Annotated in this window: 60 protein-coding genes (2 of these 60 cut by a window edge); 29 read left to right on the top strand and 31 right to left on the bottom strand. The window is 36.7% G+C overall.

Annotated features, from left to right (window positions below):
- On the top strand, positions 1–192 hold the 3' portion of the coding sequence (locus tag C0Q33_RS05400) for a cyclophilin-like fold protein (RefSeq protein WP_101477530.1). 42 nt of this gene lie to the left of the window's left edge; 192 of the gene's 234 nt are visible here — the last part of the coding sequence; its start codon lies beyond the left edge, outside the window; it ends in the stop codon at positions 190–192.
- On the opposite strand, the gene C0Q33_RS05395 is transcribed toward C0Q33_RS05400, so the two are convergent.
- Positions 177–488 carry a hypothetical protein gene (locus C0Q33_RS05395; RefSeq protein ID WP_101477648.1) on the bottom strand — a complete coding sequence of 104 codons (312 nt, stop codon included), beginning with the start codon at positions 486–488 and terminating at the stop codon, positions 177–179. The two genes, C0Q33_RS05400 and C0Q33_RS05395, sit on opposite strands and share 16 nt — an antisense overlap.
- An 80-nt stretch (positions 489–568) precedes the next feature.
- Between C0Q33_RS05395 and C0Q33_RS05390 the strand changes: the two genes are divergently transcribed.
- The 4 genes from C0Q33_RS05390 to endA all read left to right on the top strand — a co-directional run bounded on the left by C0Q33_RS05390 (position 569) and on the right by endA (position 4,000).
- Entirely contained in the window at positions 569–856 is a 288-nt protein-coding gene (locus C0Q33_RS05390) for a hypothetical protein (RefSeq protein ID WP_101477529.1), read from the top strand.
- 37 nt (positions 857–893) lie between these two features.
- Positions 894–2,660, top strand: coding sequence for an ATP-dependent DNA ligase (locus C0Q33_RS05385; RefSeq protein WP_101477528.1), 1,767 nt, complete (start codon positions 894–896; stop codon positions 2,658–2,660).
- Between the two features lie 70 nt (positions 2,661–2,730).
- Positions 2,731–3,387: a DUF47 domain-containing protein gene (locus tag C0Q33_RS05380; RefSeq protein WP_101477527.1), complete on the top strand. Its 657-nt coding sequence runs from the start codon at positions 2,731–2,733 to the stop codon at positions 3,385–3,387.
- 79 nt (positions 3,388–3,466) lie between these two features.
- Positions 3,467–4,000, top strand: a complete 534-nt coding sequence (gene endA, locus C0Q33_RS05375) for a tRNA-intron lyase (protein ID WP_101477526.1) — start codon at positions 3,467–3,469, stop codon at positions 3,998–4,000.
- On the opposite strand, the gene C0Q33_RS05370 is transcribed toward endA, so the two are convergent.
- The gene (locus C0Q33_RS05370) at positions 3,974–4,375 is read right to left on the bottom strand and encodes a hypothetical protein (RefSeq protein ID WP_101477525.1); all 402 of its coding nucleotides are present in this window, start codon (positions 4,373–4,375) and stop codon (positions 3,974–3,976) included. The two genes, endA and C0Q33_RS05370, sit on opposite strands and share 27 nt — an antisense overlap.
- 2 nt (positions 4,376–4,377) lie before the next feature.
- Positions 4,378–4,611 carry a hypothetical protein gene (locus C0Q33_RS05365; RefSeq protein WP_101477647.1) on the bottom strand — a complete coding sequence of 78 codons (234 nt, stop codon included), beginning with the start codon at positions 4,609–4,611 and terminating at the stop codon, positions 4,378–4,380.
- A gap of 123 nt (positions 4,612–4,734) precedes the next feature.
- Between C0Q33_RS05365 and C0Q33_RS05360 the strand changes: the two genes are divergently transcribed.
- The gene (locus C0Q33_RS05360; protein ID WP_101477524.1) at positions 4,735–6,522 is read left to right on the top strand and encodes an SDR family NAD(P)-dependent oxidoreductase; all 1,788 of its coding nucleotides are present in this window, start codon (positions 4,735–4,737) and stop codon (positions 6,520–6,522) included.
- Positions 6,522–6,986 (top strand): hotdog family protein, encoded by a 465-nt coding sequence (locus C0Q33_RS05355; RefSeq protein WP_101477523.1) that lies wholly within the window; start codon positions 6,522–6,524, stop codon positions 6,984–6,986. Before C0Q33_RS05360 ends, C0Q33_RS05355 begins: the two co-directional genes overlap by 1 nt.
- On the opposite strand, the gene C0Q33_RS05350 is transcribed toward C0Q33_RS05355, so the two are convergent.
- Together C0Q33_RS05350 and C0Q33_RS05345 are read right to left on the bottom strand one after the other, a co-directional pair.
- On the bottom strand, positions 6,958–7,716 hold the full coding sequence (locus C0Q33_RS05350; RefSeq protein WP_101477522.1) for a sulfite exporter TauE/SafE family protein: 759 nt from the start codon (positions 7,714–7,716) through the stop codon (positions 6,958–6,960). The genes C0Q33_RS05355 and C0Q33_RS05350 overlap by 29 nt on opposite strands.
- 73 nt (positions 7,717–7,789) lie before the next feature.
- Positions 7,790–8,446, bottom strand: a complete 657-nt coding sequence (locus tag C0Q33_RS05345) for a hypothetical protein (protein ID WP_133121018.1) — start codon at positions 8,444–8,446, stop codon at positions 7,790–7,792.
- An 83-nt stretch (positions 8,447–8,529) separates the two neighbouring features.
- On the opposite strand from C0Q33_RS05345, the gene C0Q33_RS05340 reads away from it, so the two are divergent.
- A complete protein-coding gene (locus C0Q33_RS05340) occupies positions 8,530–9,549 on the top strand; it encodes a homoserine dehydrogenase (protein ID WP_101477646.1) in 1,020 nt (339 codons plus the stop codon).
- A complete protein-coding gene (locus tag C0Q33_RS05335) occupies positions 9,536–10,012 on the top strand; it encodes a PUA domain-containing protein (RefSeq protein ID WP_101477520.1) in 477 nt (158 codons plus the stop codon). Before C0Q33_RS05340 ends, C0Q33_RS05335 begins: the two co-directional genes overlap by 14 nt.
- A gap of 5 nt (positions 10,013–10,017) precedes the next feature.
- On the opposite strand, the gene C0Q33_RS05330 is transcribed toward C0Q33_RS05335, so the two are convergent.
- The 7 genes from C0Q33_RS05330 to C0Q33_RS05300 all read right to left on the bottom strand — a co-directional run bounded on the left by C0Q33_RS05330 (position 10,018) and on the right by C0Q33_RS05300 (position 16,674).
- Positions 10,018–10,596, bottom strand: coding sequence for an Ntn hydrolase family protein (locus C0Q33_RS05330; protein ID WP_101477519.1), 579 nt, complete (start codon positions 10,594–10,596; stop codon positions 10,018–10,020).
- Between the two features lie 134 nt (positions 10,597–10,730).
- The gene (locus tag C0Q33_RS05325) at positions 10,731–12,080 is read right to left on the bottom strand and encodes a M20/M25/M40 family metallo-hydrolase (protein WP_101477518.1); all 1,350 of its coding nucleotides are present in this window, start codon (positions 12,078–12,080) and stop codon (positions 10,731–10,733) included.
- A gap of 3 nt (positions 12,081–12,083) precedes the next feature.
- A complete protein-coding gene (locus C0Q33_RS05320) occupies positions 12,084–12,947 on the bottom strand; it encodes an NAD(P)H-hydrate dehydratase (RefSeq protein WP_101477517.1) in 864 nt (287 codons plus the stop codon).
- A 5-nt stretch (positions 12,948–12,952) separates the two neighbouring features.
- Positions 12,953–13,831, bottom strand: a complete 879-nt coding sequence (locus C0Q33_RS05315; protein WP_101477516.1) for a tRNA (adenine-N1)-methyltransferase — start codon at positions 13,829–13,831, stop codon at positions 12,953–12,955.
- A 63-nt stretch (positions 13,832–13,894) separates the two neighbouring features.
- Positions 13,895–14,080, bottom strand: a complete 186-nt coding sequence (locus C0Q33_RS05310) for a hypothetical protein (RefSeq protein WP_101477515.1) — start codon at positions 14,078–14,080, stop codon at positions 13,895–13,897.
- A 13-nt stretch (positions 14,081–14,093) separates the two neighbouring features.
- Positions 14,094–15,974 (bottom strand): arginine--tRNA ligase, encoded by a 1,881-nt coding sequence (locus C0Q33_RS05305; RefSeq protein ID WP_101477514.1) that lies wholly within the window; start codon positions 15,972–15,974, stop codon positions 14,094–14,096.
- A gap of 7 nt (positions 15,975–15,981) precedes the next feature.
- Positions 15,982–16,674 (bottom strand): phosphoglycolate phosphatase, encoded by a 693-nt coding sequence (locus C0Q33_RS05300; protein ID WP_101477513.1) that lies wholly within the window; start codon positions 16,672–16,674, stop codon positions 15,982–15,984.
- Between the two features lie 66 nt (positions 16,675–16,740).
- Between C0Q33_RS05300 and C0Q33_RS05295 the strand changes: the two genes are divergently transcribed.
- The 4 genes from C0Q33_RS05295 (at position 16,741) to C0Q33_RS05280 (ending at position 19,269) form a co-directional block, all read left to right on the top strand.
- On the top strand, positions 16,741–16,980 hold the full coding sequence (locus tag C0Q33_RS05295; RefSeq protein ID WP_101477512.1) for a DUF504 domain-containing protein: 240 nt from the start codon (positions 16,741–16,743) through the stop codon (positions 16,978–16,980).
- 52 nt (positions 16,981–17,032) lie between these two features.
- Positions 17,033–17,521 (top strand): YqaA family protein, encoded by a 489-nt coding sequence (locus C0Q33_RS05290; protein ID WP_165776440.1) that lies wholly within the window; start codon positions 17,033–17,035, stop codon positions 17,519–17,521.
- An 80-nt stretch (positions 17,522–17,601) separates the two neighbouring features.
- Positions 17,602–18,702, top strand: coding sequence for an OBG GTPase family GTP-binding protein (locus C0Q33_RS05285; RefSeq protein ID WP_101477510.1), 1,101 nt, complete (start codon positions 17,602–17,604; stop codon positions 18,700–18,702).
- 288 nt (positions 18,703–18,990) lie between these two features.
- A complete protein-coding gene (locus C0Q33_RS05280; RefSeq protein ID WP_101477509.1) occupies positions 18,991–19,269 on the top strand; it encodes a histone-like protein 2 in 279 nt (92 codons plus the stop codon).
- A gap of 48 nt (positions 19,270–19,317) precedes the next feature.
- Here C0Q33_RS05280 and C0Q33_RS05275 read toward each other — a convergent pair whose 3' ends face one another.
- Positions 19,318–19,602: a hypothetical protein gene (locus tag C0Q33_RS05275; RefSeq protein WP_101477508.1), complete on the bottom strand. Its 285-nt coding sequence runs from the start codon at positions 19,600–19,602 to the stop codon at positions 19,318–19,320.
- Between the two features lie 95 nt (positions 19,603–19,697).
- On the opposite strand from C0Q33_RS05275, the gene C0Q33_RS05270 reads away from it, so the two are divergent.
- A complete protein-coding gene (locus C0Q33_RS05270; protein ID WP_133121017.1) occupies positions 19,698–19,958 on the top strand; it encodes a hypothetical protein in 261 nt (86 codons plus the stop codon).
- A 9-nt stretch (positions 19,959–19,967) separates the two neighbouring features.
- Here C0Q33_RS05270 and C0Q33_RS05265 read toward each other — a convergent pair whose 3' ends face one another.
- A complete protein-coding gene (locus tag C0Q33_RS05265; protein ID WP_101477506.1) occupies positions 19,968–21,602 on the bottom strand; it encodes a collagen-like domain-containing protein in 1,635 nt (544 codons plus the stop codon).
- Between the two features lie 155 nt (positions 21,603–21,757).
- On the opposite strand from C0Q33_RS05265, the gene C0Q33_RS05260 reads away from it, so the two are divergent.
- Positions 21,758–22,903 (top strand): tetratricopeptide repeat protein, encoded by a 1,146-nt coding sequence (locus tag C0Q33_RS05260; protein WP_101477645.1) that lies wholly within the window; start codon positions 21,758–21,760, stop codon positions 22,901–22,903.
- A 2-nt stretch (positions 22,904–22,905) separates the two neighbouring features.
- Here C0Q33_RS05260 and C0Q33_RS05255 read toward each other — a convergent pair whose 3' ends face one another.
- Positions 22,906–23,706 (bottom strand): sulfurtransferase, encoded by an 801-nt coding sequence (locus tag C0Q33_RS05255; protein WP_101477505.1) that lies wholly within the window; start codon positions 23,704–23,706, stop codon positions 22,906–22,908.
- A complete protein-coding gene (locus C0Q33_RS05250; protein ID WP_101477504.1) occupies positions 23,703–25,508 on the bottom strand; it encodes a nitrite/sulfite reductase in 1,806 nt (601 codons plus the stop codon). The genes C0Q33_RS05255 and C0Q33_RS05250 overlap by 4 nt, the downstream gene beginning before the upstream one ends.
- Positions 25,509–25,659: 151 nt before the next feature.
- Between C0Q33_RS05250 and C0Q33_RS05245 the strand changes: the two genes are divergently transcribed.
- Genes C0Q33_RS05245 through trxB form a run of 4 tightly spaced genes read left to right on the top strand, consistent with a single transcriptional unit; the run spans position 25,660 to position 29,363 of the window.
- Complete coding sequence (locus C0Q33_RS05245; protein ID WP_165776439.1) at positions 25,660–26,703, top strand: hypothetical protein; 1,044 nt, start codon at positions 25,660–25,662, stop codon at positions 26,701–26,703.
- A 37-nt stretch (positions 26,704–26,740) separates the two neighbouring features.
- Entirely contained in the window at positions 26,741–27,556 is an 816-nt protein-coding gene (locus tag C0Q33_RS05240; RefSeq protein ID WP_101477502.1) for a sulfide-dependent adenosine diphosphate thiazole synthase, read from the top strand.
- A 25-nt stretch (positions 27,557–27,581) separates the two neighbouring features.
- The gene (locus C0Q33_RS05235; RefSeq protein WP_177996808.1) at positions 27,582–28,367 is read left to right on the top strand and encodes a DUF6775 family putative metallopeptidase; all 786 of its coding nucleotides are present in this window, start codon (positions 27,582–27,584) and stop codon (positions 28,365–28,367) included.
- Positions 28,368–28,397: 30 nt separating this feature from the next.
- A complete protein-coding gene (gene trxB, locus C0Q33_RS05230) occupies positions 28,398–29,363 on the top strand; it encodes a thioredoxin-disulfide reductase (protein WP_101477501.1) in 966 nt (321 codons plus the stop codon).
- Here trxB and C0Q33_RS05225 read toward each other — a convergent pair whose 3' ends face one another.
- The 5 genes from C0Q33_RS05225 to serB all read right to left on the bottom strand — a co-directional run bounded on the left by C0Q33_RS05225 (position 29,364) and on the right by serB (position 33,087).
- Entirely contained in the window at positions 29,364–30,365 is a 1,002-nt protein-coding gene (locus tag C0Q33_RS05225; RefSeq protein WP_101477500.1) for a cysteine synthase family protein, read from the bottom strand.
- A gap of 4 nt (positions 30,366–30,369) precedes the next feature.
- A complete protein-coding gene (locus C0Q33_RS05220; RefSeq protein ID WP_281258826.1) occupies positions 30,370–30,582 on the bottom strand; it encodes a sulfurtransferase TusA family protein in 213 nt (70 codons plus the stop codon).
- A gap of 98 nt (positions 30,583–30,680) precedes the next feature.
- Positions 30,681–31,601 (bottom strand): PHP-associated domain-containing protein, encoded by a 921-nt coding sequence (locus tag C0Q33_RS05215; protein ID WP_101477498.1) that lies wholly within the window; start codon positions 31,599–31,601, stop codon positions 30,681–30,683.
- Between the two features lie 54 nt (positions 31,602–31,655).
- Positions 31,656–32,396 (bottom strand): coenzyme F420-0:L-glutamate ligase, encoded by a 741-nt coding sequence (gene cofE, locus C0Q33_RS05210; protein WP_101477497.1) that lies wholly within the window; start codon positions 32,394–32,396, stop codon positions 31,656–31,658.
- 40 nt (positions 32,397–32,436) lie between these two features.
- On the bottom strand, positions 32,437–33,087 hold the full coding sequence (gene serB, locus C0Q33_RS05205) for a phosphoserine phosphatase SerB (protein WP_101477496.1): 651 nt from the start codon (positions 33,085–33,087) through the stop codon (positions 32,437–32,439).
- Positions 33,088–33,188: 101 nt separating this feature from the next.
- Here serB and C0Q33_RS05200 point away from each other — a divergent pair, with 101 nt between their 5' ends.
- Complete coding sequence (locus tag C0Q33_RS05200; protein ID WP_101477495.1) at positions 33,189–33,473, top strand: hypothetical protein; 285 nt, start codon at positions 33,189–33,191, stop codon at positions 33,471–33,473.
- A gap of 43 nt (positions 33,474–33,516) precedes the next feature.
- Positions 33,517–34,959 (top strand): proline--tRNA ligase, encoded by a 1,443-nt coding sequence (gene proS, locus C0Q33_RS05195; protein WP_101477494.1) that lies wholly within the window; start codon positions 33,517–33,519, stop codon positions 34,957–34,959.
- Positions 34,960–35,019: 60 nt separating this feature from the next.
- On the opposite strand, the gene C0Q33_RS05190 is transcribed toward proS, so the two are convergent.
- The gene (locus C0Q33_RS05190; protein WP_101477493.1) at positions 35,020–35,517 is read right to left on the bottom strand and encodes a cupredoxin domain-containing protein; all 498 of its coding nucleotides are present in this window, start codon (positions 35,515–35,517) and stop codon (positions 35,020–35,022) included.
- Between the two features lie 162 nt (positions 35,518–35,679).
- Between C0Q33_RS05190 and C0Q33_RS05185 the strand changes: the two genes are divergently transcribed.
- Positions 35,680–36,891 (top strand): S1C family serine protease, encoded by a 1,212-nt coding sequence (locus C0Q33_RS05185; RefSeq protein ID WP_101477492.1) that lies wholly within the window; start codon positions 35,680–35,682, stop codon positions 36,889–36,891.
- Here the strand turns inward: C0Q33_RS05185 and C0Q33_RS05180 are convergent.
- Genes C0Q33_RS05180 through C0Q33_RS05165 form a run of 4 tightly spaced genes read right to left on the bottom strand, consistent with a single transcriptional unit; the run spans position 36,888 to position 41,373 of the window.
- The gene (locus C0Q33_RS05180) at positions 36,888–37,469 is read right to left on the bottom strand and encodes a DNA-3-methyladenine glycosylase (RefSeq protein WP_101477491.1); all 582 of its coding nucleotides are present in this window, start codon (positions 37,467–37,469) and stop codon (positions 36,888–36,890) included. The two genes, C0Q33_RS05185 and C0Q33_RS05180, sit on opposite strands and share 4 nt — an antisense overlap.
- Positions 37,466–38,047 carry a uracil-DNA glycosylase gene (locus C0Q33_RS05175; protein WP_101477490.1) on the bottom strand — a complete coding sequence of 194 codons (582 nt, stop codon included), beginning with the start codon at positions 38,045–38,047 and terminating at the stop codon, positions 37,466–37,468. Before C0Q33_RS05175 ends, C0Q33_RS05180 begins: the two co-directional genes overlap by 4 nt.
- A gap of 1 nt (position 38,048) precedes the next feature.
- Positions 38,049–39,467 carry a TldD/PmbA family protein gene (locus tag C0Q33_RS05170; protein WP_101477489.1) on the bottom strand — a complete coding sequence of 473 codons (1,419 nt, stop codon included), beginning with the start codon at positions 39,465–39,467 and terminating at the stop codon, positions 38,049–38,051.
- Between the two features lie 31 nt (positions 39,468–39,498).
- Positions 39,499–41,373, bottom strand: coding sequence for a sensor histidine kinase (locus C0Q33_RS05165; RefSeq protein WP_165776438.1), 1,875 nt, complete (start codon positions 41,371–41,373; stop codon positions 39,499–39,501).
- Between the two features lie 64 nt (positions 41,374–41,437).
- Here C0Q33_RS05165 and C0Q33_RS05160 point away from each other — a divergent pair, with 64 nt between their 5' ends.
- Both C0Q33_RS05160 and C0Q33_RS05155 read left to right on the top strand, forming a co-directional pair.
- Positions 41,438–41,806, top strand: coding sequence for an Hpt domain-containing protein (locus C0Q33_RS05160; protein ID WP_101477487.1), 369 nt, complete (start codon positions 41,438–41,440; stop codon positions 41,804–41,806).
- Between the two features lie 19 nt (positions 41,807–41,825).
- The gene (locus C0Q33_RS05155; protein ID WP_245867329.1) at positions 41,826–42,212 is read left to right on the top strand and encodes a response regulator; all 387 of its coding nucleotides are present in this window, start codon (positions 41,826–41,828) and stop codon (positions 42,210–42,212) included.
- A 1-nt stretch (position 42,213) separates the two neighbouring features.
- On the opposite strand, the gene C0Q33_RS05150 is transcribed toward C0Q33_RS05155, so the two are convergent.
- On the bottom strand, positions 42,214–43,125 hold the full coding sequence (locus tag C0Q33_RS05150; protein ID WP_101477486.1) for a TackOD1 domain-containing metal-binding protein: 912 nt from the start codon (positions 43,123–43,125) through the stop codon (positions 42,214–42,216).
- 69 nt (positions 43,126–43,194) lie between these two features.
- On the opposite strand from C0Q33_RS05150, the gene C0Q33_RS05145 reads away from it, so the two are divergent.
- The gene (locus C0Q33_RS05145; protein ID WP_245867328.1) at positions 43,195–45,012 is read left to right on the top strand and encodes a PINc/VapC family ATPase; all 1,818 of its coding nucleotides are present in this window, start codon (positions 43,195–43,197) and stop codon (positions 45,010–45,012) included.
- On the opposite strand, the gene C0Q33_RS05140 is transcribed toward C0Q33_RS05145, so the two are convergent.
- Positions 45,013–45,468 (bottom strand): metal-dependent transcriptional regulator, encoded by a 456-nt coding sequence (locus C0Q33_RS05140; RefSeq protein ID WP_101477642.1) that lies wholly within the window; start codon positions 45,466–45,468, stop codon positions 45,013–45,015.
- 115 nt (positions 45,469–45,583) lie between these two features.
- Between C0Q33_RS05140 and C0Q33_RS05135 the strand changes: the two genes are divergently transcribed.
- Together C0Q33_RS05135 and C0Q33_RS05130 are read left to right on the top strand one after the other, a co-directional pair.
- Positions 45,584–45,928 (top strand): hypothetical protein, encoded by a 345-nt coding sequence (locus C0Q33_RS05135; RefSeq protein WP_101477484.1) that lies wholly within the window; start codon positions 45,584–45,586, stop codon positions 45,926–45,928.
- A gap of 62 nt (positions 45,929–45,990) precedes the next feature.
- A complete protein-coding gene (locus tag C0Q33_RS05130) occupies positions 45,991–46,485 on the top strand; it encodes a DUF192 domain-containing protein (RefSeq protein ID WP_101477483.1) in 495 nt (164 codons plus the stop codon).
- 1 nt (position 46,486) lies between these two features.
- Here C0Q33_RS05130 and acs read toward each other — a convergent pair whose 3' ends face one another.
- The gene (gene acs, locus C0Q33_RS05125; protein WP_177996806.1) at positions 46,487–48,400 is read right to left on the bottom strand and encodes an acetate--CoA ligase; all 1,914 of its coding nucleotides are present in this window, start codon (positions 48,398–48,400) and stop codon (positions 46,487–46,489) included.
- A gap of 79 nt (positions 48,401–48,479) precedes the next feature.
- Complete coding sequence (locus C0Q33_RS05120; protein WP_101477482.1) at positions 48,480–49,325, bottom strand: CdvA-like protein; 846 nt, start codon at positions 49,323–49,325, stop codon at positions 48,480–48,482.
- Positions 49,326–49,443: 118 nt separating this feature from the next.
- Between C0Q33_RS05120 and C0Q33_RS05115 the strand changes: the two genes are divergently transcribed.
- Positions 49,444–49,728 (top strand): hypothetical protein, encoded by a 285-nt coding sequence (locus C0Q33_RS05115; protein ID WP_101477481.1) that lies wholly within the window; start codon positions 49,444–49,446, stop codon positions 49,726–49,728.
- Between the two features lie 31 nt (positions 49,729–49,759).
- On the top strand, positions 49,760–51,385 hold the full coding sequence (locus C0Q33_RS05110; protein WP_101477480.1) for an FAD-dependent thymidylate synthase: 1,626 nt from the start codon (positions 49,760–49,762) through the stop codon (positions 51,383–51,385).
- A gap of 36 nt (positions 51,386–51,421) precedes the next feature.
- Here the strand turns inward: C0Q33_RS05110 and C0Q33_RS05105 are convergent, their stop codons facing one another.
- Positions 51,422–52,067 carry the 3' portion of a S16 family serine protease gene (locus C0Q33_RS05105; RefSeq protein ID WP_101477479.1) on the bottom strand. 440 nt of this gene lie beyond the right edge of the window, so only the last 646 of its 1,086 coding nucleotides appear in the window; the start codon falls outside the window, past its right edge — the gene reads right to left on this strand; it ends in the stop codon at positions 51,422–51,424.

The following is a 52,067-nucleotide window of genomic DNA, read 5'->3' as shown; positions in this document are numbered from 1 at the left end:
GAAAAATTACGAACTCAATTCAAAAAAGGAGATGTGGGTTTTTTGGCCTCAAACAGTTCAATTTGTTTTTTCCTTGAAGATACATCATCTACAAAATCTATGACATTGATTGGAAAAATAACAGCAAACATTGAATCTTTGAAAGATGTAAAACCTGGCGATATATTTACAATAACTCAGGCTGGAACGTAGATATGGTGCCCACTATAGCCACCTATTCTTTTTACTGAGCCCTTTTCTAATTGATTTTGTAAAAATGCATTTGCTGCAGATATCTTGACATTAGCTTGTCTAGATAATTCTTGAACTGTGAAGACCTTTGCGCCTTTAATGAAATTCAGGGCTTGTCCCTCATCTACGATAACAGAGATGTTTGTTCTTTGCTTCTGCTCTTTCTTATCTCCTTTCTTTTGACCCCCCTTCTTGTCAGCCTCAGCTGTCTGAGTCTTTTCTGCTTGTGCTGGAGATTGTTTCTTGCCGCCACCCATACACAATTCTTTTTCCATCCTATTTATAAACGAACAAAATTTGAAGAAATTCTAAATACTAGATCACGTAGCTTTTTATCATGGGATTAGATTTAATCGAAGAAAAAAACCTAAACGATGTGATAACTTATGCTCTTGATTATCCAACAATGGTATTAGCAGAGGCAAGATCATGGCCTATAACAAACATGGAAGATTTTGCCATTGGACTATACATCGGATACGTGGAAGGAGTATTCTTTGATGGATTTCTTGGTAGAAACAAACGGTTTTTGGACTCTGAAGAACATTCTGATTTTCATGCAATAATTTCAAAAAGAACAATAGAAATAAAATTAAAAATACAAGCACATTTACACAAGAAATAACTCAACCTTTTATCCTACATACAGTAAACATCGTCAGATGAAATTTTCACTTGTTGCAGATACTCTAAGATACATGGAGAATACAACAAAGAGACTTGAACTAACACAGCATCTAGTGGATCTTTTCAAAATTACACCTCCTGACATAATACCAAAAGTTGTTTACCTCCTTCAAGGAAAACTCAGACCGGATCATGAGGGCGTGGAGATAGGTATTGCTGAAAAAATTGCAATAAAAGCATTATCAAAATCATCTGGAATATCAGTCAAAAAAATTGATCATGAATACAAAGAAACAGGAGATTTTGGCCAAGTTGCGTCAAAGATACTTGAGCAAAAGACGCAAACGACATTTCTAAACCAAGATATCACAGTTGAGAGAGTTTATGAAACTCTCTACAAAATTGCAGAACTCAGGGGGGCAAGGTCTCAAGACATGAAGATGAAATACATTTCTAGTCTACTAAACGACGCAACTCCCACAGAAGGAGGATTTATTGCAAAAATAATAACATCGAATCTTCGATTAGGAATTGCCGACTACACAATACTTGATGCCCTTTCTGTTGCATATACAGGTTCAAAAGAAAATCGGCCCATTTTAGAACATGCGTACAATGTTTGTAGTGATTTGGGAAAAGTATCTCAGGCAGTTTCAAAAGATGGAATAAGTGCTTTGAAAGATTTTCAGGTAAAAATTTTCAGTCCAATTCGACCAATGCTTGCAGAGAGAGTAAAAAGTCCACAAGAGGCACATGAAAAGATGGGTCAAGAATTTGCTGCAGAATACAAGTTAGACGGTGAAAGAGTTCAGATCCATAGACAGGGAGAAAAAATTATTCTATATTCAAGAAGTCTAGAAAACATAACCAACTATTATCCAGACATTGTAGAAAATATTGGCAAATCTTTGAAAGTCAATGAAGTCATATTAGAAGCAGAGATTGTTGCAATAAATGATGATACTGGAGAATTTCTCCCATTTCAAGAATTAATGCATCGAAGACGCAAATACAAGATTGCCAAGGCAGTTCAAGAGTATCCCATAACTGTAAATTTCTTTGACGTATTATTAGAAGACGGAAAAAACTGTCTAGACGTATCCTATAAGGAGAGAAGGAAAATTCTTGAGAGAATCATAGTTGAAGATTCTTTTGCAAAAGTAATGCCAATGACACTGGTGAAGACAGATAATGAAGTAGAAGATAGTTTAGAGAATGCAATAAACTCTGGATGTGAAGGACTTATGCTCAAGCAGCTTGACTCGCCATACCGTGCAGGTGCAAGAGCAAGTAACTGGCTAAAGCTCAAGCGCGAATATAGAAATGAGTTGGGAGATAGTTTGGACTTGGTTGTGGTGGGGGCATTTTATGGAAGAGGTAGAAGAACTGGAAGATACGGAGCATTGTTATTATCAGCATATAATGATCAAATCGATACATTTCCTAGCATTTGTAAAGTTGGTACGGGATTTACAGACGGGAGCTTGGATCAATTCTATCAAATTCTTGCAGACAAGATCACTGTTAAAAAAGACCCAAGAATTGAAAGTGGTCTAGAAGCAGATGTGTGGTTTGAACCCGAGTTGGTAATAGAAATTGTTGCGTCAGAGATAACTCTTAGTCCAATCCATAAAGTTGCCATGGATAAAATTAGAAAAGGTAGTGGACTAGCTCTCCGATTTCCCAAATTCACCGGAAAAATAAGATTTGAGAAAACATCTGAAAATGCTACTACCATTGATGAGATCTTAACTTTATACAATAGTCAAAAACGTGTCATCCAAGATGAAAGACAAACTTGAGAAAATCATTCTTGTTTACACAGTATTTACGCAAGGATTATTAGCCGCAGGCCTAGTTTAAAATCTCTAGATGTATAGCGGAGAACTTGAAGTTCAGGCAAAGAGAAAGGCCCTTGCCGTTTTACAAGATGAAATAAATAGAATTCTCAACGCTGTCAGAGATCTATCAATTCTGCCTGGTTTGATTATCAAAGCAGACAAATCTGAAATAAAACAATTACTTGAGCGAATAAAGAATACGGAAGATGAAGTAGAAGCTCTCCGAAGAAAAATCACTCGAGAAATTTCAGATGTCGGAGGTCTCATGATGAACAGAGAGAATCTTTTGAACTCGGCATACACGATGGATGAAATCGCAGGATACATCACAGGCATTGCCTTTAAACTCTCAAATATCAAGGCAGCCACACTCAAAAAAGAGAAGCTTGACAAGGATCTTACAGAACTAATAGAATTAGCTGTAGACCAGATTCATAAAATTAATGAAATAATCAGGGCTCTTGCAAGCAACAACAGTACGGTTGCAATTGATCTTGCTCACGAGGCACAGAAAATAGAGAGACTGGTAGATGACAAGTACAGAGCATTAAGCATTAGAGTACTTGATGAAACTGCCACAACCAAAGAGCTATTGCTTCTAAAGGATGTAGTAGAAGGAATTGAAGAAATGTCGGATAAGGTCCTACAAGTCTCAGATTCATTCATTTTGCTGGCTCTTAGCCTATAAAATTTTGAAATACTCTTTTCCTTTTTCTATAAATTAATTGTAAACACTAAAATCGATTATCATTTTTATTAGAAATGATTTGAAAGGAGATCTAATAGAAAACAGGATAATAGTTTGGAATATCGAAGACTCTCGTGCACTCTTTGTTGCAGGATATTATGGAAAACCAATTGGCATGACAAAACCAAAGCCTGAGGAGATAAACGTGCCTTTGATTTTAGATCTAATAGAAGGATTATACCTACAAGAAAAATCAAAACTAAAAGTATTTCATGCCAAAAAACTTGTTACACAGAAAGAGCTTTTAGAAATATGTAGAAGAGAATATCATAATTTTGACAAGAAATACACGGTGTACAAAGATTTCAGAGACAAGGGATACATTGTAAATCCCGGAATCAAGTTTGGTTGTGATTTTGCAGTATATCAAAAAGGACCTGGAATAGACCATGCCCCATATCTTCTCCAAGTGTACAATTCCACAGATACCATATCTGCAACAAGCGTTGTTCTAGCCGGAAGATTGGCAACAACAGTAAGAAAACAATTCATCCTGGCAATCCCAAAAGGAAATAAAGTTGATTGTTTAGCTTTGGACTGGTGGAGAGCCTAACTCTCTTTTAATGTGAGAAGCAATACGATCATACACTGCAAACAATTCTTTGGTTATTGCAAAATTATAGCTATCTTTCCACTTACCATAAATTCGGATATTGCCTTTAGTTGGCTCGACAGTGATATGCGCGTCTTCATATGATAATCTTGTCATCATATTCTTAAGTTCTGCATCAGAGTTCAAAGTATCTGCCAGAGTATAGCCAATCCACCTGACCCCAGTTACTCTCTTTGAAGCAAAATATCCTTTGGTTTCAAGTTTTGGTCTTGCAAGAAAATCGTCTTCAGATACATCATGATGTGTCTTTACAATAAAGTGTGCTTGAAATCGGTCTTGAGATCCCCATGGTACAGGATTAAGATCTTGTGTCATTTTCAACCCCTTTGAATTATTTGTACTTCATCGATGTTAGACCCTTTGAGTTTGATAACACCATGATTTGTTACCATGGCAGGAGAATTTGCAAAATATTTTGAATAATAATCTTCTTTTTCTACATCTGTATCAAGTGGTTTTGCCTCAGCATCAATACCAATTTTTTTAAGTGATTCACAATATTCTTCATTTTTATTCATCGGGCGAAACATATCAGATTCAGAATCGTGCATGTGTGAAATTTGGCCAGCCCACAAATAAATATGTCTGTATACCTACAAAGATCCCAAGTATAGGTCTTGCACACAACTTACCTACAACGTCTAAATAGTCCAAAAATATTCAGATTACATCAAATGCTAAAATTCCAAAATAAACTTGTAGTCATAACTGGAAGCGGAACTGGAATAGGAAAGGCAATAGCTATGAAATTTGCAGAAAATGGTGCAAATATAGTAATTCTAGGAAGAAGAAGAGAGCCACTTGAAGAGGCTGCCAAAGAATTAGAGCAAGTAATTTTAAAAGTAAACAGCGGTTCATTTGTAAAAATTTTCTCGGGTGTGGATGTAAGCGATGAGGATGGAGTTTCAAAGATGTTTGACGAACTCAAAAAGTCACATGGTGGTGTAGATATTGTAGTCAACAATGCAGGAGTTTCAGGACCAGTTACATGTTTTGCCAATTCCCCAATTTCTGAATTTAAGAGTACAGTTGGTATTCATCTGACTGGAACATTTTGGACATCTTCCCAGGCAATAAAAACAATGAAGCCTGGCTCAAAAATAGTAACAATATCCACATTCTTTACTGAAGAGAGACCGTATGAACAACGACCGTACAGATTCAGAAGTCCATACACTGCAGCTCAGGGAGCAAAGAATAGACTTGCTGAAGCAATGTCATGGGAGCTTACTGACAAGAGAATCATATCAATAGCCACAAATCCAGGACCAGTGCACTCTGATAGGATTTACAAAACAGTGTATCCAAAAGCGGCTGCAGAGTTTATGAGAGTAAGTGGTTTTGAAAGTATTACACCAGAAGAAGTAGAGATAGTGAATGTAGACATACTTCCATTACTTGGAGAAGATGAAAAAATAGTAAAAGAAGGAATTAACAAAGCTGCATCAAAGCTCGCAAAATTAAAATCAGTCAGTTCTGAATCAGACATACAAAATTTAGAAAAAACAATTTCGGCATTATTATCCAAAATTCAACAGATTGCAGAAAAAATTCAAAATAATACTAGTAAAATGATTGCAGATGAACAGTTTCTAACACAACCACAAGTAGCTGAAACTGTTTTGATGCTAAGTGATGATAATATAGGGCAGATCCTAAATGGCAAAGTCATACCTGGAGACCGCGTATTTTATCCAGTAAAGCCACACATTGCATGTTCCATTCCAGAGACTCAACCAAACTTTAATGCCAAAGTTGTGTTATTTGCAGTAGACGCTACAGATGAATCAGATATAGCAAGAACTGAATTCCTAGCGCAAAAAGTTGAAAATAGTGGAGGAAAGACAGTAATTCTAATCTCAAAAACAAGTCCCAAGATTGCTGAAGAACGATTATCAAAATTCCATTCCCATGTAATGGATTTGTCAAATCAAGAAAGTGTGAAGAGGATGTTAAACACGGCAACTCAGAAAATAGGGCCAATAAGTACTGTAGTGTACATAACTGGAAAGGTTCCACAAGTAGGCAAGTTTGTAGATTTATCGAGAAAGGATTGGGATGGCCTTGTTGACAAGTTCATAAACACACCTGCCATCTTTTTACAAGAATCTCTCAACATATTCGTGCCAGGAGGAGCAAAGAATCCACCACTTTTCAAGAACAAGGAAGGAATCATGATAGTAATCGGACCAGATATGCCATCAGGGGGCAAAGTTACTGGAGGAGACAGAGCCAGAGTAGAAGTATTCAGAGGAGCCCTCAGACCATTTACAACCACAGTAAACCAAGAACTAAGTGATGTTCTAAAATCAAAACTTAGGATTTACTTGGTGCTACCTGGAAGCGTGGATGGTACAGAACCAATCAATGAAAACATAATCAAGGCAGTCAATTATTTCACTTCTGGAAAGTCAATTAATAATGCCGAGGTAATCTACTATCCAGACGAAACAAGAACCTGATGAAAAAATTCAGCCAATTAAACGTCGGTGATGAGTTTCATTCAGAATGTAAAATATCCCCTTCAGAACTTGACAATTATCTTTCATTTTCAGGAATTAAAAACATAATTTACGAAAATAAAGAATTTTCAAGTAAGGAGAAACGAGTGGTTTCAGGAAGGGCCATTTTATCAAAGATTGAAGGAGAGTTTACAAAATTAGAAGAAATGTATGGAAATCTTTTAATTTTCTATGGAATAGATGGAGACCCGAGTTGGAATAACAGACAGACTAGATTTCTAAAACCGCTTTTTACAGATGAGAAATTAAAGATAAAATTTAGAATTTCAGAGAAGAAAGAACTCAACGAAGAATTTGGATTAATAGGAATAGATTTTGAAGGAGTAAATGATGATGGAAAGGTAGTTGTAATTTCAAAGAAAAATCTCTACCATATTAAAAAGGACGCCCCAGTGCATCAATAATCAGTTTAACTGCAGTAGCCGCAATTACTATAGTTACAAATATTCTAAGTTTCATCTCATTAATGCGTGTAGACAGTTTACTTCCAATCATACCACCTATGAAAGATCCTATCGAAAGCATTCCTGCCTCATAATAATTAGGATGACCTAGTATGGAGTGCATTATCATGCCAGAAGCAGATGCAAACATTAGAATGAATTGAGATGTGGGCGCGGCCAGTTTCATTGATAATCCAATTGCAATTACCATCAAAGGAACAAAAACAACACCACCTCCAATTCCAAATAGACTAGAGATTACACCTGCGAAGAAACTTGCGCCTACTACAAGAAGCATTATTTGTTTTGATAAATTATATTCTCTTGATTCCATTTTTCTTCGCATGTAAATGTAGACACAAGACGCTACAAGAACAAGTCCAAATAATAATTTGAATAGAGGTGGAGAGACTTGATCTGAAATATACGCACCCAGAATTGTTCCAGGTATCGAGATAAGTGCAAGTTTGATGCCAAGGGAATATACTATTCTTTTTTGTCTAGAATATGATGCAGTAGATGCTATAGAATTAGCAAAAGCTGCAAATAGACTATCACTTGCTGCAAGAGTTGGTGAGAATCCAAAAAATGTCAATACTGGTACTACGATGAATCCCCCTCCAAGACCTATCATAGACCCCACTATGCCGGCTACAAAACCAAGTGGCAAGAGCCACAAATATTCAAACAACTATAACACCAAAAGATATTTTCCACAGATTAAAGAGTCACGTCAACCTTCGTAAACCAAGATATTGAGTTAATTACTTGGCTACAAGAAGTTTCCAAAGATAGCCGTTTTCGTTTGTGGTAAGTTCAATCTTGAAATGCTTGTTTCCCAATGGAAGTGTAGGAGTACTAGTAGTAGGTTCTGCAGTAGTCTTGTGTGTAGAAAGTAATTTGTCTAACAATGAATTTAAGGAGGTAAATCCGCCAGGTGATTCCTTTTCCCAGCATGGACATATAGTACTATTGAGAGCGACTCCAAAAACAGTTTTTACATCATTATAGTTGGACAATACTGGATTTGACTGCAATGCCACTACAACAATTCCAGGTACATCTGGTGAGCCTAACATGCTAATGTCCCCAAGAAATCCTTGATTATCTTTAAGATCGGTAGAAGTACAATATGTCACAAGAGCCTGCTTTGTTGGATCAGTAAGAAAATTACAATATTGACGAACGTCAGTTTGAGTACTCAGAGTAATTGGTTTTGTCATATTGATATGATATGTCGCCAAGGTAGATTTGAGATCGGAGTTTTCCTCATCATATGAAAAATCAAGAAATGCAACTTGACTAGATTGCGGGTTATTTTGATCCTCAGATGGAAAAATGTGGAACTGAGTAATTATAATTATAACAGCAGCTATTGCGGCACCCGATATTCCCAAATAAACATACTTTTTTGATTTCACAAGTTAATTCCCATATAATGCTTTAATAAAGTAATCTTAGAATTCGTCAATCTTAATTAATGCCAAAATGTGTCTTGTGGATATTGCGAATAATATTATCAGGTTTTGGAGTTGTTGGGCAAAGTTTTGCAAAATTATTACTTTCTAGATCAGAGGATCTATATGCAAAACATGGATTAAAGCCAAGAATAGTAGGAGTCTTCGATTCAAAAGGTTCAGCCGCATCTTCTGCAGGTCTTGATTTAAACAGATTGTTAGAGGTGAAGAAAAAATATGGAAATATAAGAAAATATCACAACAAGGAAAAAGATGCAAACGGTCTAGACATGATAAATGGAATGGATGCAGAGGTACTAATTGAAACCACTCCGAGCAACTACAAAGATGCAGAGCCTGGCATGTCACACATTGTAAGTGCAATGAAAAAAGGATTACATGTCATTACAGTAAATAAAGGACCGCTAGCTCTTGCATTTCCCTCATTGATCGAATTGGCAACATACAATCAAGTCCAGTTAAAATTTAGTGGAACCGTGGGAGGCGGTACACCAATTCTAGACTATGCAAAAAACAGTTTGCGCGGAGAACGTATAGTGTCATTTCAAGGAATTCTAAATGGTACTACTAACTATATACTGACAAACATGGCAACAGGGTTAACATTCAAGGCAGCTCTTGCAGATGCAAAGAAGAAAGGATACGTAGAGGCAGACGAGTCACTTGACATAGATGGTTTTGATGCTGCCGCAAAACTTGTCATACTTGCAAACTGGATAATGGACATGAAAGTAACCATAAAAGACATTAAAAGAATAGGAATTAGAGACGTTACTACATCAGATATTAAAAAGGCAACATCGCATGATTGTGCAGTAAAATTGATTGCTTCATGTGATAGAGAATTAGTAGTATCACCAAAGGAGATACCTCTTGATGATCCAATGTGTGTCAATGGTACTCTGAATGCCATCACGTTTAATTCCGAGCACTCGGGTCAGCAGACAATAATTGGACGTGGTGCCGGAGGCATAGAAACAGCCAGTTCTATTTTACGTGATTTGTTAGATATCAAACAGGAAATGTCGAGAATTGAAATCGCATAACATATCCAAAAGTGACATTTCAGAAGTCATGGATAAAATGACTAAACAGTGGCATATCGAGTTACCAAAAGCAAAGACATTGGTGTTACATGAACTTGATGATAGTACCAGCTTGATAACTGGAGATAGTATAATGGCCATACGAATAGGAGAAATCTACCTCCCATTTCTTTCAGAGATAGGGCTTTTAGAAAAATTCCCCAAAGTAGTAGTTGATGCAGGAGCCATAAAATTTGTTTGTAACGGAGCCAATGTAATGCGTCCTGGAATTAAAAATTTTTCAGAATTTCAAAAAGACGACATAATTTGCGTGGTTGAAGAAGCACACAACAAGTTTCTTTCAATTGGAAAAGCTCTAGTATCAAGTGATGAGATGTCAACCATAACAAAAGGCGAAGTTGTAAAGAACTTGCATTACATTTCTGATAAATATTGGGAATCTGCCAAACTAATTAAAAAGTAAACAAACTATTTTTCAGTGGTTTCTCGTGTTCCGTTCTTGTCAACTACAAGTACGTCTATTCCATCTCCACTTGCGTTGTCTCTCATAATTGCAGATCTTATGGACTTGACTGCCAGTTTTACAGCATCCTGTTCACTCATCTTTGGTTTGAATTCTTGGTCAAGAACCCCAAGTGCCATCTCTGCACCAGTTCCTACTGCGGCATAATCATCAGGTAAAACAGAACCTAGCGGATCTAATGTGTAAATTACTGCTTCACCGTCCACTCCTCCAACTATGACTTGGGTCATCAGTGGATAATATCTTCGCTCGTACATTAAACTAGACATCATCTTTGCTACAGAGTTTGGAGGAATTTCACGTTTGAGCTCCATCTTTCTAATCTTGGTCATTGCCCTCATCTGCATTGCTAAAACCTGCATATCTGCAACCATTCCAGCACAGCATGCGCCAACAAAGTCAGTAATCTTGAATGTCTTCTTTGTAGTCTTGCTTACCACAAAATTACCATAAGCGATTCTTCTCTCACTTGCCATAACTACTCCACCATCATAAGTAATACCGACTGCGGTAGCTCCTGGCATGTACATGTAAGCCATGTTTGAACTTCAAAATGAGCACAATAAAGGCCTTTCTGTATTATCATGCACAGATCAATTATCTAGAGGCAAAAGATCAGATAATTTCCAATCTTTTCGAAAATCAGATTTCATAAAACCTATTGTGACGCAAAATTTCTAATTATTTTGCACATGCATTTTGTAGTTTTCCTCAACAAGTCAATTCTTGCAAATTCATTGGGCGAGTGGATTCGTGCAAAAACATACGTACTTCCTATTGCAATACATGGAGATTTTAGAAATTTAACAAATGAAAACATTGGACCTGTTCCTGCAGAAGAGACACTGAGTACAGACGTTCCAAATGATTCATCTGCTGCCTTTTTTACGGTTTTAACAAAAGGATCAGAAATCTTTGTCCTAGCTGCAGCCTCGCCATGAATCAGTTTAACTTCAATATCACCAAATCCATTTTCTTTAAGATGTTTCTTCAATCTAAGCAATTGTTTTTGTGGCTCCATTTTTGGAATTAATCTAAAATCAATTTTTACCAATGCCTTGGAAGGTAAGACAGTCTTTGCACCAGGTCCTTCATAACCAGATGTGAATCCTGCTATGTTACACGTTGGATCTCCTACAAGTGCTTTTTTTATTTCTATACCTTTTTTATTTCCAACAAATTTTCTAATACCATATTCTTTTTTGAATGAATTTTCATCAAATGGTTCAGAGTTTATAATCAAAAGATCTTCTTTTGTAAATTTGTCTACCTCTTTGTACCAATCTTTTATCAGTATTGTACCATCCATATCGCGAAGTGTCTGTAATGCCTCAACTAGCCTCCAAGCAGGATTTTCTATAATTACTGCTAGGCTAGAATGTGCATCTCGTATTGATTCTTTTTTAGACAATTCTACATAAAGAAGACCCTTCATTCCAAGACTGATTATTGGCCTATTCTTTTCATCCACATAACCAAATTCCCAGATAACTGCATCACATGACAGTTTCTTTTCATATTTTTTCAAATATTCCTCAATGTGTACGCTTCCAATCTCTTCCTCGCCTTCGATGAAAAATTTAATGTTACAAGGAACATCACCTGTTGTTTTTAGAAATGACTCTACTGCTTTTATTCGAGTAATTAATTCGCCCTTGTCATCAGCAGAACCTCTTCCGTAAATCTTGTTTCCTTTAATTTTTCCGCTAAACGGTTTATCATCCCACAGTTCAAGAGGCTCTTCGGGCTGGACGTCATAATGATTATAGAAAAGTAGTGTCTTGTCAGGATTTTGTTTTGATTTGACTTCGCCATATATGGCAGACGGAATTCCTTTTTTGATACGAAGTATTTCTGTAGGTATGCCAGATTTTTTCATCATTTGAACAATCAATCCAGCACATTCTTCTAGTCCCAGATTTTTTGCTGAAATACTTGGCTGTTGTATTAGTTTTTGTAAATCAGAAACTAGACTTGAAAAATTCTTGTCAACATAGTTTTCTTGCATAAATTATTTCACTTTATCAAATGATTTCATTGCAAATGGTATAAAATCCAATAAATCTGTAGCCATAATATGCAGACCATATTTTTTTTGTGCCAAATATCCAGATTTTCCATTAACAAACACTGCTGCAGAAGCTGCTTGTACAGGATTTTTATTTTTTGCAAGCATTGCCGCGACAACTCCAGATAGTACATCTCCTGTTCCTCCCACAGTCATGGCAGCAATATTTTTTGGATTCAGATATGTCTGAGTTCCATCAGATACAACATCTGTTGGACCTTTTAGCAATATGGTCACACCATTGTCTTTAGCATATTTTTCAACCATGACAGTTCTCTGTTTTACATTATCTGGAGGCATCTCTCCAAAGAGTCTCCTAAACTCTCCGGCATGAGGTGTCACTACTACTTTTTTGTCTTGTATATCTGGAAGAATTTCAGGCACTAGACAACTTGCGTCAAGTGAGATCATAACTGCCCTATCTAAAAGAGAACGAATCAGAATTTTTATTGCTTCACGGTCTTGAATTCCAAGACCCATCCCCATTGTGGCAGAATCCAGTTCTTTTGGTATAATTCCAAGTAATTTCTGGACTGAGCCTCTAGTAAGTTTGACATCAACTAATGGTACAACAATAAGATTTGGAGAGAAGGCACGAGTTGACATTACATTAATTTTTGGAACACATGTGTATACCAGATCAGATCCTGCCCGTAATGCTGCAATAGATGACAGTATTGGAGCTCCGTGATAGAGATAATTTCCACCAAGAACTAGGACTTTCCCGTTATCACCTTTTCTAGATAAGGTCTTTCGTGCAGGTATAAAGCTCTTAACAATTAAAGGTTGTAGAATCTTTGCCAACAGTCGTTTTATTTTTTAAGAGATGATAAACTTTCGTCTTCTAAAGATTCAAGTTCTTCGGTCTCAATTTCTGGCTGTTCAACAGGTGCCAATATCTTACGAAAGCTTGCAGGTGTGATAACCTTTCTTGCAAATGCAACATAAGTGGTATGACCTATGGCTCTAAATGAGTGTCTTGTTTTACCATCTCTTGCTTCGATGGTTCGAACAATCTGTTCTGTGCATTCTATATCAAAGAAATCATTTTGTCGTAACGCTGCAGCCAATTTCTCTAGCTGATTCATCGTAGGACATATTGAAACAAACGCTCCACTACCCTTTAGCATCTTTCTTGCTTGTGGTACAACCACCCAAGGATCTCCAAGATCAACAATAACTACATCTGCATCTTTTTGTGGCATTTTTTTGGCAGTCTTTATGTCAAGTTTTGTCATCGTCACATACTTGGAAACTCCTGCTTTTTCGATATTTTTTCTTGCAATTGCCATAAAATTTTCATCTACATCATATGTGTAAACATGACCTTTTGGCTTTACAATACTTGCAAGAAATGTTGTAAAGGAGCCACTTCCCGTACCAATCTCTACTATCTTTTGACCACTTTGTAGTCCTATTCTTGCTGCGATAAATCCCAGATCCTTTGGATAAACAATCTGAGTACTGCGCTGACTTTTCAATACATAGTCATAGATGGTAGGTTCTAGAGCAAAGATTATCTTGCCTTTGTTAGTCTTGATTGCAGTACCAAATGGTTTTCCTATAACTTTTTTATGATCAATAATTCCGACATGAGTATGAAATTTTTGTTTTGGTGCAACTTTCATTAACCATTTTTTTGAATCATTATAGAAAAACAACACATTGTCGTTTTGTTTTATTTTCCTCACAACTTGACCTAATCAAATGTGGATAAATAGCTTCACTCTAGAAATTTTCTCAATTATTCCAAGTTATTTTGGTGGCTCTTCCTTTGTGTCGGATTTTCTTTTGAGCAATCTTCCAGATACAACAGATGCTACCCAAAATCCCACTCCCAACCAGACCATAGTCTGAGATACTGTAAACATTCCCCAGACTGTAAAAATCAAACCTATGGCTGCAAAAATCACGGATATTGTTGCTTTTAGTGTAACCAATTTCTATATCATCTCACATTCTACTTGGAGCATCAATTCCAAGAAGCTCTAACGCCTTACCAAGTGTTTCTTTAAAAGAATAAACCAAACAGAGTCTTGCATTAATTAGTGATTCAGATTCGGCAGCAAGCACCTTGACGTGTTCATAAAATGTGTTGAAAGATACAGCAAGCTGGTAACAATATTTGGCAATTACTTTGGGTGACAGATTCTTTGCGGCGTCTTCTACTTGCAAGTCGAACTTGCCAATGACTTTTACCAAGTCTGTCTCATAGATTGTCTGCATTTCATCAAGATTTACTTCAAACATAGGATCTCTTCCTGCTTTTTCTACAATTCTCATTGCACGGGCATATGCATATTGGATATATGGTCCAGTATCACCTTCAAGGCTTAGAGATTCAGTCAGATCAAATGTAATAATTTTGTCAAGGTCTTGCTTGATCATCGTATAACGAAGAGCTCCAATTGCAACCTGTTCAGATATCTTGACTAGAGTTATTTCGTCTAATTCTGGATTTCTTCTCTTCGTCTCTTCAAATGTTCTTGAGCTTAAAACATCCAAGACGTAATCTGCACTAACATAGATTCCTTTTCTTCCAGACATTTGTACAGATTTTCCACCAGTATCAAGGTCCAGTGTCTTGGCAGTATCAGGACTAAGTGTTACGGATTCATAGCCTAAATGTATGTAAGAGTCTGGTCTTGATTTAAAATCAGACATTATTTTTGTTATAATTTTTTGTAATCGTGATTGTCTGGAGTCTATAACTGTGATTACGGCATCTCCTCTGAAATTTAATTTTGTTTCCTTGTCATCAAGACTAGTCTGCCACAGCACTCGTCCTGTTTTTTGTACGGCATAATGTTTATAGTAAAATGGGTCGTCTAAAATTCCAAGTTTCCATGCTGCATAGGGAATGTCTTTTGCGACATATGTGGCAATGCCATTACTTCGTACGAGTACTTTGTCTTCTTCAGATTCGGCCTTGATAACCCAGCATCCTGTGTTTTTACCTTCTTGTTCCAATGTTGTAATTTCCATTGACTTCATTTTTTCAAATGCTATAGACCAGAGATTAGAGCGAATTATCTGAGATTCAAAGTTGAGACAGTCATATGTAGCACCAAGACGCCAGCAAGTTTTAAGCTGTTCATCAAGAACTCGTCTTGTTATATCATCACCAAATTTTGCTATCTCAGACGTACCTTCTTCGAGTTCCTTGAGAACGTCGGATCTTAATTCTACAAGATGCTTGTCAGTTTCATATCTTTCAGTAATACTGACGTAAACAATATCACCACAATAATGATCAAACTTTTGTCCCTCCGGAGGCTTGTCAGAATATCCACCATACTTGAAACCTACAATAATATCTGCAACTTGTAAACCCGAATCATCTACATAATTTAGAACGCTAACATCGTACGATGCTTTGTGAAGAATTCTTGCAATCGTGTCTCCGATTATTATATTTCTCACATGTCCCACGTGAAGTGCTTTGTTTGGATTTACACTGGTATGTTCAACAACCATCTTTGAATTCTTGCCAAGATCTACTTTACCATAATCAACATGAAGTGAAGATTTGATAACCTTTGGAATTAGCATAGAGTAATTTGCAACAAAATTAAGATAACCTGAATTATGTGCGGAAACTTCTGATACATAGGGTATAGAATTCTTTTCGCATTCTTCTGCAAGTGTTTGTGCAATATCAAATGGTCTTTTTTTAAGTTCCTTTGCCAACAGAAATCCAATATTACAACTTACATCTCCAAATTCAGGCCTTGATGCTTCAGATACATCAAATTCTATTTCCGGATATCCAAGGTGAGTACATGTTTGCTTTACCCCCAGTCTTATTTCATCAAAAAGTATTCTCATAGTCATGATATCATTACGCCAATAATTTTAATTGAATTGTTTCAAGTGCCTCAATAACACCATCACCTGCATGTCCTCCAACTACAAGTGTAGCCTGAGACTTAACATCTTCTGGTGCATTTCCTAAAGCTACACTTACACTGGCCAATTTGAACAATGGAACATCTGTTTCACTATCTCCAATTGCAATAACATCCTCTTTTTTTGCTGAAAACATGTTCATCACCTCAAGAAAGCCATTTGCTTTATCGACTCCTTTTGAGTTGATATGATACGCGTATTGACTGTCAGTTAGTTGTACATCGAAGTTATTATCCGCAAAAATTTTCTTTCCTAGATTCACATCAAAATTTCTTTCCAACACAACTTCAGTAATACGAGGAAAAACTGGTTTTTCTATAGCTTCTGGAATTTTTGTTTTTAAAAATTCAAATGCCTTGACACATTCTTCTTTTTTTCCCATTAGTTTATGTTCGTTGGGACCAGAAGTAATAATTCCACCATTTTCACCTACTGCAATTCTTGTCGTACCTCCAAAAACAGACAATACATAGGCTTCAATAGATGAACGACCAGTCACATAGATTACCTTGTGTCCAAGTTTTACAAGATACCTAAGTGCTGCCAGTGCATCAAGGTCAACCCTACCACCTTTGTTATCAGTTATAGTTCCATCAATGTCTACTGCAAATATTTTTGGTTTCATTAAAATCATGTATAATATAGGAGCTAATAACTGCTAACTAAAATAGTTTGGAATTACCAAAATCACATGGCAAAAAAAGGTAAGGTCGCTGAAATTTTTAGCAGAGCCTTACATAGTGACAACTCTGATTTATACTCCGTGGGATATCTGGATCTCAGAGAGATAAAAAATGTAAAACTTTCAGAATTTCTAAAATTATCTGAAAATTTTGAAGTAATACCCGCAAGTAGAATTGCATACATCAAGAAAGAAGATACCATACTATATTCAAAGATCAAAAACAGAAAAGAACTCGATCAGATATAATTAGATTTTAAACGCAGTTAGCTCTATTACGAGGAAGAGATCAACCCAATTCGTGCTGATTGATTTTCTAAGACCCATACTTGAAAATCCATTCTTTGTAAAATATGGATTACTTGGACTATTTCTTAATGCAGTATTTGCGGCCATCGTGCCGTTTCCAATCGTAGTAACATCTACTGCATTACTTTTAGAGGGTCAAAGCGAGATAATGGTATTCACAGTAATGTCCGTTGGCTCAGTTATTGGAGGAATTGTTACGTATTTCATAGGATATGACGGTGGAAAGATTTACACGATTTTACGAAAAACCCATAGAGAAGACCATCACCAAAAAAGCTTTGAGTGGTTGAACAAATACGGTTGGAGTATAATCTTTGCTCTAAGTTGGGTCCCAATTCTTACAGAGATTGTAACAATAATAGCAGGAGTAAAAAAATACAATTTCAAAAAGTTTGTCATAGTCATGAGCGTTGCAAGAGTAGCTAGTGCTTTTGCCATGGTTTACTTTGGAAATATGTTTTTACAATACATTAAAACATAGAATTTTGAGAAAAAATTAGGCACGACCTGTAAATACAAAGTGGTAAGATTTTATTCAGCAAGATACCACCTAATCTGCAGATGGGAATTCCAGAAAAAATCCAGTCAATAAAAGATGAGATGTCAAGGACTCAGATCAATAAAGCTACAGAACATCATGTTGGACTTCTAAAGGCAAAGCTTGCCAAGCTTAAAAGAGAACAAGAAGATGTAAAATCTAGATCATCTGGAAGTTCAGTTGGTTTTGATGTTAAAAGAACAGGTGATGCAACCCTAGTGCTCATCGGTCTTCCAAGTGTAGGAAAATCAACCTTGCTAAACAAATTAACCGGTGCAAAATCTGCGGTAGGTGCGTTTCAATTTACAACAACTACAGTAGTTCCCGGAATGATGGAATACCGCGGTGCCAAGATCCAAGTACTTGACTTGCCCGGAATTATCAAGGGAGCATCAACTGGAAAAGGTCTTGGAAAAAGAGTTTTAGCTGTTGCAAAAAGTGCAGATCTTGTATTAATCATTCTCGATGTATTCCAACCATATCTTGAAGATGTTATCAGAACAGAACTTGGAAATATAGGAATTCGACTTGATCAAAAACCTCCGAATATTGTAGTAGAAAAAACAGGCGATGGAGGAATATCTGTTAGTCAGCAAGTTTCTCTTACTAAAATGTCCATCAGTTTGATGAAAGACATTCTCAGGCTATATGGCATGAATAACGGTCGAGTGCTGATTCGAGAGGATGTCGATGCAGACCAACTCACGGATTTTATTTCAGGCAACAAGTTTTACGTAGACTCGCTTACAATAATGAACAAGATTGATCTTGTAAACCAAGGCTTCCTAATGGAATTACAAGAAAAATCAAAATCAAAATTCATACCCATATCAGCGGACTCTGAGATTAACGTAAACGCATTAAAAGATGCCATATATGAGAAATTAGATTTCATTAGAATTTACATGAGGCCAAAAGGCGGGGAGACAGATTTTAAAGAACCATTGATAGCAAGAAGAAATTCTACAGTTGTAGACATTTGTAACAAGCTTCATCGCGACCTCAAAAAAGATTTCAGATATGGTCTAGTGTGGGGAAAGAGTGTAAAGTTTGGCGGTCAACGAGTTAGTATTAATCACGTATTACAAGATGAAGACGTACTTACAATAGTAAAAGCTAAATAGAAAAAACTTTTTCCGACAAGAAAACCTTGACATTAGAATAATTCTAACAAGATGTAACATAAGATGCATCATACAAGAAAAATTATTTTCAGGTTAGATCTACACATACAAAAAATAAGTTAGAAGAGTGCAACAAACAATCATCAGTACAATTAATTTAAAATCATTTTACAAAATCATGATCAAAAATTTAATTTTGTAAAAAAAATTGTGCACATATTACTCATCATTTAGTGTAATTTTCTTAAGTGTCACCATAGAAAAACTAGTAAATTCAACAAATTAACAATGGCAAAACTAGTAAGACGAGCTGCTAAACGAAAAGCTGTCAAGCGAGCCGTTGTACGAAAAGCTGTAAAGCGATCAGCTGTAAGAAAAGTTGCTAAGCGAGCTGTTGTAAAAAGAGCTGCTAAGCGAAGAGTCGTAAAACGTGCAGTCGCAAGAAGAGCTGTCAAGCGAGCCGTTGTAAGAAGAGTAGCTGTAAGATCTCTTCTAAGACGTGCAGTCGCAAGAAGAGCTGTCAAGCGATCAGCTGTAAGAAAAGCAGTCTCAAGAAGAAGAAGATAAAATTTTAAACAGATTATCGCCTATTAGTGGGCGATAATTTGTAATATTTTAGCTAAACATTTGACCTGGTGGAGAGGGTGGCGATTTGCCTTTAACTGCATCAGGTTCTACGAAAAATTTTCTTTCATTAGGAATCAAAGTCAGCTTAAGTGATGCGTTAACTGCATAATGTGGCGTACCATCAGGATTCTTGTAATTTAGTGCAATTCCCACCCTATCAAGATCAACTTTTACCTTTACAATTGTGCCATCTTCAAGCTTGAAAGTGACATGTTCATCCCCCACTCGTGTATATTCCAACATTTTGAATTCTATCTTATCTTTTGTACTCATGTCAATTGAAACCAGTTCGAGTTATTTGAAGTAAACGCAATATAACACCTGATAATAAAAAAGTGTTATTTTTAAAATATGTGAAAATTTTCCAAGTGACATCCAGAATCTATCACAGGCAAAGCCTAAAAATATCATCACATGTCATCACGATATTGCTTGTAGATAAAAAAACCGTACCAATAGAAGATATACTAGACTATAACGATGATGTGCTGATTCCTTATGATATTACAATTACAAAAAAAAATGACCTACAAGATATTTTGCATCTACATCTTGATCTCAAAGACGTAGAAACAATATTTGAGGTCATAACTGAAATTGTACACATTGTTGATGAAGTAAAAATCTAAAAAACGGACCTAGTAAAGGAAGCTCATTAGTTTTATTTGCTGTTCAGTTGTGAGTACATTTTTGGAAGATAGTATCTCAAGCAATTGTGTTATCAAAGCACGTTCTTGTTCTGAGAATCCAGTAGGACCCTTATCGCCAGGGGGACCAGGGGGACCTCTTGGACCCTGTTCTCCAGGAGTACCTTGTTGTCCTTGTGGACCTTGCTGTCCTTTATCACCTAGCGGACCAGTAGCACCAGTTAATCCCTTTTCTCCTTGCGGACCTTGTACGCCTTGTGGACCTTTATCACCAGGTGGACCTTGTGGACCCAGTGGACCCAGTGGACCTGGAAGACCTTGAATTCCCGGAGGACCTTTATCACCAGGTACACCTTGGGGACCAGTAGTACCCTTTTCACCTTGAGGACCTTGAATTCCTTGAGGACCAGGTGGACCTTGTGGACCTGGAGTACCCCGTGGACCTTGATCGCCACTGGGTCCAGGCAATCCTCTTGGGCCTTTATCTCCTTGAGGACCAGGAATTCCAGTAAGACCTTTTTCCCCAGCAGGGCCTTGAGGACCCTGAGGACCTTTATCACCAGGTGGACCTTGTGGACCTGTTAATCCTTTATCGCCTTGTGGGCCTTGTGGTCCTGGTAGACCTTTGTCTCCAATTATTCCAAGCGGTCCTTTTTCCCCTTGTGGACCTGGAGGTCCTATAATTCCTTTATCACCAGACGGGCCAGGTGGGCCTGTAGGTCCCTTTTCACCAATAGGACCAAGTTCTCCTGTTAATCCTTTATCGCCCTTGTCGCCCTTGTCTCCTTTGTCACCCTTTTCTCCTTTTTCTCCTTCTTCACCTCGAGGACCTTTGTCTCCTTGTGGACCTTTATCACCCGTAATTCCTTTATCTCCCATTGGTCCCTTGTCTCCTCTATCGCCCTTGTCTCCTTGTGTACCCTGTGGACCTTTTTCTCCTTGTGGACCTGGTGGGCCTAGTGGACCTTTATCACCCGTAATTCCTTTATCTCCCATTGGTCCCTTGTCTCCCCTATCGCCCTTGTCACCTGGCGGACCTGTTGGACCTTTATCGCCCTTGTCACCTGGCTGACCTGGAGAACCTTTGTCTCCTTGTACTCCCATAGGTCCCGGAGGACCCGATACACCAGCTTGGCCCATTGGTCCTGGTTGTCCCATCGGTCCAGAAGGACCCATTGGTCCTGACGGACCTCTCGACCCACGGTCGGCGGAATATTGTTCTGTTACAGGTTTTGAAGTTTTAGTCTCTGGTTCTGATTTTGGATATCTGGTTATAATTTCTGATTCAGGCTTGGGGGCAGTATACCCCAAATCAGTTCTTGGAACATTAATTTGAAAGCTAGTATGAATGGAAGAGAATTGATCAATTACGACAATCCAAACAGTTCCTCTTTGAAATATAGAATTAGGTAAAGGATTTTTTGTTGAACCAAGAGTTTGTGAAAATCGCGTGTCTTTTACTCTAAGATGAAAATTGTCCTTCCATAGCGAATGAAAGATTTTTTGTCTAATTTCGTCTGATGATGGCTGATTATCACAAATCGCAATTTGTACTTCAAATACACCAGACGATAGCTTAAAGGGTGATTCTCCAGATATCTCAATAGTGTTATCTTTAGATGACATATTCTACATCCAATTCCTAAGTATTTTTGTATTTTCAATATGATATAAAGCCCATTTGTGAATTTTTAGATACTGGGAAATCGGTTTTCTACCTGCCTAACAGCCTGTTTTCAAACTAATGTATTTATCTACGGTAAAACCATATTTTTATGACCATGAGAAAATTATTTGGAGACAAAAATGAAGAATCCAGTACTGAGATTAAGAAAGTAGAGTCAGAATTGCCCAAGGAATCAGGCGATTCAAAATTAACAGATGTCAATTATTCTAGAAACAAGCATTACAAAAAAGGCGTTTCATTGATGGCAGATGAAAGAATGGATGATGCTGCACGTGCCTTTGAAGACGCATTACGAATGGATCCAGGTCATGTCGATTCTTTACTAAAGTTAGGATACACACGTTTTCACATGAATGATTTCTCAAGTGCAATGGAAGCGTACAACAAAGTCCATGAAATCGATGTTACAAATGCAGAATCTTGGAACCTGAAGGGTTTGATTTACTATAGACAGAAAAATTATGACAAAGCTTTAGACTGTGTAGAAAAGGCAATAGATTCCAATCCTACAGATGGAATGTCATGGTATAACAAGGCATGCTATCATTCACTTTTAAATCACATCCCAGAATCAATTGAAGCCCTCAAACGTTCAATTGAAATTGATGTTAAAAATGCCAAGAAGGCAGTAAAAGACAAAGATTTTGAGAACATCAGAGCTGATGAAGGATATAGAAGAATTGTCGAGGTGGTAGTATTAGAATCGGTAAGACAAGGATATCGTAAAGTTGGTCAGATTGTTTGGACTACAATGGTGGGCAAATTAGAAGTAGAAGATGCAGCAAGAAAATTAATTGAGAAGGGATTACTCATCAAGACAGAAAAAAATCTAGGATTACAAAAGGTAGAAGAATATGAAATAGTTCCAGAGCTTGCAGACAAGATAGGTGTGGAAAAGAAAGGTTTCTTTGGAGCTGCAAGAAAATCACAACCAATTGTAATACAAAATCTCAAAGAGATAAGCGAAACTGTACATGCAGCAAAGACTGCAATTGAAAAAGGAGATGTGAAAGAAATAATTTCACAATTAGATGTATTCATAGACCCCTCAAAGAAAGGTGGACAAATGATTGAATATTTCTTTGAAGAACATAGAGACATACGATTATTCAAAGCTAGACTAAATGACAAAGGTTCAGAGTACCTCGAAGGAAACAAGCAAAAAATGATTAATCTTATGGACGAAATTGAGATGATGATTACAAAGAAGCTTCGGAGTGAAGCTGCACAGAGTTCCTAGAACTATTCAGCAGACAGATCCCAATAGTTTGCATCCTGTTGCTTTTCTATTGGTTTTTCAAGAGATTTCCATTCCTTAAAGGAACGTACGTAAAGTTTTACATTATCCAATCCTATAGATTTTAGTGCATAATACCCAAGACCAGAGAGAGTACCTACACTTCCACAATATGTAATTATTTCAGAATTAGAAGAGATGTTCCTATTTTGCATCAGTCTTTTTAGATCCTCCTTTGGTCTCAAAATATTTTGGCCTGATGCAAGCATTTTGTATGGTATGTTGATTGCACCTGGTATATGCTGTTCAAGAAAGTTTAGTCTTTCCCTGTTATCTACTAGTACTGCACCCTTTTCTTTGGCAGGCACGAGATAATCAGAAGTTGCAAGAATTTGGGGCTGTAATTTTAGCGAATGATTGGTTTTACTAGTCGATGGGGATTCAGTATTTATTTCAAGACCAAGTCTCTTCCAAGTACTAAAAGTAATGCCAAGTAGTGATACATTTTCATGTCCAATATATTCCAGAGTCCAAGCAACTCGTGATGCAAGTGCGCCAAATGTATCATCATATACAACAACTGAAGTCTCATCGCCAATTCCAAATGATTGAGCATATTGCAGAACTTTCTCTGGACTATCATCAGCAAGCAGACTGGCAAGTGGAAGATTGATTGCACCTGGAATGTGTCCTTGTTTGTAATCTTCTTCTTTTCTTATATCTAGAACTTTGACACTCTTGTCTCTTATCTCAGATCTGAGATCATCGGCATCAATTGTAACTCTGGTGGTTTTTTCCTTGCTCAAGCCGCACACTCGCCCCTTCCTGTTTTTGCGTGATAGCTTCCGTCATTTCCATAATCAGTGTAAAAGTCTTCATCCTGTTCTTTTGTAGGTACTACTAGAGTAGACTTGAGTAACTCTTTGATATCATCAAGTGATTTAACATTTGGACCGCCATTTCCTTCCAAGACTCTACACATCCACATGTCTAGAGTCTCTCCTTGTCTTTTTTCAGATTTGAATATTTCAACTATCTTAAGAATAGTAGGAATTACTCTCTTTGCTGGAACTTTGGTACATGTATGACCAAGTGTTGTATCTTCGTCTGATCTTCCTCCCAACAACATGTTATACAACGGATACATATCTTTGCCAAGTCTTCCACCACCGCCATAAAATCCGATTGTTGCAATTTCATGCTGACCGCAAGAATTAGGACATCCACTTATCTTAATAGTTGAATTTCTAAGATCATCATCTTCGTCAATTTTTATCTCAATGAATTTTCTTTGTATCTCTTTTGCTAGTCGGTGGGAGTTTGTTAGTGCCAAGTTACATGAAGTAGTCCCAGAACAGCCAACAACAGAAGCCATTGTCAACGCACCAGGATTTGCAAGACCTACTTCTAGTAGTTTTGCATATAGTCGAGGAAGATCTTCATTTTTAACATGTCGGAATACCATGTCCTGAGTAAATCCATTACGAATTTGGCCATCAGCAGTAAACTCTCGTGCGATATCAGCAATAACTCTTAGTTGGTTTGATGTAACATCTCCGGATTCAAGTGTAAGAAATACAGAACTAAATCCGGGCTGTTTTTGTTTTACAGTGTTTGACTTTGCCCATCTTGAATAGCCTTGTGGAATAGACGGCATCTCAGAACTAATTGAAAGCTTTCTCAACACATCAGGTGTTTTATCAACTTCTAATTTTACCACAAGAGATAGAATCATCTTCATTATTGCTCTTTCTTTTAGCACAAGATTTTGGAACTTTTCCCAACCCATCTCGTTGACAAGATATCTCATTCTTGCCCTTGCCAGGTTATCTCTATTACCTAGTCTGTCAAATATCCTAATTACAGAAATTATAGTATTCAGTAACTCTTCTTCCGGAGTAAAGGCTTCAAGTTGATGTCCTACAAAGGATTGTGCACCTAGTCCACCTCCTAGGAAAATTTTGAACCCACGTTGTGTTTTACCATTTATTTCTGCGTGTTGTGGAATTAAACCAATGTCTACCATTCTTGCCATCCCGTGTTTTTCACAGCAAGTAAAATTGATCTTAAACTTTCTTGGAAGTAGCTGACTCATTGGATTTCGTAAAAGAAACTTCGTAGCAGCAACTGCATAAGGAGTAGGATCAAAGATCTCTTCCGGGCAAACACCTGCAAGAGGACTACACATTATACTTCGTACCGAATTTCCACATGCTTCTCTTGTGGTTATCCCTACTTCTGCAAGTCCTCTAAGAACTTCAGATACGTCCTCTAGTGCAACCCAGTGAAGTTGAAAGTTCTGTCTAGTGGACACATGAGCGCTTCCTATTGAAAAAGAATCACTCAGATCTGCAATTTTGTCCAATTGTTCAGAATAAACTTCCCCAGCAGGAAGTTTTAGTCTAATCATGCTATAATCATCAGTCATTCGACTACCATAGGCACCGTGTTGTAATCTAAAACGTCTAAAATCATCTCGGGTAAGCTTGCCTTGTCGGAATAACTTTACCTGTTCTGCAAATCGTTCTGCTTCATCCAGCCTTCCCCAGTTTATCTTGTGTGCTGGGAGATTATCTGGCTTGGGTTGGTTTACGTTTGTGTTGCTCAATTATTGATAGCTAGTCTTCAGAACGCATATAAATTTTGTATTATGGGAATTTTAGTTAAACATTACATATTTGTGGCAAAAGTTGTACATTTTATTCACAACTCATCAAGGAAACTCTGTTATCTACAACTAATCAGAAAAGAGTTAAATGGTGACTGACAAGAAAAAAACACCGTTGACAGGAAAGATAAGTCTAGCACTAGTTGGTGTTGGCAATGTAGCTACTACGCTTGTCAAAGGTTTTGAATTTTATAAAAATTCTACACAAGGTCTGTGGCATCCAAAAATAGCAGGAATGACGCTAGATGATTTTACAATATCTACAGTATATGACATAGATTCTTCCAAGGTAGGAAAAAAAATAAGTGACATTGTAAAGAATTTCAAGACAGATTTTGGTAATCTTACAGTACAGTCAGGAATTGCAGATGATTCTGCACCTACACATATATCAAAAAACGGACAGATAAAATCTGCAAGTTATGACGAGTTTGTAAATTCCCTCAAGAATGCAAAACCAGATTTTGTTTTAAATCTAATTTCATCAGGTATGGAAAAAAGCAGTGAAAAATATGCAAAAGCAGCATTAGATGCAGGCTGTTCTTTCTTTAATGCAACTGCGGCACATACAGTTACAGACCAGATAAGAAAATCATTTGAATCAAAAGGAATTGCAATTCTAGGCGATGATCTGATGAGCCAGTTTGGTGGTACTGCATTTCACAGAGGTATGATAGATTTCATGGCAAGTAGAGGAATATTTTTACAAAAAGCATATCAGCTTGATGTAGGTGGAAATCAGGACACTCAGAGTACCATGGCAGAAGAAACAAGAGAGAGAAAAAGACAGATAAAAACAGAATCTATTGCAATTGAATCTCCCATTCCTTTTAGATCCACTGCAGGCACTACAGAATATGCAGAACAGCTGGGAGATTCCAGAGTAAGCTACTATTGGATGGAAGCAGGAGGATTTCTAAATTCACCAATAGAATTAGATCTTGCGTTGAAAACAAACGATAGTACAAACGGTTGTAATGTCATAGTTGATTCGATAAGAGCTGCAAAGAAATCCCTTTCAAGTAAAGACTATGCAAAGATAGATGTTATTTCTGCATATGCCTTCAAAAACCCACCAAAGAAGATGCACATAAGAGAATGTATCAAGGCTTTTGAAGATTCATTTCTAAACTGAGCAAACTATTAATGTGCTAAATGAAGGATAATTTTTCATGCAAAGCACTCAGAAAGAAGAAGTTCCAAAAATTTTTGCAGATTTAAGAGAAGTTGAAATTACAAGAGCAATTGCCAATGAATTTCATTCAGTTCTAATTGATAGATCAGATTCAGATGTAATAATTATCGGAGCTGGTCCTGCAGGACTTACTGCAAGCAGAGAGTTATCTCTAATGGGATTCAAGGTTCTCGTAATTGAACAAAACAACTACCTAGGCGGAGGTTATTGGCTTGGAGGATATATGATGAACCCAGTAACAGTAAGAGCTCCAGCACAGAAGGTCTGGGACGAATTGGGAATTCCATACAAGCAAGTTTCCGAAGGTCTCTTTCTAACACCAGGTCCACATGCAGTATCCAAATTGATAGCAGCTGCATGTGATGCAGGTGTAAAGTTTTTACAATTAACCAAGTTTGATGATCTAGTTCTAAAAAACGGCCGAGTTGCAGGAGTTGTTGTAAACTGGATGCCAGTATCTGCACTTCCAAGAAATATCACATGTGTAGATCCCATTGCACTAGAGGCAAAGATGGTAATTGATGCATCTGGCCATGATTCTGTAGCAGTAAAAAGACTAGTAGATAGAAAGCTTGTCGAATGGAAAGGAATGGATCCAATGTGGATTGACGATGGAGAAAACAGAGTAGTATTCAAGACAGGAGAGATATTCCCAGGTCTAGTTATTTCTGGCATGTCAGTTACTGAAACTTATGGATTGGCAAGGATGGGTCCAACCTATGGCTCTATGCTACTATCAGGTAAAAAGGCCGCTGAAGTTACTGCTGCAAAGCTAAAAGAACTAAGAAGATAAATCAATTACATTTCAAAGACACTTGTTGAAAATATCCAAAGTTTTTCTCTATGATGAGCCATCTGTTCCAGAAATCGAGATTAATAATCTGGCCAAGTTCATAGAAGAAACATTAGATGTGCAAGTAGAAGTACGAAAGAATTTCTTTGAACACTTCAAATCAGATAAAAATACGGCATACGAATTAGCGTCATCATGTATTTTTAATCCACATTCGTCCTTTGAAAGACACCAACCTACAGAAGAAGAGATTAATTTTGAAGCAGATTCTTTTACCGATAGTTCTGTTTTAAACAACATTATACTATATGATGGTTTTGAGATACAAAATATCTTAAAAAAGATAATTCCTGAAGAGGAATTGTCTTCAGATTATTTTCACCTCATTTTTACTACAAGGCTCACATGCACCTATGATTATGAAGATTATAGATATCATGGAAGAGCAGTCATATGCTCAAACCCTTCAATAATTTCAACTACAGGAATTATTGAAGCACCTGCCAAGCCACGTGCGTATTACATCAGCATGTATCACAGTATGACTCAGGGCCTAAACTTGGATTCATTAAAAGAGCAATTCAAGGGTAAGTTTCTAGAATACCATGACAAGAATCTAGGTAAAGTTGTAAGAGGATATGCACTTCAGACCATTTTTTATTATTTGACTACAGAGCCATTTTGTGACTCAAAGGAGTGTATTTTAAACAATGCACATTGGCAAGAAGATCTAATACATGCTCAAATTGAATTAGGAAGACTCTGTGACACTCATCAAAAAATTTTAGAGGCAATTAAAAAACATGAATAATTTAAATATGAACTTGAACGAGTTGGATTTGTGCAAGCTGAGATAAGATCTGAGAATAAAAAACCTGAAACAAAAAAGAAGTTTGATGTTATAATCATTGGTGCAGGTCCAGCAGGATATACCGCTTCCATATACACATCACGTGCAAAACATGATACTCTTATAATCTCAGGAGTTTTGCCAGGAGGCCAGTTAATGCTTACAACAGAAGTAGAAAATTTTCCAGGTTTTGCTAAAGGAATTCTCGGACCAGAATTGATGACTGCAATGAGAGAGCAAGCTGTACGAATTGGAACTACCATTATTGATGATGAAGTAGTAAATGTGGATTTTAGACACAAACCGTTTAAAATATTGACGTATTCTGAAGAATATGAAACGGACACAGTAATAATTGCAACTGGTGCCACACCAAGAAAGATAGGTGTCAAGGGAGAGCAGGAATTTAGTGCTCGTGGTGTTTCATATTGTGCTACATGTGATGGGCCATTTTTTAAAAATCAAGATATAGTTGTTGCTGGGGGCGGAGACTCTGCCATGGAAGAGGCCATATTTCTCACAAAATTTGCAAATAAAGTCCACGTAGTTCATAGAAAAGATACACTTCGTGCAAGTAAAGTAATGCAAGATAGAGCCTTTGAAAACAAAAAAATCCAGTTCCATTGGAATACAATAATTGAAGAGATAAAGGGAAATCAAAAAGTCACTCAAATAACAATGAAAGACACAACAGCAAACAAGGTTGAAACATTAGAAGTAGGAGGAATTTTTGTTGCAATTGGACATGAGCCTAACACGAAATTATTCAAAGGGCAGATTGAACTTGATGACCAAGGGTACATTGTATTGAAGAATCACACTCATACAAATATAGAAGGAGTATTTGCTGCAGGAGATGTTCATGATCATAGATACAGGCAAGCAATAACGGCTGCAGCATTTGGTTGCATGGCTGCTATTGACGTAGACAAGTATCTATCAGAACGTAAGATGTAGTTAGACAGACTGGACTTGAGAAATATATTTAGAATCTTTTAGTGCAGTGTCAAATTCTGCTTCTGTAAAAATTCCTTGTTGAGTGTAAAGACTCTTGAATTTCCTTCCATCGTCAGCAAATATTCCTACCACGTGACCATTTTTAACACCATATTTTTTCATGGCAGTGTATACAGTAGCAGACGATGGACTTACTAGCATCTTTTCTTTTTGCAGAATTTCTTTTACTGAAGCAAATGCCTCCTCATTGGTTATAGTAATCCAGTCATCAACTACTTTTTCACGTTTGATAAATAGATCAGGTTTTGCAGATTCTTCAAAGTTTCTTAGACCTTGAATCAAGTGATTTTGCTGTGGCTGTACACCTATCACTTTGATTTCAGGATTCTTTTCTTTCAAATATGCACCAATTCCAGTTATGGTCCCTCCAGTTCCTACTCCGGTAAAGAAATGAGTTACCTTGCCTTTTGATTGCTCCCAAATTTCTGGTCCGGTTCCTTTGTAATGACCCAAAAAGTTTGCTTCATTAGCATACTGGTTAGGGGAATAGTATTTGTCAGGTCTTGCAGATGCTATTGAACGTGCTAGTGCAATGCTTTGATCGGTTCCACCACCAACTTTTGGACATAGGTCATCAGATGTTTGGTACAAAGTAGCTCCAAGTGACTCAATAATCTTCTTTGTTTCCGCACTTGCTTTTTCAGGAATTACAATTTCAACTTTATACCCAAGAAGTTTTGCTATGCCCGCAAGTGCGATTCCAGTATTTCCAGATGTAGGTTCTATTATGATAGTATGTCCTCTTTTTATGATACCATTGTCTTCTGCAATTTTTACCATCCAAAATGCAGCTCTATCTTTTACAGAACCAAATGGATTATAGAATTCTAGTTTAGCATAAAATTCAGTATCACTGTTTGAAAGTGAGTCTAGTTTTACAAGAGGAGTATTGCCAATTTTCTTGAGAAGTATCTCGGCATCATCTAATGTTTTAGTGGCCAAGAATCTATTTCACCTTCTTTATGGTAAACTCTAGATCATTGCCTGTTTTTTTAACACCGATTAATTGATGACCACTTCTGTTTACCCATCTGGTAATATCTTCTTCAGATGCAGGATCATCTGCGGTGATTTGTAGTATATTTCCTACCGCCATTCTTTCCATCTCTATCTTTGTTCTAAAGACAGGTTCTGGACAGAACATACCTCGTACATCTATAGTCTTAGTAGGATTTAATTCTGAAATATCGGTTCACCTATAGGCAAAAAATCGCTCACGAGATATTAAAATCTATTCATAAGCGCAAAAAAGTTCAGTCATCTTAAAATCATTGGCAAGATTGCTCTTAGATTTCTTTGATACAAAACTGTATGATCCTGATCTTTGAAATTGATTTTGTTTGAAAGTTTTGTTATCATACGTACTGCAACTTTGTAAGCAGTTGTCCAAACCACACTATTTGGATTTGATTCAAAAGCATTGATCAGAAATACACACAATCCAGTTAGATGAGGATGATTTTCTTTAAAGTACATGACAATGTCTTCTTTTGAATTTTCTATTTTATACAGAGCATGTTCTATCATTTCTCTACTTGTAGTATACCCAGAACTATCTATAGTAATTTTACCGCATTTCATCGCATACAATACATCATCCAACTTATTTTCAGAGTCAATCAAATTGATACACCTGCCAAGTGTAGAGACAACATGTGAATCACTTCCAGCCACTTCAACCATGTTATTTTCTTTAGCAAAATGAGAAGCTCGTAGGTTAGAGTAACGGTCCACATTATTACTATTAAAAACCTCAATCAGATCACAGAGAATTGCATTCTCTCGCAGTCCATTGCTAAGTCCAAATGGATGCGGTGCACAAGATATAGCGCCTTGTGATTTTATAACATCAAGTATTTCATCAAGACTATTTTCAGCCTTGATGCTTTCATTAAGACCAAATGCTAGAATATGTATGCCTTGATCAGTCGTGATTTCTTCGCCAGGGTATATTTTGATCTTTTTGTATTTTACATGGTTTTCTTTGTATTCTAAAAGTGAACTATATCCATCCAGAGTATTATGATTTGTAATGAAAAAAGCATCAAGTCCCATCTGATATGCCTTTTCCAATTGTTCCTTAATTGTCACCCCACAATCATATGGAGTCTCTTTTGGTCCTAGTTGAAAGTTCGAAAATTCATTATGGCAGTGTAATTCTATTTTTAGTCCAGCCAACGTCTATCGAATCCCGCACCTAATGAATATAATCCTTGTTTCGAGAATTTTGAATTATCTGAATAGATCAAGGGATTTTGTCCTCAATAGAACTTTTGATGTGCCGCTTTTTTTATCAAATTTGTAATTTCTAATAATTGCAATTGGAGTATGAAGAGTTTTTCCTCTAACCAGTTCACTTGCAGAACAGAGCTCATCTACAATTGCAATTGCTGTGACTCTAAGAACACGATCAAAGTTGTCACGTTTTCCAGCATAATCAATTATTGAAGATATTCCAGAAACTCCAATTGCCGTATCTGTCTGACCTTCTCTAAATGGCCTGCCAAATGTATCAGATATTATCACTGCGACGTTTTTTCCAGTTCTTGTTTTTATCAGTCTTCTTAACTTCTGTGCAGATGAATCAGCATCTTTTGGAAGCAAGGTTGCAAATCCTGCTTCTACATTACTTTCGTCTATTCCAGCATTTGCACATACTAGACCATTATGTGTTTCAGATATGATTATCCCATTTTTCATACGAATGATTCTTTTTGTTTCATCAAGTATTAATTGGATAATTCGTGGGTCTTTGGAAAAAGCGCTAGCAATTCCTGTCGCAAGAAGCATGGGTTGTACTTTAGACAGATCAATTTTTCTACCCTCCTGTTTTGAGATAATTTTTTGCGTAAATACAAGAACATCTCCTTCTTTTAATCCCCTACCAGTTCTTGTTTCAAGTAAAAGTTCAATCAGATCATCTCCAGGTACTATATCCCGTAGGATATGAACAGGAATTATTTGTAAAGACATCTTACAAGATTAATTTTCTATTGCTTAAAATTATATCTTGTCAGGCTACTGTCTGTAACGGTATTTTCAAGCCATAGTGTTTGTTAATTAAATCAATGAGTTTAGAGAGGTCTTTTTCTTCCAGTGTTACAGTTGCCAATTCTTTTACCACGTCCTGGGCTCTAAATGCGACCCCAAGACCACATATGTTGAACAATTTTATATCATTTGCTCCATCCACAACTACAACAATATTCTTTTTTTCTTCTTTCCATTCGTTTATCTTTATAATTGCAGATTTTGCCTTGTCAGAATCAACATCAATTATTACACCATCTAATTTTCCATCCTTGAATATCAATTTGTTTGAAAAGACATAATCTAGGCCTAGTTCATCTTTCAACCTGTCTGTCATTATTGTAAATCCTCCAGATACTGCCATTATCTTCCACCCTGCTGCCTTTAATGCTCTACAAGCTTCTTTTGCACCAATCATTATTTTTAACGAATCCGAAACTTCCTTGCATGTCTGAAAATCTATTCCCCTAAGCAGTTCAATTCTTCTTTTGAGTCCTTCTTCCCAGTTTATTTTTCCCTCTATGCCTTGTCTTGTAATAGCCCAAATTTCATCTTGCTTGTTAATTTTTTCGGCAAGGATTGGAAGAAATTCTGCGTCAAGTAATACGCCTTCCACATCAAAAATTGCTAACATCAGTTTCTTCTTTCAACTTCAAATCAGATTATATTAATCTTAAGTGGTTTTAGGATCTTTTCACCACTAGTAATATATTCAAGGTTGCAAAGTTGTTGAACATGACTGAACTTCCACACAAATATGAAGTCCCAGTAAAAGTTGTTGAGAAGGCGATCAAATTAACAGATCAAACAAAAGTAGAGCTCAAAGCATCAGGCATGATGGATGACAAAGGAAAACTCAAGTTAAAAGGTGTCAGTCCAAAGATGCTCAAGCGTATGAAAGAAGAGTCCGTTGACTGTCCTGTTTTAAAAAATGAACTTGCATTCATCCAATGTTTCGTATGCAGAAATTTCCAAAGCAGAGTATCTGGCAAAGTACTCTGTAAAGGCGACGCACTCTAAAAAACCAGAAAGCTCATTAGTACAACGATAAGAAAGATCTGAATTGAGTAAAGAAATAGGAATCACTGTAAAGAAGAATGAGAATTTTAGTGAATGGTATACGCAGATTGTACTAAAGGCACATCTTGCGGATTACGCCCCTGTCAAAGGCCTCATCGTTCTAAGACCTTATGGATATTCAATATGGGAATCTCTAAAATCTTCACTTGACCAAAAATTAAAGGCCACCGGTCACGAGAACGGATTTCTTCCAATTCTAATACCAGAATCATTACTGAGTAAAGAATCAGATCACTTTGCTGGATTCACACCAGAAGTGTTTTGGGTCACACATTCAGGGGAGACAGAGATAGGAGATAGATTGGCATTAAGACCAACCTCGGAAGCACTTGCTTATTCAATGTATTCAAAATGGATTAAGAGTTGGAGAGATCTTCCAATGAAAATTAATTTTTGGAATACCGCCCTCAGAGCAGAAATAAAGGCAACAAAACCATTTTTGAGAACCTCTGAGTTTCTATGGCAAGAAGGTCATACAGTACATGCGACAAAAGAAGAAGCAGAAGAAGAAGTCATGTCCATACTAGACATGTATAAAAAAACTGTTGAAGAAGAACTTGCAATTCCAGTAATCACAGGAAAAAAGAGTGAGAAGGAAAAATTTGTCGGAGCAGTTTATACTACTACGATGGAATCAATCATGCCAGATGGCAAGGCATTACAGATGGGAACATCCCACTTTTTGGGGCAAAACTTTTCAAAACCATTTGATGTAAAATTCCTAGATAAGCAAAATGTAGAAACTTTTGCATGGCAAACATCATGGGGTGTATCATGGCGTCTCATCGGTGCGCTCATCATGCTTCACGGAGATGATAAGGGATTAGTTTTGCCACCAAGAGTTGCTCCAATACAAGTAGTCATAATTCCAATATACTATTCCCCAACTGATAGAGATGCAGTTCTCAGAAAATCTTCAGAGATAAAGGAAACATTGGTAAAACATAATCTTCGCGTTCACATAGATGCAAGAGACGAAGTAACCCCAGGATACAAGTTCAATGATTGGGAAATGAAAGGAGTTCCATTAAGAATTGAGATAGGTCCAAAGGATCTTGCCAAAGGTAAAACAGTTCTAGTCAGACGAGACAATCTCAAAAAAACTGATCTTCCATTTGAAAATACTGAGGAGGGAGTTCTAAGTATGTTAAACGAGATTCAACAAGGACTTTATGAAAACGCCAAAAATCTCTTAAAGGAAAAAACAAAAAATGTCATAGATTTTGAGGAATTTAAATCAGAGATGGAAAAGGGCGCATTTCTTAATTCGCCATGGTGTGGAGAGACCAAGTGTGAGGAGATAATCAAAGAATCAACAGGAGCAGATATCCGCGTAATTCCTTTTGATGTAAAAAATGACGAGTCCACATGCATCATATGTAAAAACCCAAGCAAAACTTATGCAATTTTTGCAAGAAGCTATTAACACTAAAAAAAATTTTCAGATTACATAACAGGTTAGAGTTTTTTTAATAATTAGATTAGTTTATGGATCTACGGTTATCGTGCCTTTCATTTCCGGATGTATTATAGAATAATACGAGAATGTTCCTTCTTGGTTTGCAATGAAGTTTATAGTCTGAGCTTCAAAGTATTTCAGATGTCTTGTATGAACATTAAAGGCATCAATATTTAGATCCTGATCTGAACCAGTATCCTTGTCTTCGTTTATCACATGTAATGCAATCAGAGTTCCTTTAGTAATGTGAATGGATGGATTAGTATTTGTACCAGATATTGATTTCTTTCCAGTTTTTGTAGATTGTTCATCATATGAATAACCGTCAGCATTATGAATTGCCAGTATGTAGATGTTAGACGCTGGCGAAAAATTTGGTATCGTACTATTTACCGGGACTGAATGTGTCCAAAGATAATATCCACCACCTATTATGGCAGCTGCTAAAATTGCAACTGTTATTACCGCACCCTTAGAAATAGGACTAGTCTTAGCCTTGTTCTTATTCTTCTGTTTCTTAACCACGATGAATTTAACGAAATGTGTGTATATTTATGTAATGATTATCCAAGATGAGTAAAGGATAATACTAAAAGATCGAATGATTAAATCGATTATTTTGAGAGAAGCGAAATTGATAGTAAAGAATAATATTTCGGTTTGTACCATTTTGGCTGAGATTTTAATATGAAAAAATTTGAAGTCATTCTCATTGGAATAATTATCGCCCTTTCGGCTACAGTTCTGGTACAATTTACCAATGGAAGGACATTAAATGAAATATCGCAGGCAACTGTTCAAGGTCAGACTGGACCACAAGGGCCACCTGGGCCTCCAGGTCCACCAGGACCGCCAGGCATGGAGGGATTGTCAAGTATAACAACAGATTCTATCCTTACCCATATTTTCAAGAACGTTGAAAATTCAGTGGTCCAGATAACAAGCAAGGTAACAACCACGGACAACAGTATCATAATTAACGGTGCACCGTTAGAAGATCAATCTACAAGACTTGGTTCGGGTTTTATCTACGATAAAGATGGAAGAATTATTACCAATAATCACGTAGTTGACGGATCAAAAACAGTAAATGTAACTTTTATTGATGGAAATACATACACTGCAAAAGTTGTCGGTACTGACCCAGGAAATGACATTGCAGTAATACAGATAATAGATAATTTCTCAGATGAGACTCTCATTCCGCTAACTCTTGGGAATTCATCACAACTTGATGTAGGACAACAGGTTATTGCAATTGGCAATCCATTTGGGCTTAGTGATACAATGACAACTGGCATAATAAGCCAAGTAGGAAGACTACTTCCAAATGAGAACGCTGCAGGATTTTCAATACCAGACATAATCCAAGTAGATGCCGCCATCAATCCAGGAAATTCTGGTGGGCCATTATTAGACTTGAACAGTCAAGTGATAGGAATGAATACTGCTATCAAAACTAGCACTGGAGATTTTGCAGGAATTGGATTTGCAGTACCATCTAATACAATTAACAGAATTGTTCCAGTTTTAATTAAAAATGGAAACTATACTCATCCATATCTTGGCATATCGGGAAGAAGTCTAGATCCAGATATTGCTCTTGCAAACGGATTACCAAGAAACTTCAAGGGAGTATTAGTTGAACAAACAGTCAAGGGAGGACCTGCTGATAAAGCAGGAATAATACCAGCTACACCTGATGAAAACAATATTCCGCATGGGGGAGACATCATAACAGCTATAAACGGTCATCAAGTAAAGACAATTTATGACGTCATTGCATACCTAGATGAACAGAAAAATGTAGGAGATAAAGTAATAGTTTCAATTAACAGGCAAGGAAAATCAATGGACTTGACTGCCACACTCGAAGCAAGGCCTGTTCCATCATCTTAATTATCTTCAAGAATATTTTTTGAAATTTTAAAATTCCATAGGTTGGTGAGTGCTTTTTTTATTCCAATTCGCGGTCCGGCCTTGATCTCTGATCTTTTTATTTTCATCCCATCCATTACAAACAGATTATATCTTTTAGTTAGATCTTCACCATACTCCTTCTTGGTTATTTTTAATGCCTGTGTCAATTTGGCAGGACCGTTTGTAAGATTAGAAACATCCATAGATTTTCGTTGCTTTAACATAAAGTCTATTCCATCCTGTGGAAAAAGTGATCTGATTAAAACAGCACCTGCTGGATAATCAGAACTTCGCGCTACAGCATTAACACAATAATGCATTCCATATGTAAAGTAAACATACGCCCTACCAACTTCGCCAAACATGGCTTTGTTTCTCTCGGTCATACCTCTAAACGAGTGACTTGCGGCATCATCTTTATACTTGTAAGCTTCAGTCTCTGTAATTATTCCAGAGATCATATTTCCATCAATATTTCTAACCAGAATTTTCCCAAGCAAGTCTTGAGCAACTTTTACCGTATCACGAGCATAAAATGAACGCGTTACTAGATTCATTTTGAAATTTCTACGTCCAAGCCCTTTCTTAATTTATCTAGAGTTTGTGCAAGTAGAACAAAATCATCTTTGAGAACTTGCCTTAAAGCAGGATTGTAAATGATGGCAGCTGGATGAACGGTGACAAAATAGAGTTGATCATTATTTTTTACAAGTTTGCCACGATTTTTAGTAATAGAGTTGCCATCTAACAAAGAGCTATAGGCAGTATTACCCAATATGCAAATTATTTTGGGTTTAATTATTTTCAATTCTTCAGACAGAAAGCTCCTACATGCGTCTCGTTCTTCGGTGTTAGGTTGTCTGTTATTGGGTGGCCTACATTTTACCACATTAGTAATATAGACTTGATCTCTTGTAAATCCAGCAAACTCTAGTGCTTCAGAGAGAATTTGGCCGGCAGTTCCTACAAATGGCTTGCCTTGAAGATCTTCATTTCTGCCAGGTGCCTCCCCTACAAAAATCACATCAGATTTTTCATTACCAATTCCAGGTACTGCATTTGTTCTTGATTTTGAAAGACTACAGTTAACGCATGAGATTACCCTATTTCGTATATCAATTAATATTTTAGACATGTTATGTTATCACGCTTTTTACAATTGATTTACCACGTATATGTGGACCGCCATTTCCCATCCTCATGACTTGCATGGGATCTCCTTTTCCGCAATTTGCAATGGGCCTTACTTGAAAATCTTTTCCTCTAGCATCAATTGATTCAAAAAATTCAGGCGAGTTACCCATCACTATAACATCTCTTAGCAACTCACCCAATTCTCCATTTTCAATTTTTTGAGCATATTGACAAGATATACTCCAATTATATCGCATCATATCTATCGAAGGAATTTTCATATTACAAATTAGATATCCGTTTTTAACATCTTTTATCATCTCTGCAGGATCCCAATTTCCAGGCTCTATACATGTGCATGCCATTCGTATAAGAGGCATAAACGAATAACCACTAGCTCGCATTGATGAATTTGCAGGAGCATCAAAGAGAGCAGCAGTCTCTCTGCTTTGCATATGAGTGCTCAATACTCCATCTTTTATCAGAGTCTTTTTTGTAGCAGGTACTCCTTCGTCGTCATACTTGTACCAGCCTAAACTAGATGGAATTGTAGGATCATCAATTACATTAAGTTCTGATGAACCAATCTTTGTTCCAATTTTTCCTGCCCACCACGCACCACCTGCCCATGCCATTTCTTTTCCAAGCACTCTGTCAGCTTCTGATGGATGCCCTAAAATTTCATGAGTAAGTAATGCAACAAAATCTGGATTCATTACCACCGTTGCCATTTCTTCCTTTACTGTTTGTGCATCAAGTAATGCATCTGCTTTTTCAGATATAGATTTTGCAACTACAAGTAAATCATTTTTCCCCGTAATCATCTCCAATCCCCCTCTACCTCCCTCAGTAGTATTGACTGATTCAGTTAATCCAGAATAATGAGCTGTTGCTGACATGTTTGCTATGACATCATCAAAATTATGAGTAATTTTAGATCCTTCACTATTTACAAAATACTTGTGAAATTTATCATGATGAATAGATACGGATGATTTGATTATTCTTTTCTTACTTTGAATTATGCCGTCAGATTCAAGGCCAATTTTCATCATCTCTTCTACAGATGGAAATATCTTCACTTGATAATTTACTACATCAGTGAAAGATTTGATATCAGCAAGTCTTACCTTTTGTTTTTTATATTCAGAATAATGCCTAGCCGATTTTATGGCATCAATAATGTTTTCTTTTAGTAAATCAAATGACTTTGGGTCAGACATGGAGCAAAACCCCCATGCGCCATTAACTAGCACTCTTATTCCCAATCCAGAATCATTATATGAGATAAAATTTTCCACCTCTCCATTTTCAACTACAAGTCCAGTAGTTTGTATAGATTCTGCGCGTACATCACAATACTGAGAATCATATTGGAGTGCAACTTGAACTGCCTTTTCAGCATAATCTTCCAGAGTCATTTTGTTGGAATTATAACAATCAAGTCTATTCCTATATCGGAGTTTTATATACTTCAGTTTTTGGAATTGTAAATGAAAATGTCGTACCCTTTGATAATTCGCTTACCATCCAAATTCTGCCACCATGGGCTTCTACAATACCTTTACAAATGGACAATCCTAGACCACTGCCACCTTTTTCTCTTGTACTGGTAGTATCAACTTGATAGAACTTTTTGAAAATCCCATCTGTTGCCTCAGCTGGTATTCCACGTCCATTATCCTTGACTGAGACTATTACCTCAGATATTTTTTCTTCAACAGTTACTTCGACTTTTCCTGTCTTTGGAGAAGTTGCCTTTAAGCTATTTTTGATTAGATTTGTAAGCACCTGTTTAATTCTAACATCGTCATAAAATGCATAGATGTCTTTTCCTACAGAATAAGTAAGAGAAATGTTATCAGCCGCAGCTTGAGGCTGCATTGAAGTTATTGTTTTTTCTACAGACTCTTGGAGATTGTTTCTCTCTTTCTTGATTCTTAGTTGACCAAGATCCAATTTTTGCGCATCAAGTAAATCAGAGATTAATTGTAACAAAGTAGAAGCACTAGAACTGATTATTTGTAATCTTTCTTTTTGTGCGTTGTTTAGAGAACCAAGGTGTTCGCCAAGTAGGATATCAGAGTATCCCTGAATTGGAACAAGTGGTGTTTTTAGTTCATGAGTAACCATTGCAAGAAATTCATCTTTTGCAGTCTCTACTTTCTTTGCTTCTTCCTCTTTTTTCTGTATGGTAGAAGACATTGAATTGAAGGTTTCTGCTAATTCTCCAATCTCATCTTTTGATGAATAATTAATTTTTTCACCATAAAATCCCTCTTTGACACGACCCATGACTTTTGTCAAAGATTCAAGAGGAGATAATGAGCGCCTAATGGATAATACCACTGAGACAAATACTGCAATATCTGCAACTATTAACAATTGAACCACTATGACATTTGAATGAAGTTTAGAATCTATTAGTAAATTCCATTGGTTTACAAAGTCTGATGTAGCATCAAGTAATAGGTTTCTTTGTGAATTCAGGCTCGTCAATGCAGCCCCAAAATCTTTTGATAGTAAAGTATTAGATTCAATAAAAATTAATTTTGCGCGGACAGATTCCCATAAAGGATCAAGTTGTCGTATAGAATCAGAGTTTTCCCTAGGAATTACTGCAAGTGTATCTTGAGATATAGTATAATTTGCAAATTCAGTATCATTTAATGGAAGTCCTTCCAGTTTTTTCAAATCAGCATCAAAAGTGATTCGATCTTTTTTCAGAGAAGATGTAACATTTCCACCTTCACCAATAGAATACAATAATGTTTTTTCACCAATGTCTTGTGCAATACTTGTCATCTCAAGAGCAATAATTTTATGCGGATTGTAATTTCTGTCCAATGGCATTAGGTCATTACTAATACCATTTGTCAATGAAATCATCTGCCCATTTTTTCCAAGTACATATTTTAGATCATCCACAACATGCGCATCAAAAATATTTTCTTGTTTTATTTTTTCCGCATCTTCTTTGTATGGAGTCCATTGATCTCCCACTTTATCATATGCGGGTCTTAATTCAGATGGAGATGCAACAATATTCAGTCCTCCAATATTTCCACCTTCTCCAAGTTTTGCATAAGTTGTATCAAAATCAGATACTTGAGTTTCCAAAGTAGGTCTATCTGCTTCATTACCACCAGCAATTGAGTTGGCAGTACCTCCAATTCTTTCAACTATGACTTTAAGATCACTTGCATAACTAATAGAATGTAAAACATCTTGATTTTCTTGAGATGTAAATATAAGAAGATAGAGATTCACGGCAGAGACCCCAATTATGACTGCAAGTAGTAGGTAGGTCTTTTGTGTAAGTTTCACAAATAAAAAAACCATTCAGAGCGGTATAAAAGTTAGTATAATTGTTATGCAGTAAGAAGTCAAAATGTCTGAAGAGTTTCTAAAGGTAGCAAGGCAAGAGATACAATCAGAGATAAACAGTTTGAAAGAAGCCTTTCTTACATGCGCTAATGATGAACAATTCTATAAAAAATCAACAGAGATTGAAAAACATATGCACAAAATCAAGGGTTTGGCACCCATGATGGGACAGGAAAAAGTAGGAGAGATTGCCAGAATAAGTGATTTGATTTTAAAACATGTCATAAATCACGGTGTGTTGAAAGACTCACATGATATAATTTTGGAAGCTGTTCAAAAAATGAATCATCTTTTCAAGGGAGGTACTAACATAGAGATAGATAATTTCAGAAAACAAATAATTCAAACATATCCTGACATTTCAGGTTTTTAATTTACACTCGTAATTATATATGACACATTATGATCTATATGGCATGGCCAGTGTTATGATAGTTGATGATTCTGATGCAATCAGAATGGTTTTGAAGGACATTGTAACTATAGGCAAGCACAAGCTGGCTGGAGAACTACAAAATGGCGAGGGGGCTTTGCAAGAATATATCAAATTAAAACCAGACATTGTCTTGCTAGATATGGCAATGCCAAAAAAAGATGGCGTTTCAGTACTCAAAGAAATAATTGAATTCAATCCAGTTGCAAATGTGATTATGATCTCAGCTAGTGATAATCAACAGACTGTAAAAGAGTGTCTAAGGTTAGGTGCCAGAGCATATATTCTAAAACCATTTAATTTTCAAGAAGTATTAGATATTATCACCAAGGTCATTAAACAATAGATCAAATAGTTTTGTATCCTGGACTTGAAATCCATTTTGCCTTTTCTAATGGAAACCTATTGCTACATTTGACACAAAAGTAATCTTGTGTTGGTTCTGGAAATTTATCATCGCAGTCTTTACAAATATAATAATTATCCATGGATTTGTAATCAACTCCGAGGATCTTAATCTCCTTGTGACATTTCGGGCATTTGTTTTCTTTGTAAGAATCCTCAACTGAAACATTACCACATTTGAAATGCTCAATTAGTTTTCCTTGCATAAAATTGGTACTATTACATGCAGGACAGAAAAAATTAGGAAGAATTCTTAATGAATTACATTGATTACACAAGATTTCTTTTATATCAGAGATTTTTATTATGATTTTTTCAGTTTCAAGCTGTGAAAGACATTTTTTCAGTAGATCGTTTTCAGTACCAGAATATTCAGAAAGTCTTGCAAAACTCATCCTTGAAGAAGATTTTAGATGTGAGGTAATTCTTTCAAGATCATCAGTGGGTTTTTCCTCAAGAATAGTTCTCTCTTGTTCTAGAGTTTCAAAGACATTTTTGAGATTTTCAAATCGGATGGGTTTTTCAATATAGAGATAAGCCCCACCTCTAAGAGCACCTTTAATTTGCTCATCAGATTTGGAATCCGCAGTTTCAAGGATAATTTTTGCGTCAGGGCGAATGTCAAAGATACTTGCCATCACTTCGTTTGCGTTCATATCTGGTAGATGAAAGTCTAGTAGAACTATAGGCTTTTTTCCAGCAGATTCCAGTTCAGAAAACACCCGAATCCCTGTCTTTCCGTTAGTACACGCCTCGATATTTTCATATCCTAGTTTTTTTAGAAAATCTCTTAGTAAAATGGTGGTGGCCATACTATCCTCGATTATAAGAACGTCATTTTTTCTTCCAGACATAATATGTGTTTCAATATCATGCTATATTATTCTTAAAGAAAATACAGGTATGGTTAAAAGGTGCTAAAAATGATTACCACTATGGAAAAATACGTAGTAGATACTAGCATCATAATAGACGGTGAGATTACCAAGTTAATTGAAGCAGGCACTTTAACAAATTGTGAAATAATAATTCCTGTTGCAGTTTTAGATGAATTGCAATCACAGGCGTCACAACACAAGGATTATGGTTTTGTAGGTCTTGAGGAGATCAAAAAAATTCGTGAACTTGCAGAAAAAAATAATATCATTCTAAGATTTGAAGGCGAGAGGCCCAGCATGGAAGATATTAAACTTGCAAGACATGGCAGAATTGATGCCATAATAAAAGATATTGCAAAAAAGAACGGGGCTACATTCTACACTGCAGATTATGTTCAGGCTTTGGTAGCTCAAGTAGAAGGAGTAAAGACAAGCTACTCAAAACCGCAGATAAAAATTTCAGATTTAGAATTTGAGAAATTCTTTGACACCCAAACTATGAGTATTCACCTCAAGGAAGGAACACTGCCTCTTGCAAAACGAGGAAAGCCCGGAGGATTTTCCCTAGTAGAAATTGATGAAACAATACTGACAAAAGAATACTTGGAAGGAATTACTAAAGAAATCTTGGAAGCGTCAAGAGCCACCCGATTGGGCATAATTGAAATATCAAAATCAGGAGTAATAGTAATCCAATACAAAGATTTCAGAGTAGTTGTTACACATTCACCGTTTTCAAGCAGTTATGAAATCACAATAACTCATCCTATTGTAAAAATGTCATTAGAACAGTATACAATATCTGAAAAGTTAATGAAACGTATTTCTGAAGAAGCTGAAGGAATACTAATTTCAGGAGCTCCAGGCTCTGGTAAGAGTACTTTTGCATCTAGCCTTGCAGATTTTTACTCCAACAAAGGCAAGATAGTAAAGACGTTCGAGTCACCAAGAGACCTTTCGGTAAACAAGAAGGTAACACAATATACACAACTTGAAGGAAGCTTCGAAAATGCCGCAGACATACTGCTTCTTGTCAGACCAGATTATACAATATTTGATGAAGTAAGAAGATTTCATGATTTCAGAGTATTCTCAGACCTAAGACTTGCAGGTGTTGGCATGGTAGGAGTTGTACATGCACATGCTCCTCTTGATGCGATACAGAGGTTCATAGGAAAAGTTGAGCTTGGTATGATTCCACATATTTTGGATACAGTTGTCTTTATCCAAGCAGGTAGAGTTTCCAAAGTATATGAATTAGAATTCAAAGTAAAGGTTCCCACAGGGATGACAGAGCAAGACTTGGCAAGACCAGTTATAGAAATTAGAAATTTCGAAGACCACGTTCTAGAATATGAGATCTATACATACGGCGAAGAAAATATAGTAATTCCAATATCAAAAGAAAGTAAGAGTGGCGGCATAGAAAAACTTGCAGAATCAAAAATTAGAGACACGATACGAAGATTTGATTCTGATGCAGAAATAGAAATTTTATCAAATAACAGTATACGAGTACGAGTAGACAAAGAGTCCATACCATCCATCATTGGCCGCGGTGGCGTCACAGTAAATGATCTAGAGAAGACGCTTGGTGTTCATATCGATGTGGTACCAAAGGAAGAATCCTCAAGAGGTGGAGAATGGTTTGAAATGTCAGAATCAGGAAATAATTTTATTTTAGAAGTTGACATATCAAAGTCAGGTATGGATGCAGAGATTTATGTCAATGATAAAAATGCCTTGTCTACCAGAGTTGGAAAGAATGGCAAGATAATAATTGCAAAAAAATCCACCGCAGGAAGAAGACTAATTGATGCCGTGATGTCAAAAAGTGACATCAAGGTAACTGTTCATGATTAGTTACTGAAAATTTTCAAGAATTTTTGGATTGGATTTTAAAAATGTAACAAACTTTCTTAGTTGTTTTATAGTCTGCGGGTTAAGATGGTGTTCTATTCCTTCGACGTCCTGATTTGCGATTTCATGGTTTATTCCAAGCATCCTAAAGAATTCAAGCAATGTGCCGTGCTTTTGCCTTACGGTATCTGCCAAGGATGTACCTTTTTGTGTCAAGTTTATTCTTCTGTATTTTTCATATTCGAGATATCCCCCATCACCTAGTTTTTGGACCATCTTTGTAACAGAGGGAGCGCTGACGTTAAGATATCTTGAGATATCAAGAGTATTTGCATATCCTTTGAGTTCCACAAGTTCAGATATCACCTCAAGATAGTCTTCGATTCTAGAATAATCGGTTTTTGTCGATTTATGTGCCTCTTTTATGGATTCTAGCCTCTCAGCCCGCTTTTCTTTCATATTTTTTATAATTACATTTGAAATCATATAACCCAATCTGTTGATCAGAAATGTTAACCCAGTTGTGAGTGATCTTTTGTGTGGAATCTTAACTATTATTTTAAAAAGAGAGGCCATGGATGAAGGAGTTAGGACAAGTATTGATAAAATAAAGAAAGTTAGAGATTCCCTTCACAGAAGAGCAAAGATTTACTCTGAACTTGGAAAAATGGACGATAGAGGAACTGCACGTGCATTGGGTTCAGTCCAGAGAGCTTCATCACCAGGAAAAAAGATTACAAAGATAGGATTCATCATGCTTGTTTCGCCAGATCCGTTTAGTACACCTTTTGCCGTTCCCATGATAATTGCTGGAAAATATCTGGAAAAAGTATACAACGGTGCTACCATCAAAGACATAGGACAGGAAACCAAGAATTTCTTTACAGACATGTCTAGTTTCAAAGATAAGATAAACTAGTTCCAAGAAAAATGCTGTTATTTTTGCATTAGTTTTTAACTAGACATTGACACTAGTTTTTTGTGGCAACTAGAGCCCAAGTTTTAATCCCGATAGCAATTGCGGCAGTTGTAATTGGTATAGTAGGAGTAATTACAATTCCCGCAGATTCCAAACTTTCAGAAGTCAATTTTCCAAGAGGAACCATAAAGATAGATAGTAAGATATTAGATGTGCAAATTGCAGAAACAGATGCTCAGAAGATAAGAGGATTGATGTTTCAAAATGAACTCCCAGATGATCAGGGGATGATTTTTGTATTTAGTCAAGAGCAGGTGGTACCAATTTGGATGCTAAACATGCAATTTCCATTAGACATAATTTGGTTTGACACAGATGGAAATGTCGTACACTTGGAGAAGAATATTCCACCATGCAAATCAGCTTTGGAGACCGCCACATGTACAGTACAAAATGCAGATGGTAAAAAAGCAAAATATGTTTTAGAAGTAAATGCTGGATTTGTAGACAAATTTCATGTTACTGAAAATTCAAAGATGCAAATTATTTCAGTCTAAGTTAGAACTTGTCTAGTGTTTGTTGTAGTTCTGCAAGTGCTGCCTTTATTTCATCTACCGATGCTTCATCTTCCAATGTACTGATATCACCAATTGGTTCATTTTTTGCCATTGCCTTTAAGAGCCGTCTCATGATTTTACCACTTCGTGTCTTTGGAAGTTTTTTTACAAAATACAATTGATCAGGAGCTGCAATAGGTCCTATTGTTTTTCTAATGTGATTTGTCAATTCCTCCTTTAGTTGCATAGTTGTAGTAATCCCTTCTTTTAGTACGACAAATGATATGATGGCCTCACCTTTTACTTCATGCGGTATTCCACATACTGCCGCTTCTGCTACAGCTTTGTGGGAGACAAAAGCACTCTCTAGTTCTGCAGTACCTAGCCTATGTCCTGCCACTTTGAGCACATCATCTGCTCTTCCAAGCATCCAAATGTATCCATCTTTGTCTTTAATCGCATAATCGCCCGGATAGTACACGTTCTTGTACTTTGTCCAGTAGACTGTTTTGTATTTTTCATCATCTCCCCATAATGTTAGGAGCATTCCAGGCCAAGGATTTGTAACTACTAGATACCCTTTGGAATCAGGTTTTACCTCTTTTCCATGTTCGTCAACTACAGACAATGAAACTCCTGGAACAGGTCTTGTTGCAGAACCGGGTTTTAGCGGAATTGTTTCCAGTCCTGGAACTGGCGAGATCAGTGCACCTCCAGTTTCAGTTTGCCACCATGTATCTACAATCGGGCATTTTTCTTTTCCGATTATTTTAAAATACCATTTCCAAACTTGTGGATTGATTGGTTCTCCAACCGTTCCAAGTAATTTCAAACTAGAAAGATCATTTGAATTTGGAAGTTCATCTCCAAACTTCATAAACATCCTAAGTGCAGTTGGAGTAGTATACAAAATTGTAACTTTGTATCTTGATACAATCTCCCATATTTTTGCAGGTGTTGGATAATCTAGTGCTCCCTCATACATTATCTGAGTAGCACCATGCATTAGCGGACCATATGCAATATAGCTATGCCCAGTAACCCATCCCATATCAGCAGTACAAAAATAAACATCAGAATCCCGAATATCAAAAATCCACTTGAACGTGCTGTAAATATGAGTAAGATAACCGCCAGTACCATGTAATACTCCCTTTGGTTTTCCCGTAGTTCCTGAAGTATAGAGAATGTAAAGTGGATGTGTGCTATCAAGCACTTCTGCATTACATATTGGCGACATGCTTGCAACTAGTTCGTGCCATTTTTTGTCTCGTTTTGTCATAGCGATGTTATTTTTTGTGTGTTCTAAAACAAGTATGTGTTCAACAAAGTCAAGGTCTGAAATTGCTTCATCTACAATATCTTTTAATTGTATAATATTGCCACGTCTTTTTCCTCCGTCGGAAGTGATTATAACTTTGGATTTGGAATCCTCCACTCTATCCTTAATGGATTTGGCACTAAAGCCTGAAAATATTACAGTATGAATTGCACCAATTCTTGCACATGCAAGTAAGGACATTATCAATTCAGGCACCATTGGAAGGTAAACAGTTACTCTATCACCTTTTTTCACTCCAAGAGATTTTAGCACGTTTGCAAGCTTGCACACTTCTGACAGCAGTTCTTGATATGTCAGTTCTCTTTTTGTTCCATCCTCGCCTTCCCATATTATGGCCTTTTTGTTTGGATTTTTCTTTACAGTTACATCCAATGCGTTGTATGAAGCATTAATCTTGCCCCCTACAAACCATCTTGCAAATGGAGGATTCCATTCCAAAGCAGTATGCCACTTTTCAAACCAGTAGAGTTTTGCAGCTTGCGTTTCCCAAAATTTTATGCCATCTCTAGCTGCATCACTTCTAGTCTTGAGATCATTGTTCCCAAGACCTATCTCATAAGTAGAATCCAACATGGTTTAGTTGTATGTATGTTAAAAAAAAGGTTCGCTCAAATTGGAGTTGGGAGCGAATCCTTCGTCCCATCAGATTATTTTAAGACGATGATATTCTCTTAAGCCAATCTGAATCTTGCTGGGCTTCATCACCATCGGCTCCAATTGCTACTGGCTGTGGTGTCGGTGCAGTGGGAATACTGGTACCAATTACTGGGCTAGTAGATATGGGAGTCTGTGGCACTGAAGTTGAAGGATCTTCTACCTTTCCAAGATATGAAATGGCGGCTGAATGAACGTCCTGTTTTGGACTCTCGATGCGCTCTCCACTCTCAACTGAAAGATCGTTGATGCGACGTTGGATACTTGTTATCTCTGCCTTTTCATGTTCGATGTGTTCGATGATTTCGACCGTGTGAGTCTTGACTAGGTCAAACTTGGCATCAGATATTTCATTGCTCTTGTTTTGCAACTTTGCGTCAAATCTTAGCATCCGGATTGACTTTAGCTGACTCTCAAGTTCTGCAAGTCTTTTCTCTAATTTTTCTTTGATTTGTTTTTCGGTCTCATCCAGAGTTAACAGTTTTATCCTATACTTCTCATGGATCAGTTCAGCATCCTCTTTCATGTCATCGTTTTCAGATACGATATCCATCAGAGCACGTATACGGCGCATGGTAAGCCCCTTCTCGCGCAACAATCTTTGTGCATCTAATCTCCACCTAGGGATGAAGATTACATATTGTCCTTGTATGACTAGTTGCTCGAATGCTATCTGCTTTAGTCCTTCAGAACCACAATCAACACCTACGGTTTGTACACTTCCATCGATGTCAGTTATGGTACCTATGACTTTGCCGATATAGGTGCCGTACATGTCCTTCACTTGCTTGCCGATAAATTCGATCTCTTCCTTGCTCATTAGAATAGGTGTTCTAAATTTCATATAATCAACAAAGTGTTAACAAGCTTTCAAGTTTTGGTAAGATCATTTTAGCTAATGATCCTTGAAAAAATGAAAAAATACGTAATTTTATAATCATAGGATTAGTAATGGTCCAATAATGATTACAAAAGAAGAGTTAGATCAGATACTACACTTTGTCTCCAAACGGTGGGTGGATATGAGCAGGGATGAAAAACACAAAGCATTTGAAAACATGCCAACAGATTTTTGGATGAATTCCATGGGAGGTACTGCAGGAGATGGGAAATGGGTGACAACTTTAATGTATACAGAAGACTCGCAAGAAGCAGAATCATTTAAAGAAGTTTTGCTTAGATGGCAATCAAAACATAATACACCAAAGACAGGACCGTCAGACTTGATCCAGATTGGAAAGAAGTAGTTATTTATAATTGGGTTGAATTCAAATCGTGTTGTCCGAGTTTTCAAATTCTGAAAAGCAAAGTTTGTTGAAACATTTTTCAAATGTGGACGATTCTGTATTTGCCATAATTAGCCCAAGACAGGTTGACAGAGGAGCTCTGATGTCAAGATATAGTAGAACTGATAAAAGCATGAGAAAGATATTTCTTGACGAATTTTTACAAAATGAAAATCGTGGCGAAGAGTTTTACGATAAAGTATTACTAGAGTATGGAGATGATTCAGTTGCAGAGCTTGGTGAAGCCCAGATTGCAATTGAAGGTCTGTCAAACATCGCTGTAAAAAAAATAGAAGACAGAAGAATTGGATTGTCATATCTTGAAAAATCATCAAGATATGTTGCTTGGGATAAAAAAGTAAATGACGAGTTCAAGTTTTACAGAGAACCTGAAATAATGAATTCAAAGTATGCTGATAAATATCTAGAGGCATGCAATCTAGACTTTGAAGTTTATTCAAAAAACATCCAGCCGGTGATAAACTATATGCAAGAACAAGAGCCAATACAGAATCAAAAGTTTAGAAATTCAAAAGGAGTTGATGTAGAATACTCAAAACTCTCTGGCGAAGATGATATAAAATCTGCAACTAGAATTTACAATGCCACCATTAGAGCCAAAGCCCTAGACATTCTCCGAGGAATACTTCCAGCGTCTACTCTGACTAATGTTGGAATTACTGGAAATGGAAGAGCGTTTGAGTACTTGTTAACTATACTATATTCTTCAGATCTAGAAGAAGAAAGGATGCTAGCTGGGAAAATTCACAGAGAGCTAAATACCATAATCAAGTCATTTGTAAGAAGGGCTGATGATAACCACGGTAAAGCCTTGCAGAAATATCTTGATAGCATAAAGACAAAATCAAGTGTATTAAATAAAAAATATCTCAAAACAAAAGGAAAAAGAAAGTTTCTTGTAGACTTGGTTGATTTTGAATCCCAGAATAAGGCAGAAGAGAAGATAATATCTTCCATATTATATGAACAGTCAAACGGAGTTTCATTTAGAGAGATACTTGTCCAGGTCAGAAAGATAAATCAATCAGATAGAAAAAAAATAATTGGCATATTTGCAAGTCTAAGAGAAAACAGAAGACAGAGACCTCCACGCGCATTTGAAATGACTGAATACACTTTTGATTTTTTGACAAACTTTGGAATGTTTCGAGACTTTCATAGACATCGAGTCTTGACACTTGAAAGACAGTTGCTTACAACAGATCATGGATATGTCGTTCCAGATGAAATCATACAACTAGGAATCAAAAAAGATTATGATGATTGTATGTACAATTCAAAACAAGTCTTTGAACTTTTGAAGACAAAGATGCCAGAACAGGCCCAGTATGTTGTAAACTTTGCATACAATTATCCATATTTTATGAAATTAAATCTCAGAGAAGCAGTACATCTAATTGAATTAAGAACTGTTCCGCAGGGACACCAGGACTATAGAAAAGCTGCACAGGAAATGTTCAAAGCAATAAACAAAGTACATCCAAACCTGTCTACTATAATTAAATTTGCAGATATGAAATCCTACAAACTTGAGAGATTAGAGGCAGAAAAAAGAATAGAAGAGAAACGAAAGAAACTCTCAGGAAATTCAAAATAAAAAATTGATTTTAAATTAAAAACATTTGATAAGGCATTATTCAGAACTATTGAAATATTTTAAAACATCATTGATATTTCCTACTTCAATTACCTTCATGCCATACTTGCTCTCCATGATAGATGTTAGTGATACCTCTTGAGGACTGCATGATTGGTATACAAATGGGCCTTGAGTTGATTGTGTGCAATGCTGCTCATCTACAACCCCCTGACCCGTAGGAACAAGAAATATTTTGGCACCATAATTTGCTGCAGCTTGAGCTTTTTCCAAAACTCCACCAATTGGACCTATGGTACCATCAGGCTGGATTGTTCCAGTCATCAATACATGTCCATTAATGGATTTTCCAAGAATTGCCGAAGTTAGCAATACAGTCATTGCTCCTCCAGCACTTCCACCATCTACTGCCTGCAAGTTTTGATTATCAGTGGTAATTGAAAAGATTACATCCTTGTTTGACAAGTCCACTCCTGTTATGTTATGAGCTACTTGTACTGCGATACGGGCTGAATTTTGAAAGTCTACACCTTCAGGTATTGCAGTGTTTGCAAGTACAAGACCTGTACCATCTCGGATATCAACTGTTATCTTCAATATAGTTCCGTTGTAAACACTAGTCTGAAAGAAACCATCACTTTGTACAATTGGATATACCGCTACAGCAGAAATTGATTCAGCG

Source organism: Candidatus Nitrosotalea bavarica (genome assembly GCF_900167955.1).
GTDB lineage: Archaea > Thermoproteota > Nitrososphaeria > Nitrososphaerales > Nitrosopumilaceae > Nitrosotalea > Nitrosotalea bavarica.
This window is presented reverse-complemented; position numbering and strand designations above follow the sequence as displayed.

What these genes read in the sequence shown, in the direction of transcription:
- C0Q33_RS05395 (WP_101477648.1), bottom strand. Translation starts at nt 488, where the DNA reads ATGGGTGGCGGCAAGAAACAATCTCCAGCACAAGCAGAAAAGACTCAG.
- C0Q33_RS05390 (WP_101477529.1), top strand. Translation starts at nt 569, where the DNA reads ATGGGATTAGATTTAATCGAAGAAAAAAACCTAAACGATGTGATAACT.
- C0Q33_RS05385 (WP_101477528.1), top strand. Translation starts at nt 894, where the DNA reads ATGAAATTTTCACTTGTTGCAGATACTCTAAGATACATGGAGAATACA.
- C0Q33_RS05380 (WP_101477527.1), top strand. Translation starts at nt 2,731, where the DNA reads ATGTATAGCGGAGAACTTGAAGTTCAGGCAAAGAGAAAGGCCCTTGCC.
- C0Q33_RS05370 (WP_101477525.1), bottom strand. Translation starts at nt 4,375, where the DNA reads ATGACACAAGATCTTAATCCTGTACCATGGGGATCTCAAGACCGATTT.
- C0Q33_RS05365 (WP_101477647.1), bottom strand. Translation starts at nt 4,611, where the DNA reads ATGCACGATTCTGAATCTGATATGTTTCGCCCGATGAATAAAAATGAA.
- C0Q33_RS05360 (WP_101477524.1), top strand. Translation starts at nt 4,735, where the DNA reads ATGCTAAAATTCCAAAATAAACTTGTAGTCATAACTGGAAGCGGAACT.
- C0Q33_RS05355 (WP_101477523.1), top strand. Translation starts at nt 6,522, where the DNA reads ATGAAAAAATTCAGCCAATTAAACGTCGGTGATGAGTTTCATTCAGAA.
- C0Q33_RS05330 (WP_101477519.1), bottom strand. Translation starts at nt 10,596, where the DNA reads ATGCCAGGAGCTACCGCAGTCGGTATTACTTATGATGGTGGAGTAGTT.
- C0Q33_RS05325 (WP_101477518.1), bottom strand. Translation starts at nt 12,080, where the DNA reads ATGCAAGAAAACTATGTTGACAAGAATTTTTCAAGTCTAGTTTCTGAT.
- C0Q33_RS05305 (WP_101477514.1), bottom strand. Translation starts at nt 15,974, where the DNA reads ATGACTATGAGAATACTTTTTGATGAAATAAGACTGGGGGTAAAGCAA.
- C0Q33_RS05300 (WP_101477513.1), bottom strand. Translation starts at nt 16,674, where the DNA reads ATGAAACCAAAAATATTTGCAGTAGACATTGATGGAACTATAACTGAT.
- C0Q33_RS05295 (WP_101477512.1), top strand. Translation starts at nt 16,741, where the DNA reads ATGGCAAAAAAAGGTAAGGTCGCTGAAATTTTTAGCAGAGCCTTACAT.
- C0Q33_RS05285 (WP_101477510.1), top strand. Translation starts at nt 17,602, where the DNA reads ATGGGAATTCCAGAAAAAATCCAGTCAATAAAAGATGAGATGTCAAGG.
- C0Q33_RS05280 (WP_101477509.1), top strand. Translation starts at nt 18,991, where the DNA reads ATGGCAAAACTAGTAAGACGAGCTGCTAAACGAAAAGCTGTCAAGCGA.
- C0Q33_RS05275 (WP_101477508.1), bottom strand. Translation starts at nt 19,602, where the DNA reads ATGAGTACAAAAGATAAGATAGAATTCAAAATGTTGGAATATACACGA.
- C0Q33_RS05265 (WP_101477506.1), bottom strand. Translation starts at nt 21,602, where the DNA reads ATGTCATCTAAAGATAACACTATTGAGATATCTGGAGAATCACCCTTT.
- C0Q33_RS05260 (WP_101477645.1), top strand. Translation starts at nt 21,758, where the DNA reads ATGAGAAAATTATTTGGAGACAAAAATGAAGAATCCAGTACTGAGATT.
- C0Q33_RS05240 (WP_101477502.1), top strand. Translation starts at nt 26,741, where the DNA reads ATGCAAAGCACTCAGAAAGAAGAAGTTCCAAAAATTTTTGCAGATTTA.
- cofE (WP_101477497.1), bottom strand. Translation starts at nt 32,396, where the DNA reads ATGTCTTTACAAATAATTCCTGTTCATATCCTACGGGATATAGTACCT.
- serB (WP_101477496.1), bottom strand. Translation starts at nt 33,087, where the DNA reads ATGTTAGCAATTTTTGATGTGGAAGGCGTATTACTTGACGCAGAATTT.
- C0Q33_RS05200 (WP_101477495.1), top strand. Translation starts at nt 33,189, where the DNA reads ATGACTGAACTTCCACACAAATATGAAGTCCCAGTAAAAGTTGTTGAG.
- C0Q33_RS05185 (WP_101477492.1), top strand. Translation starts at nt 35,680, where the DNA reads ATGAAAAAATTTGAAGTCATTCTCATTGGAATAATTATCGCCCTTTCG.
- C0Q33_RS05180 (WP_101477491.1), bottom strand. Translation starts at nt 37,469, where the DNA reads ATGAATCTAGTAACGCGTTCATTTTATGCTCGTGATACGGTAAAAGTT.
- C0Q33_RS05175 (WP_101477490.1), bottom strand. Translation starts at nt 38,047, where the DNA reads ATGTCTAAAATATTAATTGATATACGAAATAGGGTAATCTCATGCGTT.
- C0Q33_RS05170 (WP_101477489.1), bottom strand. Translation starts at nt 39,467, where the DNA reads ATGACTCTGGAAGATTATGCTGAAAAGGCAGTTCAAGTTGCACTCCAA.
- C0Q33_RS05160 (WP_101477487.1), top strand. Translation starts at nt 41,438, where the DNA reads ATGTCTGAAGAGTTTCTAAAGGTAGCAAGGCAAGAGATACAATCAGAG.
- C0Q33_RS05155 (WP_245867329.1), top strand. Translation starts at nt 41,826, where the DNA reads ATGACACATTATGATCTATATGGCATGGCCAGTGTTATGATAGTTGAT.
- C0Q33_RS05150 (WP_101477486.1), bottom strand. Translation starts at nt 43,125, where the DNA reads ATGTCTGGAAGAAAAAATGACGTTCTTATAATCGAGGATAGTATGGCC.
- C0Q33_RS05145 (WP_245867328.1), top strand. Translation starts at nt 43,195, where the DNA reads ATGATTACCACTATGGAAAAATACGTAGTAGATACTAGCATCATAATA.
- C0Q33_RS05140 (WP_101477642.1), bottom strand. Translation starts at nt 45,468, where the DNA reads ATGAAAGAAAAGCGGGCTGAGAGGCTAGAATCCATAAAAGAGGCACAT.
- C0Q33_RS05135 (WP_101477484.1), top strand. Translation starts at nt 45,584, where the DNA reads ATGGATGAAGGAGTTAGGACAAGTATTGATAAAATAAAGAAAGTTAGA.
- acs (WP_177996806.1), bottom strand. Translation starts at nt 48,400, where the DNA reads ATGTTGGATTCTACTTATGAGATAGGTCTTGGGAACAATGATCTCAAG.
- C0Q33_RS05120 (WP_101477482.1), bottom strand. Translation starts at nt 49,325, where the DNA reads ATGAAATTTAGAACACCTATTCTAATGAGCAAGGAAGAGATCGAATTT.
- C0Q33_RS05115 (WP_101477481.1), top strand. Translation starts at nt 49,444, where the DNA reads ATGATTACAAAAGAAGAGTTAGATCAGATACTACACTTTGTCTCCAAA.